The 55386-nt window shown below is 74.4% G+C and carries 60 protein-coding genes and 1 tRNA gene (1 of these 61 only partly in view); 28 read left to right on the forward strand and 33 right to left on the reverse strand.

Annotated elements, in window-relative coordinates; translation table 11 throughout:
- Window positions 1-425: 425 nt before the first annotated feature.
- Window positions 426-845, reverse strand: a complete 420-nt coding sequence (locus tag NFX44_RS29830) for a hypothetical protein (RefSeq protein ID WP_262286929.1) — start codon at window positions 843-845, stop codon at window positions 426-428.
- A gap of 174 nt (window positions 846-1019) precedes the next feature.
- Here NFX44_RS29830 and NFX44_RS29835 point away from each other — a divergent pair, with 174 nt between their 5' ends.
- Window positions 1020-1808, forward strand: a complete 789-nt coding sequence (locus NFX44_RS29835; protein WP_262286930.1) for a tyrosine-type recombinase/integrase — start codon at window positions 1020-1022, stop codon at window positions 1806-1808.
- Between the two features lie 62 nt (window positions 1809-1870).
- On the opposite strand, the gene NFX44_RS29840 is transcribed toward NFX44_RS29835, so the two are convergent.
- The 7 genes from NFX44_RS29840 to NFX44_RS29870 form a co-directional block, all read right to left on the reverse strand.
- A tRNA-Ala gene (locus NFX44_RS29840) sits at window positions 1871-1947 on the reverse strand.
- 166 nt (window positions 1948-2113) lie between these two features.
- Window positions 2114-2665, reverse strand: coding sequence for a dihydrofolate reductase family protein (locus tag NFX44_RS29845; RefSeq protein ID WP_262286931.1), 552 nt, complete (start codon window positions 2663-2665; stop codon window positions 2114-2116).
- Between the two features lie 95 nt (window positions 2666-2760).
- The gene (locus NFX44_RS29850; protein ID WP_262286932.1) at window positions 2761-3543 is read right to left on the reverse strand and encodes a hypothetical protein; all 783 of its coding nucleotides are present in this window, start codon (window positions 3541-3543) and stop codon (window positions 2761-2763) included.
- 178 nt (window positions 3544-3721) lie between these two features.
- A complete protein-coding gene (locus tag NFX44_RS29855; protein WP_262286933.1) occupies window positions 3722-4378 on the reverse strand; it encodes a GNAT family N-acetyltransferase in 657 nt (218 codons plus the stop codon).
- 37 nt (window positions 4379-4415) lie between these two features.
- The gene (gene glp / locus NFX44_RS29860) at window positions 4416-5729 is read right to left on the reverse strand and encodes a gephyrin-like molybdotransferase Glp (protein WP_262286934.1); all 1314 of its coding nucleotides are present in this window, start codon (window positions 5727-5729) and stop codon (window positions 4416-4418) included.
- Window positions 5726-6721: a UTP--glucose-1-phosphate uridylyltransferase gene (locus tag NFX44_RS29865; protein WP_262286935.1), complete on the reverse strand. Its 996-nt coding sequence runs from the start codon at window positions 6719-6721 to the stop codon at window positions 5726-5728. Before NFX44_RS29865 ends, glp begins: the two co-directional genes overlap by 4 nt.
- Before the next feature lie 9 nt (window positions 6722-6730).
- The gene (locus NFX44_RS29870) at window positions 6731-8908 is read right to left on the reverse strand and encodes a diguanylate cyclase (protein ID WP_262286936.1); all 2178 of its coding nucleotides are present in this window, start codon (window positions 8906-8908) and stop codon (window positions 6731-6733) included.
- Between the two features lie 83 nt (window positions 8909-8991).
- On the opposite strand from NFX44_RS29870, the gene NFX44_RS29875 reads away from it, so the two are divergent.
- The 3 genes from NFX44_RS29875 (at window position 8992) to NFX44_RS29885 (ending at window position 10799) form a co-directional block, all read left to right on the forward strand.
- Window positions 8992-9639 (forward strand): 5-formyltetrahydrofolate cyclo-ligase, encoded by a 648-nt coding sequence (locus NFX44_RS29875; protein WP_262286937.1) that lies wholly within the window; start codon window positions 8992-8994, stop codon window positions 9637-9639.
- A gap of 62 nt (window positions 9640-9701) precedes the next feature.
- A complete protein-coding gene (locus tag NFX44_RS29880) occupies window positions 9702-10055 on the forward strand; it encodes an FmdB family zinc ribbon protein (RefSeq protein ID WP_262286938.1) in 354 nt (117 codons plus the stop codon).
- Between the two features lie 201 nt (window positions 10056-10256).
- Window positions 10257-10799, forward strand: coding sequence for a flagellar biosynthesis protein FlgA (locus tag NFX44_RS29885; RefSeq protein ID WP_262286939.1), 543 nt, complete (start codon window positions 10257-10259; stop codon window positions 10797-10799).
- A gap of 9 nt (window positions 10800-10808) precedes the next feature.
- Here NFX44_RS29885 and NFX44_RS29890 read toward each other — a convergent pair whose 3' ends face one another.
- The gene (locus NFX44_RS29890) at window positions 10809-10994 is read right to left on the reverse strand and encodes a hypothetical protein (protein WP_262286940.1); all 186 of its coding nucleotides are present in this window, start codon (window positions 10992-10994) and stop codon (window positions 10809-10811) included.
- A gap of 110 nt (window positions 10995-11104) precedes the next feature.
- Here NFX44_RS29890 and NFX44_RS29895 point away from each other — a divergent pair, with 110 nt between their 5' ends.
- Window positions 11105-11788, forward strand: a complete 684-nt coding sequence (locus NFX44_RS29895; protein WP_262286941.1) for a hypothetical protein — start codon at window positions 11105-11107, stop codon at window positions 11786-11788.
- A 44-nt stretch (window positions 11789-11832) separates the two neighbouring features.
- Here NFX44_RS29895 and NFX44_RS29900 read toward each other — a convergent pair whose 3' ends face one another.
- On the reverse strand, window positions 11833-12315 hold the full coding sequence (locus NFX44_RS29900) for a DUF2231 domain-containing protein (protein WP_262286942.1): 483 nt from the start codon (window positions 12313-12315) through the stop codon (window positions 11833-11835).
- Window positions 12316-12489: 174 nt separating this feature from the next.
- Between NFX44_RS29900 and NFX44_RS29905 the strand changes: the two genes are divergently transcribed.
- On the forward strand, window positions 12490-12918 hold the full coding sequence (locus tag NFX44_RS29905; protein ID WP_262286943.1) for a Fur family transcriptional regulator: 429 nt from the start codon (window positions 12490-12492) through the stop codon (window positions 12916-12918).
- 67 nt (window positions 12919-12985) lie between these two features.
- Complete coding sequence (locus NFX44_RS29910; RefSeq protein WP_262286944.1) at window positions 12986-13837, forward strand: oxygenase MpaB family protein; 852 nt, start codon at window positions 12986-12988, stop codon at window positions 13835-13837.
- A gap of 10 nt (window positions 13838-13847) precedes the next feature.
- Here the strand turns inward: NFX44_RS29910 and NFX44_RS29915 are convergent, their stop codons facing one another.
- The 11 genes from NFX44_RS29915 to NFX44_RS29965 all read right to left on the reverse strand — a co-directional run bounded on the left by NFX44_RS29915 (window position 13848) and on the right by NFX44_RS29965 (window position 22088).
- Window positions 13848-14693, reverse strand: coding sequence for a PD-(D/E)XK nuclease family protein (locus NFX44_RS29915; protein WP_262287028.1), 846 nt, complete (start codon window positions 14691-14693; stop codon window positions 13848-13850).
- 132 nt (window positions 14694-14825) lie between these two features.
- A complete protein-coding gene (locus NFX44_RS29920) occupies window positions 14826-15440 on the reverse strand; it encodes a MarC family protein (protein WP_262286945.1) in 615 nt (204 codons plus the stop codon).
- Between the two features lie 31 nt (window positions 15441-15471).
- The gene (locus NFX44_RS29925) at window positions 15472-16338 is read right to left on the reverse strand and encodes a PHP domain-containing protein (RefSeq protein WP_262286946.1); all 867 of its coding nucleotides are present in this window, start codon (window positions 16336-16338) and stop codon (window positions 15472-15474) included.
- A gap of 30 nt (window positions 16339-16368) precedes the next feature.
- Window positions 16369-17577 carry a hypothetical protein gene (locus NFX44_RS29930; protein WP_262286947.1) on the reverse strand — a complete coding sequence of 403 codons (1209 nt, stop codon included), beginning with the start codon at window positions 17575-17577 and terminating at the stop codon, window positions 16369-16371.
- 56 nt (window positions 17578-17633) lie between these two features.
- Window positions 17634-18296: a SigE family RNA polymerase sigma factor gene (locus NFX44_RS29935; RefSeq protein WP_262286948.1), complete on the reverse strand. Its 663-nt coding sequence runs from the start codon at window positions 18294-18296 to the stop codon at window positions 17634-17636.
- Between the two features lie 102 nt (window positions 18297-18398).
- Window positions 18399-19274, reverse strand: coding sequence for a PH domain-containing protein (locus NFX44_RS29940; protein WP_262286949.1), 876 nt, complete (start codon window positions 19272-19274; stop codon window positions 18399-18401).
- Window positions 19275-19280: 6 nt separating this feature from the next.
- Window positions 19281-19439, reverse strand: a complete 159-nt coding sequence (locus NFX44_RS29945) for a hypothetical protein (RefSeq protein ID WP_167544553.1) — start codon at window positions 19437-19439, stop codon at window positions 19281-19283.
- Window positions 19440-19557: 118 nt separating this feature from the next.
- Window positions 19558-20244, reverse strand: a complete 687-nt coding sequence (locus NFX44_RS29950) for a TFIIB-type zinc ribbon-containing protein (RefSeq protein WP_315974654.1) — start codon at window positions 20242-20244, stop codon at window positions 19558-19560.
- 65 nt (window positions 20245-20309) lie between these two features.
- Window positions 20310-20933 (reverse strand): RNA methyltransferase, encoded by a 624-nt coding sequence (locus NFX44_RS29955; RefSeq protein WP_262286950.1) that lies wholly within the window; start codon window positions 20931-20933, stop codon window positions 20310-20312.
- A 53-nt stretch (window positions 20934-20986) separates the two neighbouring features.
- Window positions 20987-21478: a hypothetical protein gene (locus tag NFX44_RS29960; protein WP_262286951.1), complete on the reverse strand. Its 492-nt coding sequence runs from the start codon at window positions 21476-21478 to the stop codon at window positions 20987-20989.
- 94 nt (window positions 21479-21572) lie between these two features.
- Complete coding sequence (locus NFX44_RS29965) at window positions 21573-22088, reverse strand: MaoC family dehydratase (RefSeq protein ID WP_091314480.1); 516 nt, start codon at window positions 22086-22088, stop codon at window positions 21573-21575.
- Between the two features lie 547 nt (window positions 22089-22635).
- Here NFX44_RS29965 and trxA point away from each other — a divergent pair.
- The 3 genes from trxA (at window position 22636) to NFX44_RS29980 (ending at window position 24525) form a co-directional block, all read left to right on the forward strand.
- Window positions 22636-23004 (forward strand): thioredoxin, encoded by a 369-nt coding sequence (gene trxA, locus NFX44_RS29970; RefSeq protein ID WP_262286952.1) that lies wholly within the window; start codon window positions 22636-22638, stop codon window positions 23002-23004.
- Window positions 23005-23185: 181 nt separating this feature from the next.
- Complete coding sequence (locus NFX44_RS29975; RefSeq protein ID WP_262286953.1) at window positions 23186-23626, forward strand: hypothetical protein; 441 nt, start codon at window positions 23186-23188, stop codon at window positions 23624-23626.
- On the forward strand, window positions 23623-24525 hold the full coding sequence (locus NFX44_RS29980; RefSeq protein ID WP_262286954.1) for an MFS transporter permease: 903 nt from the start codon (window positions 23623-23625) through the stop codon (window positions 24523-24525). Before NFX44_RS29975 ends, NFX44_RS29980 begins: the two co-directional genes overlap by 4 nt.
- Here the strand turns inward: NFX44_RS29980 and NFX44_RS29985 are convergent.
- The 3 genes from NFX44_RS29985 to NFX44_RS29995 all read right to left on the reverse strand — a co-directional run bounded on the left by NFX44_RS29985 (window position 24439) and on the right by NFX44_RS29995 (window position 28776).
- On the reverse strand, window positions 24439-25905 hold the full coding sequence (locus tag NFX44_RS29985; protein ID WP_262286955.1) for a dynamin family protein: 1467 nt from the start codon (window positions 25903-25905) through the stop codon (window positions 24439-24441). The two genes, NFX44_RS29980 and NFX44_RS29985, sit on opposite strands and share 87 nt — an antisense overlap.
- On the reverse strand, window positions 25902-27761 hold the full coding sequence (locus NFX44_RS29990) for a dynamin family protein (RefSeq protein ID WP_262286956.1): 1860 nt from the start codon (window positions 27759-27761) through the stop codon (window positions 25902-25904). The genes NFX44_RS29985 and NFX44_RS29990 overlap by 4 nt, the downstream gene beginning before the upstream one ends.
- Before the next feature lie 100 nt (window positions 27762-27861).
- On the reverse strand, window positions 27862-28776 hold the full coding sequence (locus NFX44_RS29995; RefSeq protein WP_262286957.1) for an IniB N-terminal domain-containing protein: 915 nt from the start codon (window positions 28774-28776) through the stop codon (window positions 27862-27864).
- Window positions 28777-29063: 287 nt separating this feature from the next.
- Here NFX44_RS29995 and NFX44_RS30000 point away from each other — a divergent pair, with 287 nt between their 5' ends.
- The 6 genes from NFX44_RS30000 (at window position 29064) to NFX44_RS30025 (ending at window position 36448) form a co-directional block, all read left to right on the forward strand.
- The gene (locus NFX44_RS30000) at window positions 29064-30329 is read left to right on the forward strand and encodes an Hsp70 family protein (RefSeq protein ID WP_262286958.1); all 1266 of its coding nucleotides are present in this window, start codon (window positions 29064-29066) and stop codon (window positions 30327-30329) included.
- 5 nt (window positions 30330-30334) lie between these two features.
- A complete protein-coding gene (locus NFX44_RS30005; protein WP_262286959.1) occupies window positions 30335-32887 on the forward strand; it encodes a LuxR C-terminal-related transcriptional regulator in 2553 nt (850 codons plus the stop codon).
- The gene (locus tag NFX44_RS30010; protein WP_262286960.1) at window positions 32884-34827 is read left to right on the forward strand and encodes an ATP-binding protein; all 1944 of its coding nucleotides are present in this window, start codon (window positions 32884-32886) and stop codon (window positions 34825-34827) included. The genes NFX44_RS30005 and NFX44_RS30010 overlap by 4 nt, the downstream gene beginning before the upstream one ends.
- Window positions 34828-35274 carry a roadblock/LC7 domain-containing protein gene (locus NFX44_RS30015; RefSeq protein WP_262286961.1) on the forward strand — a complete coding sequence of 149 codons (447 nt, stop codon included), beginning with the start codon at window positions 34828-34830 and terminating at the stop codon, window positions 35272-35274.
- Window positions 35252-35632 (forward strand): DUF742 domain-containing protein, encoded by a 381-nt coding sequence (locus NFX44_RS30020; protein WP_262286962.1) that lies wholly within the window; start codon window positions 35252-35254, stop codon window positions 35630-35632. Before NFX44_RS30015 ends, NFX44_RS30020 begins: the two co-directional genes overlap by 23 nt.
- A 69-nt stretch (window positions 35633-35701) precedes the next feature.
- Complete coding sequence (locus NFX44_RS30025; protein WP_262286963.1) at window positions 35702-36448, forward strand: cellulose-binding domain-containing protein; 747 nt, start codon at window positions 35702-35704, stop codon at window positions 36446-36448.
- A gap of 16 nt (window positions 36449-36464) precedes the next feature.
- Here NFX44_RS30025 and NFX44_RS30030 read toward each other — a convergent pair whose 3' ends face one another.
- Window positions 36465-36845 carry a thiol-disulfide oxidoreductase DCC family protein gene (locus tag NFX44_RS30030; RefSeq protein ID WP_262286964.1) on the reverse strand — a complete coding sequence of 127 codons (381 nt, stop codon included), beginning with the start codon at window positions 36843-36845 and terminating at the stop codon, window positions 36465-36467.
- 92 nt (window positions 36846-36937) lie between these two features.
- On the opposite strand from NFX44_RS30030, the gene NFX44_RS30035 reads away from it, so the two are divergent.
- On the forward strand, window positions 36938-38974 hold the full coding sequence (locus NFX44_RS30035) for an intein-containing Rv2578c family radical SAM protein (RefSeq protein WP_262287030.1): 2037 nt from the start codon (window positions 36938-36940) through the stop codon (window positions 38972-38974).
- Window positions 38975-39018: 44 nt separating this feature from the next.
- A complete protein-coding gene (locus NFX44_RS30040) occupies window positions 39019-39426 on the forward strand; it encodes a CoA-binding protein (RefSeq protein WP_262286965.1) in 408 nt (135 codons plus the stop codon).
- Here NFX44_RS30040 and NFX44_RS30045 read toward each other — a convergent pair.
- The gene (locus NFX44_RS30045) at window positions 39386-40039 is read right to left on the reverse strand and encodes a TetR/AcrR family transcriptional regulator (RefSeq protein ID WP_262286966.1); all 654 of its coding nucleotides are present in this window, start codon (window positions 40037-40039) and stop codon (window positions 39386-39388) included. The genes NFX44_RS30040 and NFX44_RS30045 overlap by 41 nt on opposite strands.
- Window positions 40040-40128: 89 nt before the next feature.
- On the opposite strand from NFX44_RS30045, the gene NFX44_RS30050 reads away from it, so the two are divergent.
- Window positions 40129-40812: a hypothetical protein gene (locus NFX44_RS30050; RefSeq protein WP_262286967.1), complete on the forward strand. Its 684-nt coding sequence runs from the start codon at window positions 40129-40131 to the stop codon at window positions 40810-40812.
- 53 nt (window positions 40813-40865) lie between these two features.
- Here NFX44_RS30050 and NFX44_RS30055 read toward each other — a convergent pair whose 3' ends face one another.
- The gene (locus NFX44_RS30055) at window positions 40866-42062 is read right to left on the reverse strand and encodes an acyl-CoA dehydrogenase family protein (protein ID WP_262286968.1); all 1197 of its coding nucleotides are present in this window, start codon (window positions 42060-42062) and stop codon (window positions 40866-40868) included.
- A 181-nt stretch (window positions 42063-42243) separates the two neighbouring features.
- Here NFX44_RS30055 and NFX44_RS30060 point away from each other — a divergent pair, with 181 nt between their 5' ends.
- Window positions 42244-42678, forward strand: a complete 435-nt coding sequence (locus NFX44_RS30060) for a DUF4190 domain-containing protein (protein WP_262286969.1) — start codon at window positions 42244-42246, stop codon at window positions 42676-42678.
- Between the two features lie 20 nt (window positions 42679-42698).
- Here the strand turns inward: NFX44_RS30060 and NFX44_RS30065 are convergent, their stop codons facing one another.
- Window positions 42699-43589 (reverse strand): SDR family NAD(P)-dependent oxidoreductase, encoded by an 891-nt coding sequence (locus NFX44_RS30065; protein ID WP_151463936.1) that lies wholly within the window; start codon window positions 43587-43589, stop codon window positions 42699-42701.
- Window positions 43590-43703: 114 nt separating this feature from the next.
- Here NFX44_RS30065 and NFX44_RS30070 point away from each other — a divergent pair, with 114 nt between their 5' ends.
- On the forward strand, window positions 43704-44267 hold the full coding sequence (locus tag NFX44_RS30070; protein ID WP_262286970.1) for a DUF4190 domain-containing protein: 564 nt from the start codon (window positions 43704-43706) through the stop codon (window positions 44265-44267).
- A 56-nt stretch (window positions 44268-44323) separates the two neighbouring features.
- On the opposite strand, the gene NFX44_RS30075 is transcribed toward NFX44_RS30070, so the two are convergent.
- Window positions 44324-45280 (reverse strand): CoA ester lyase, encoded by a 957-nt coding sequence (locus NFX44_RS30075; protein WP_262286971.1) that lies wholly within the window; start codon window positions 45278-45280, stop codon window positions 44324-44326.
- A gap of 127 nt (window positions 45281-45407) precedes the next feature.
- On the opposite strand from NFX44_RS30075, the gene NFX44_RS30080 reads away from it, so the two are divergent.
- From NFX44_RS30080 to NFX44_RS30090, 3 genes are all read left to right on the forward strand, one after another.
- Window positions 45408-46232, forward strand: a complete 825-nt coding sequence (locus tag NFX44_RS30080) for an SDR family NAD(P)-dependent oxidoreductase (protein WP_262286972.1) — start codon at window positions 45408-45410, stop codon at window positions 46230-46232.
- A gap of 49 nt (window positions 46233-46281) precedes the next feature.
- On the forward strand, window positions 46282-46572 hold the full coding sequence (locus tag NFX44_RS30085) for a hypothetical protein (protein ID WP_262286973.1): 291 nt from the start codon (window positions 46282-46284) through the stop codon (window positions 46570-46572).
- 74 nt (window positions 46573-46646) lie between these two features.
- Window positions 46647-47291: a hypothetical protein gene (locus NFX44_RS30090; protein ID WP_262286974.1), complete on the forward strand. Its 645-nt coding sequence runs from the start codon at window positions 46647-46649 to the stop codon at window positions 47289-47291.
- A gap of 3 nt (window positions 47292-47294) precedes the next feature.
- Here the strand turns inward: NFX44_RS30090 and NFX44_RS30095 are convergent, their stop codons facing one another.
- The gene (locus tag NFX44_RS30095) at window positions 47295-49448 is read right to left on the reverse strand and encodes an APC family permease (protein ID WP_262286975.1); all 2154 of its coding nucleotides are present in this window, start codon (window positions 49446-49448) and stop codon (window positions 47295-47297) included.
- A gap of 69 nt (window positions 49449-49517) precedes the next feature.
- On the reverse strand, window positions 49518-50474 hold the full coding sequence (locus tag NFX44_RS30100; protein ID WP_262286976.1) for a DMT family transporter: 957 nt from the start codon (window positions 50472-50474) through the stop codon (window positions 49518-49520).
- 102 nt (window positions 50475-50576) lie between these two features.
- Here NFX44_RS30100 and NFX44_RS30105 point away from each other — a divergent pair, with 102 nt between their 5' ends.
- Window positions 50577-51272 (forward strand): HAD family hydrolase, encoded by a 696-nt coding sequence (locus NFX44_RS30105; RefSeq protein WP_262286977.1) that lies wholly within the window; start codon window positions 50577-50579, stop codon window positions 51270-51272.
- A 7-nt stretch (window positions 51273-51279) separates the two neighbouring features.
- Here the strand turns inward: NFX44_RS30105 and NFX44_RS30110 are convergent, their stop codons facing one another.
- Together NFX44_RS30110 and NFX44_RS30115 are read right to left on the reverse strand one after the other, a co-directional pair.
- Window positions 51280-51813: a hypothetical protein gene (locus NFX44_RS30110; protein ID WP_262286978.1), complete on the reverse strand. Its 534-nt coding sequence runs from the start codon at window positions 51811-51813 to the stop codon at window positions 51280-51282.
- Between the two features lie 10 nt (window positions 51814-51823).
- Window positions 51824-52693, reverse strand: a complete 870-nt coding sequence (locus NFX44_RS30115; protein ID WP_262286979.1) for a PhzF family phenazine biosynthesis protein — start codon at window positions 52691-52693, stop codon at window positions 51824-51826.
- Between the two features lie 33 nt (window positions 52694-52726).
- Between NFX44_RS30115 and NFX44_RS30120 the strand changes: the two genes are divergently transcribed.
- From NFX44_RS30120 to NFX44_RS30130, 3 genes are all read left to right on the forward strand, one after another.
- Entirely contained in the window at window positions 52727-54013 is a 1287-nt protein-coding gene (locus NFX44_RS30120; RefSeq protein ID WP_262286980.1) for a CBS domain-containing protein, read from the forward strand.
- Window positions 54006-54611 carry a DUF1003 domain-containing protein gene (locus NFX44_RS30125; protein WP_262286981.1) on the forward strand — a complete coding sequence of 202 codons (606 nt, stop codon included), beginning with the start codon at window positions 54006-54008 and terminating at the stop codon, window positions 54609-54611. The genes NFX44_RS30120 and NFX44_RS30125 overlap by 8 nt, the downstream gene beginning before the upstream one ends.
- A 170-nt stretch (window positions 54612-54781) precedes the next feature.
- Window positions 54782-55386: the 5' portion of an Mrp/NBP35 family ATP-binding protein gene (locus NFX44_RS30130; protein WP_262286982.1), read on the forward strand. 544 nt of this gene lie beyond the right edge of the window; 605 of the gene's 1149 nt are visible here — the first part of the coding sequence; it begins with the start codon at window positions 54782-54784; the stop codon falls past the right edge of the window.

The raw sequence follows: 55386 nt of genomic DNA on the forward strand, positions 1-55386 counted from the left end.
CCGCTTGCACGGCGAGCTCGGGCACATCCCGCCCGCCGAACACGAGGCGCTACACGCGATGACCCACCCGGTCACCGCACCCCTAAAAACCAGCTAACCAACTCTCCATCAAACCCGGGGCTTGACAGGCGTGGCATGGAGGGCGCTTCACGCGGTGACGTCACCGCACGTTGACACCATGGCTGGCAAGCCGGTACGGAGATATCGGATCGGGTCTGCCGCGAAGGTGTGGGCCTTGCAGAAGCCAGATCGGGTGATCCGCGACTTCGCACTGTTCCTGAAGATCAGGGCAAGTCCCCGAGCGCTCGCTCCTGGGCGTGCTCGGGCGCTCTGGTCGTGTTCTGTATCTCTAGGCCGTCAACCGTCAGCTGAGACGGACACGTAAAGCCTCAGGTGGGACCCGGCACTCAGCACGGAGGATGTCGTTATCGAAGACCGAAGTCGCTTGGAGCCTCGGCCGCTTTGGCTCTGAACGCCTTATCCAGATTCTCATCCGCTGGGCCGAGAAGGTAATAGAACTGACGTTCCCGCGATCCGGCGTATTCGACATCCGACTCATGGTTCAAGACGTCAGTCAGGAGGTCAGCAAGCTCGGACAGGCGGAAGTATCGCATTGCTTCGATCGCACGTCTCAGGCGGAAAGGTTCATTGACTTCCACTGCGAAGCCCAAGCCGCCACCCATGGCCGAGTTGTAGACACGTAGCAGGAAGGAAAGGTGCACAATCCCTAGCGGAGTTCCTTCAGGCGCTTCACCGTCAGCCCCGTAGTCGCAGGCACGGTTCCAGATGACGGCGAGATCGTCCAACACCGCCCGCCTCCACGTCTCATCCAACTCGTCCATCATGAGCCACCGAGTTCCTTTCTGCTCGCCGGTCCGTCAGGAACGGAACGGGGCTACGCCCGCGCGCCCCATAGGCGACTGTAGGGCGCGCGCCTACTCCGCCTGTTCGTCGTAGCGCGTGCGCAATCGTCGGTCAAAACCTACTTCGACCTGTTGAACAACATCATGAATTCGGCCGTGGCCGACAAGGTGATTCCCGATAACCCCTGCAAGTCCATTCGGCTGTTCGCGATCCTGCGTAGCTTCTCCCGCGCGCCGAAATGGGTACCGACCGATGACGACGTCCTGGCCCTGGTCGACGTGGTGCCCGGCGAGTATCAGGCGGCCATCTGGGCCGGTGCGGGCGAGGGTCTGCGGCTCGGGGAAGTCCTCGGCCTGGAAGACAGCACCAGGTGCATCGACGCGGACCGTCAGGAGCTGCACGTGGTTCAGCAACTGCGGTTTCACAAGCTCAGCTACGGCGGCTTCTACCTAGCGCCGCCGAAGGCCGGTTCGGTCGGTGACGTCGACCTGGACGACCACGTGGCGGCCGTCTTCGCGGAGCATGTCCGCAAGTACCCGCCCGCCTCGGTCGAGCTGCCCGACATCACCGCCGGTACGCCCGACTCCGGCAAGGATCCCCGCCGCCGCCTGGTGCCGCTGCTGTTCACCGACGACCAGGGCCGACCGATCCACGATCAGCGGTGGTCGGACCTGTGGCGGACATGGCGCCGGGCCGCCGGCTGGCCCGATGAGGGGACGTTCCACTCCCTGCGGCACTACTTCGCCACCCGCCTGATCACTTCGGGTGCCGACCCGACCGACGTGCAGAACGCCCTCCGGCACTCCAGCCTGCGAATCACGCTGGAGACCTACGTCCACTGGTGGCCGAAGAAAGATCGCCGCCGCAACATCATCAGCACTGCCCTGCGCGATGCGAGCGCACGACTTCGGACGACGGCCCCGACATCACAGAGTTCACGCTGATCTGGGCCGGATCTGGTCCTAGCGATCTTGCTGACAGCGTTTCCGCTGTTGAACGGTGTTACTGGTGGAGCTGAGGGGATTTGAACCCCTGACCCCCTCGATGCGAACGAGGTGCGCTACCGGTCTGCGCCACAGCCCCTCCGCTGGCGTACCAGCGTCGGTCCCACCCGGCTTGCACCGGGCGGGCCGGCGACAAGGCTAACAGGTCGGGCGCCGCCGAGGCCAACCGCCCCACCGCAGCAGGAGATCTTGGAGGGAAACGTCCCCCATAGGGGCCGAAACCCTCCAAGATCTCGAAGCGGACGTCAGGCGGGCGCGTACGTCAGGTTCAGCACCCCGCTCTTGAGGGTCGAGCTGTCCAGCAGCCGCAGCGGGTAGGTCGGCGTGCCCTCGAAGAGGCGCTGGCCGTGCCCCACGGCGATCGGGTGGACCAGCAGGCGCAGCTCGTCCAGCAGGCCGTTGGCGAGCAGCCACCGGACCGTGGTGGCGCCGCCCGACATGGCGATGTCCCCGTCCGCCTGCTCCTTGATCTCCCGCAGCCGCGCCGCGACCTGGTCCGGGTCGCCGGAGATCAGGTGCGAGTTCGGCCAGGTCGTCTCGGTGAGCGTGTTGGACAGCACGTACTTCGGCACCGAGTTGATGAACGACGCGAACTCCAGGTCGTCCCCGGACTGGTTGGGCCAGAACTCGGACCACTCCTGGTACTGGGTGCGCCCCATGAGGAACGCCGTGGTCCCCGCCACCCCGCGGCCCACGACGGCGCCCATCTCGTCGTCGAAGTAGGGGAAGTGCCACTGGTCGGGCCGCTCCACGACCCCGTCCAGCGAGATGAAGAAGTTCGACACGATCTTGGCCATCACAAGCTCCCCTGTCCGCGGCCGGCTTCCGCACCGGCCTTCATCAACCCGTCGGATGAGGGACGCCGGATTCGACATCAGCGGGGGAAGAACTTTCAGGCGCCCCGCCCGCTCTGGTACGGCCGCCCCCGCAGGCCACCCGACCGGCGGTAGGAGACCGAGCCGCCACTCGCTGCGGGCGGCAGGTCCGCGGGCCGGTCAAGCCCCATGGCGGTGCGCCGGACGGCCTCCCGCTGGGCGGCCAGCCGGCGCTGCGCCTCCCGCCGTGCCGCGGCGCGCCGCGCCTGCTCGCGGCGTACCTCGGCCTGGCGGGCGGCCAGCCACGCCGCCTCCCGGGCCTCCGCGCGCCGCCGCCGGCGCTCGGCGAGGGCCCGCTGCCGCAGGTGTACGACGTACGCCACGAGCAGGGCGCCGGTGACCGAGACGCTGATCCAGAATCCGGGGCTCACCAGCACCACGCCGATCAGTTCGACGAAGTTGAGCAGCAGCAGCGCGGCGAGCACCCGGCGCCGGCGGTAGACGGCCGGGGTGTGCCGGCGCTTCGCAGGGTGCCGTCGGCGGGACTTGGCGGGGGCGGGCGGCACCGAGCGGAGCCGGCCGGACCGGCGGCGTGCGGGTGGCGCCGACACCGGACGGGCGAGACCGCCCGTGTCGGAATCTTCACTCAGAGTGACGATGAGGGAGCGGGGCGGGTGCACCGGCCGCCGTCCGGGCACGGTGCGACGTCGACGGCGGCGCTGGAGCACCCGGGCCGTCGACTGCGCCCGCTCCGCCACCAGCCGCTCGGTGGCGTCGTACCGGCGGACCAGCGCCGGCGCGAGGGCGAGCAGACCGGCGGCGGCGAGGACGGCGAGGAGCACCGAGGTCGGCACCCTCACCCCTCCCGTCACCAAGTTCGGGGCGAGCGCCACACGACCGCAACTTCTTCCGTCGCCCGTCGTTGATGGCGCAGATCGTGCGGGCAGGCAGCGCTTGCCACAGCTTGCAGTTACTTGAGGTTACGGGCCGCCGACCCACTTCACCGTGCGCCGCGCCGGGCGTGGCGGGTGGGAGCCTTCAACCACGGTTGTCACGTACGCGGTGCCAGCGGGCCAGCAGCCCGCCCTCGGCGACCACTTCCTCACTGGTCATCGCGTATCCGATGTGGTCACGCCACGCGCCGTCGATGTGCATGTAGCGCACGTGGTAGGCCTCCTCGCGGAAGCCGAGCTTCTCCACCACCCGGCGGGACGGCTGGTTCTCCGGCCGGATGTTCACCTCGATGCGGTGCAGCCCGCCGGGGCCGAACGCGTGGTCCACGGCGAGGGCCACCGCGGTGGGCATGACGCCGCGACCGGCCACCCGGGAGTCCACCCAGTAGCCCACGTAGCCGGAGCAGAAGGCGCGCCGCACGATGCTGCCCACGTTGAGGTGGCCGACGAGCCGTTCCTCGCCGTTCTCGCGCAGGCAGACCGCGAACGGCATGCCGTCCCCGGTCCGCGCCGACCGGCGCTGGTCGGCGTGGACGTAGCGGAACGCGGCCGGCGAGTTCATCTCGTCCCAACTGCCCGGCAGGTGGGACTCCCAGGGGGACAGCCAGGCCCGGTTGGCCCGCCGGATCTCCGACCAGCCGGCCGCGTCGGAACGCCGGTACGGCCGCAGCACCACCGGACCGTCCACCAGCACCGCCGGCCATCCCGGCTGCCGCCGGAACCAACTCACCGAGTCAGCCATCCGTTCGCTCCCGCGCGGCTCGCGAGCCCACTCGTGCTCACCGGCGCCGGTCCAGCAGGAGGACGTCCACAGTCGACCCGGCCGCCGCGGTGGTGACCCGCTCGCCGAGGACGAGCAGGCCGTTCGCCTCGGCCAGGCCGGAGAGGGTGAACGGCCCACCGGCGAGCGGCTGCACGGTGTAGCCGCCGCCGCGCCGCTCGGCAACGTGCGCCGGGCGGAACTCGCGCAGCCCCACCGGGGACGAGACCGTCTCCAGCAGGTGCGCCCGGACGCTGGGCCGGAACACCGGCTCGGCGCCGGCCAGCAACTGGATGGCCGGGCGGGCCAGCACCTCGAAGCCGATCAGCGCCGCTCCGGGCTCACCGGGAAGACACACCACCGGCACCTCCTCGGCGCCGACCGTACCGAATCCGAGGGCCGTTCCGGGATAGAGGGCGACCTCGGTGAAGGTGACCGGCCCGGCCCGGCCGCCCTCCCGGCGGGACAGGATCCGGCGGACCATGTCGCCGGGGCCGGTGCCCGTGCCGCCGGTGGTGATGATCAGGTCGGCGCGCAGGGTCTGGTCCTCCAGCAGGCCGCGCAGCGCCTCCGGGTCGTCGTCGCAGATCCCGACCCGGTACGCCAGCGCGCCCGCCTCGGCCGCGGCGGCGGTGAGCGCGTGCGAATTGGTGTCCACCACCTGGCCGGGCTGGCTGCCCCGGCCCACGTCGACCAGCTCGTCACCGGTGGCCACGATGACCACCCGGGGGCTGGGCCGGACCACGACGTGACCGATGCCGGTGGCGGCGCAGACCGCGACCAGGGCGGGCGAGACGTACGTGCCGGCGCGGGCGAGCAGGGTGCCGGCGGGCAGTTCCTCACCGGCGCGCCGGACGCCGTAGCCCCGCTTGGGGGCGCGGAAGATCTCCACGGCGGCCATGCCCTGGTCGGTCCACTCCACGGGGACCACCACGTCGGCGCCGACGGGCAGCGGCGCGCCCGCCGCCACCGAGAAGCAGGAGCCGGGGGTGAGCCGGACCGGGCGCCAACTCGCCGCGCCCAGGTCACCGACCACGTTCAGCCGGATGCTGCGGCCACCGGGGATACCGGAGGGGGCCGGGACGTAGCCCGGCCCCCGGCTCCCTCCGGAGATGTCCTCCCAGCGCGCGGCGTACCCGTCCACCGCCGCCTGGTCGAAGGCGGGAAACGAGTGCGGCGCGACCACGTCCTCGGCGAGGACGTTGCCGTACGCCTGGGTGAGGTCGAGGTCGAGCGGAGGCAGCGCGCGTAACCTGCGCAGCACGCTGCCCAGGTAGTCGGCGAGCGGCGTCAACTCGTTCGCGGCCGCCTCGGCGTCGGCCGTCGCGGTCATGTACCGGCACCGCCGGACGCGTCGCGCATCCCGTTCAGAATCGCCGCGGTGACCGTCTCGTCGCCGGCGTTGACGAACTCGGTGAGCCACTTGCGGAACTCGGCGCCCAGGTCCTCGCGCTCGACGGCGATCTGCACGACCGTCTGGAGATAGCCGAGCGGCTGGCCGGTGTCGTAGCGGGTGCCCCGGTAGACGATGGCGTGCACCGGCACGCCCTCGTTGCGCAGGATCTCCATGGCGTCGGTCAGCTGGATCTCGCCGCCGCTGCCCGGCTCGGTGCGCCGGATCGCGTCGAAGATGCGGCCGGGGAGCACGTAGCGGCCGAGGACGGCGAGGTTGCTCGGCGCGTCCTCGGGCTTCGGCTTCTCCACCATGCCGGTGACCCTCACGACCTCGGCGAGGTCGCCGAACTCGGGCCCGGCGGGCTCGACGGAGGCGATCCCGTAGCGGGAGGTCTCGGCCGGGTCGACCTCGAAGAAGGCGAGCACGATGCCGCCGGTCCGGGCCTGCAGGTCCAGCATGGCCGGCAGCAGCGGCTCGTCCATCTTGACGAACTCGTCGCCGAGCAGCACCGCGAAGGGCGCGTCGCCGACGTGCGACTCGGCGTAGCCGACGGCGTGGCCGAGGCCGAGCTGCTCGGGCTGGCGGCACGTGTAGATCTCGGCCAGGTCCTCGGTGCGCTTGACGGCGGCCAGCAGCTCGGGCTTCTTCTCCAGCCGTTCCTCCAGGTCGGGCCGGCGGTCGAAGTGGTCCACCATGGCCGTCTTGCCGCGCCCGGTGATCAGCAGCACGTCGTTGAGCCCGGCCTGGGCGGCCTCCTCGACGATGTACTGGAGCACCGGCCGGTCGACGACCGGCAGCAGCTCCTTGGGGACCGCCTTGGTGGCCGGCAGGAACCGGGTAGCCAGGCCGGCGGCCGGGATGACGGCCTTGACGGCGCGGGAGCGACCGGTCGCGGCGGTCGCTGAGGGGTTCGCTGAGTGCTCCGACATGTCGCGAGACTATCGGCCACGGCTCTGCCGCGGCGGGTGAGGACCGGAAGACGCGCCGCCCTGTGCCGCCGTCGCGCCGTCCGCGGCGCCGGCCCGGGGCAGTCCGTCGGGCGGGCTGGCCGCGGCGACCACCACGGGGATCTCCTGGGTGGGGACCGGGTCGGGGGGCCGGGCCAGCTGGTAGCCGTCGCGGCCGGCGGCCTTGGCCGCGTAGAGCGCGTCGTCGGCGGCGTCGAGGACCTGCTGGCCGCCGGCCGCGTGGTCGGGGTAGACGGCGATGCCGATGGAGACGGTCACCGGCACCCGGACGGCCTCCCCCGTGTGCACCTCCACCGGCACCGGCTGGTCCCGGATCACCGCGCCGAGCCGCTCGGCGACGATCGTGGCACCCCGGGCGTCGGTCTCCGGCAGCAGCACCACGAACTCCTCGCCGCCCTGCCGGAACGCGAGGTCGACCTCGCGGATCTCGCCGCGTACCCGGCGGGCGAACTCGACAAGCACCGCGTCCCCGGCGGCGTGGCCCCAGGTGTCGTTGACGTCCTTGAACCGGTCCAGGTCGAGGGCCAGCACGCTGAGCATCCGGCCGAAGCGGTTGGCCCGCTCCACCTCGCGCCGGATCGACTCGCGCAGGTAGCGGTAGTTCCACAGCCCGGTCAGCGCGTCGGTGAGGGAGAGCCGCTGCGCCTCCTCGTGCACCCGGACGTTCTCCACCGCCACCGCCGCGTGCCCGGCGAAGGTCCGCAGGGTGACCAGGTCGTCGTCGTCGAACTCGTCCGCGCCGAGCCGGTCGTAGAGGGCGAGCACACCGAGCGCCCACGACTCGGTGTCCGCCGGGGGATGGCCGGGCCGGTCCGGGCCGCGCGGTTCCGTGCCGCGGGGCGCGGCGAACGGCACCGCCACGTACGTCTCGCAGGACGGCTCCCCGGTCGGCGCGTCCGTCGCCTCCCACCGGCCGCGCAGCGGCTCCCCGGTGGCGGCCACCCTGCCGAGCACCCCGGCGCCGACCAGCACCCGCAGCGTCGCCGGATCGGCCGGGTCCTCGGTCGACCACCGCCCGTCCAGCCCTTCGACGCACTGGCCGACCAGCGTGCCGTCGCCGTCGACCAGCAGCACGGCGCCGGCCCGGGCGCCGGTGGCGGCGATCGCGCTGTGCAGGATCACCCGCAGGATGCGTTGCAGGTCGTGGGTGCTGGCCAGGGTGTCGCCGAGCACGGTCAGGTGGCCGCGGAGCTGGTCCCGGCTGCTGGTCAGGGCGGCCACGTAGCTGCCGGTCTCCCGGGTCATCCGGTTGAACGCGCCGGCCAGCCGCCCGATCTCGTCGCGGCTGCGGACCGGCACCCGGGTGGTGAGGTCGCCGTGCGCCACCCGGTCCACGGCGCCCGCCAGCTCGACCAGGGGCCGCGTGGTCACCCGGGCCAGCCGCCAGGCGGCCACCACGGCCAGCAGGGCGGCCAGCACCACCGCGCCGACCAGGGCGGCGTAGAGCCCCGGCGGGCGCTCCCCCGGCACCGAGAGCACCAGCGGCAGCGGCTGGCCGGGGGTCGGGCCGACCCGGCGCACGTACCGGCCGTCGATGGTGCCGGTCACCCGGTCCCCGTCCGCCTGGCGGGCGGCGGCCAGCACCGCTGCGCGTACCTCCCGGTCCTCGGTCGTGTGGGTGATCCGGCCCGGGTCGTCGAGGAGGGTGACCCCGGCCCCGGTCACCGCGGCGAGCCGCGCCACGAACGCCGGGTCGACGGGCTGCGCGGCGGCGACCGTGCCCAGGTCGGCGCCCGCCGGGTCGCGGAGCCGGACCTGGGCGGCGAGGGCGCGCACCGGGCCGGTCGTCGCGTCGGCGGCGCAGTCCTGCCAGGGCCCGGCCGGGCCGCCGGCGGTGGCGTAGGTGGTGCGGCCGGCCGGGTCGGCGATCAGCACGGCGGCGGCCAGGCCCCGGCCCACCACCTGGTCGGCCGCGCGGGACCGGGCGGCCGGGTCGGCGACCAGCGCGACCGCGTCGGCCGCCGCGCGGAGCTGCTGGCAGAGAGCGTCGACGGAGGTACGCACCCCGGCCGCGGCCACACCCAGCCGCTCGGTGGCCCGGCCGCGGTCGACGGCGCTCAGGGTGGACCCGACGAAGAAGGCGCCGAGCAGGACGGGGCCGAGCACCACCGTGAGGAAGGCCGCCGTCAACCGCCCGCGTAGCGTCAAGCTGCCCCCCGGAAGTCCTGCGCCCCTTCCTGCGATGCTGACACAGAGCGACCGGGAGGCAAGCGTTGCGTCAGGAGTGTTGCGTGCCGGAATTTTCTGATGGAGCGGATGTGACCAAGCGGGACCTGCGGGTCGCGCTGCTCGCCCACCGCCGGACGCTGCCGCCGCCGCGCCGGGCCGAGGCGGCGGCGTCCGTCCGGGCCGAGCTGGTCGATCTGGTACGCCGGCTGCGACCGACCCGGATGACCGCGTACGTGCCGGTCGGCTCCGAGCCGGGCGGCAACGACCTGCCCGCCGTCCTGCGAGCGGCGCTGGCGCCGGAGGCCGAGCTGCTGCTGCCCGTGCTCCTCGACGACCTCGACCTGGACTGGGCCGCCTACACCGGCCCGGAGTCGCTGCGGGCCGCCGGCCGGGGCCTGCGCGAGCCGACCGGGCCGCCCCTGGGGAGCGCGGCGGTCGCCGGGGCCGACCTCGTGGTGGTGCCGGCGCTGGCGGTGGACCGCCGGGGCTTCCGGCTGGGCCGGGGCGGTGGCTCGTACGACCGGGCGCTGGCCCGGGTGCCCGCCACGGTCCCCACGGTGGCGCTGCTGCACGACGGGGAGCTGGTCGAGGCGGTCCCGGCGCAGCCGCACGACCGGCCGGTGCGCTTCGTGATCACACCGGCGGAGGGTCTGGTGGCGGTGCCCGGTGTGGCCCAAGGCGCTTCCGCTGGACGAACCCGGGTTCCATGACGCACCATTGGCACTCGAATCCGTCGAGTGCCAAGCGGCTGAGCCAAGATCCGGAGGAGAACGTGCCCACGTACCAGTACGCCTGCACCGCGTGCGGCCACCAGCTCGAGGCGGTGCAGTCCTTCTCCGACGCGCCGCTGACCGAGTGCCCGGCGTGTGAGGGGCGGCTGCGCAAGGTCTTCAACTCGGTCGGCATCGTGTTCAAGGGCTCGGGCTTCTACCGCACGGACTCCCGTTCGTCCGGTTCCGACAGCACCACGAGCACCACGAGCAAGCCGGCCAAGTCCGAGTCGTCGACCGGCGGCTCGTCCGACAGCTCGTCGTCGGGGTCGGGCAGCGGCTCGTCCGCCGCGTCGTCCAGCTCGTCCTCCGGTTCGTCGACCAGCAAGGCGCCGGCGGCCAGCAGCTCCTCCTGACGCTTGTTCGTCCCCGGAAAGTGGTCATCCCGCGCGGATGGCCACTTTTCGCGTTTCCCGGGGGGTTTCCCCCGGTTGGCCGTCACCGGGCGCCTGTCCACAGGCCGGCGGGTTTTCCACAGGCGAGCCAGCGGGGGCGGCGGGGCCAGCCGCCCGCCGCCTAGCCTGCCCGCGTACCGGTCGGGTCGGGTGGGCGGGAGGATGCTGGTGGCGGGTGAGGAGGCATCGCTGCGGCCGGTGCGCTGGCGCGGGCTGCCGCGCGGGCGCACGCTGCTCCGGGTGGCGCTGGTCGCGGTGCTGCTCGGGCTGGCCGCTGCCGTCCTGCAGACCCCGGGCGGCTGCCCGCCCGGCGCGGTCCCGGCCGTGGCCCCCACCCCGACCGGCGATGTCCCGGCGGGCGGCGGCCTCCCGGCCGGTGCGGGCGCCCCGGCCGGTGGTGATCGTCGCGCCGCCGCCCTGCCGCTGCCAGCCGGGGCGGTCGGGGTGCCGGTCCGGCTCGCCGAGCCGGCCGCGCTCGCGGTGCTCCGCCCCGGCGCCCGGGTGGACCTGCTGGTCGTGCCGGCCGGCGGCGCGGCGGGTGCGGCCACCCTGCTGGCCCCGCGGGCGCTGGTCCTCGACGTGGTCGGTGCGGCCGGGGCGGTCGACGGCTCCTCGGCGCTCTACCTGGCGCTCCGCCCGGAGCAGGCCCAGCGCGCGGTCGGCCTGCCCGAGGGCAGCCGCTTCGCCGTGGTGGTGCGCGGATGACCGGTGGGGTCAGTCCCAGTGCGGCGGGCGCTCGGCGAGCAGCCAGTCGTCGTTGCCGGCGGAGCGCTCGCCCCAGCCGCGGTCGGTGTCGTCGGTGGTCTGCTCGGGCAGCACCACGAAGTCTTCGCTGAGGTCGACCACGCGGTCGTCGTCGCCGCGCGGGACACGGATGCCGGGATCGCTCACGAGCGGCAAGGATACCGGGGCGAGGGCAACGGATCGACCGGTCGGGCGGGAACACCGGGGCACCGTGGCCCGTCGCGTCGGGCGGCCGACCGGCCGGCGCGTTGGTAGCGTCGGACGGCGTGACGACGCCGAGCGGTGGCAGCCCCGAGAACGAGATCTGGCAACGCCCGGACGAGGCGGCCGGCGCGGCCCCGGCGCCTGGTGCGGACGAGCCCGGATCGGCGGCGCGCGCGCTCCTGGCCTCCGGCGAGGACGAGCCCGGATCGGCGGCCCGCGCGGTCCCGACGCCCGGCGAGGACGAGCCCGGATCGGCGGCCGGCGGGAACCCGGCTCCCGGTCCGGTGGCCGGGAGCGACCGGTCCGACAGCTCGACCGGCGACGCTCCGACGACGCAGGCCAGCCCCTGGTCGCGCGCCGGCCACACCGACAGTCCGTGGGCGAGGCCCGGCCAGGGCGCCGCCCCGACCGGCGGCTGGGCCGGACCGGCCGGACCCGCCGGCGGCCGGCCCGGACCGGCCGCCGCGGGTGGTTGGCCGCAGCAACCCGTCCCGGCCGGTGGTTGGGGGCCGGGGGGCACGCCGGCCGGTTATGCGGGCCCGCCCCCGACCGTCCCGCCGCCGCCCGGCTGGCGACCACCGGTGCACGTGCAGCCGACGCCGCCGCGCCGGCTCCCGCCGCAAGACATGGCCGCCATGGACCAGGCCGAGGGGCAGTCCCAGCGGCTCACCTACGGCATCGGCGCGGTCGTCGGCGTCGTGCTGGTGCTGCTCACCTGCCTGCTCTGCTCGCGCCTGCTCTTCTGAGCCGGCCGGGACGCCCCGGCTGGGGGCGGCCCTGCCGGCCCGGGTCAGACGATGCCGCTCCACACCATCTTCGCGCCGCTGTCACCGGTCAGGTAGACGTAGACCAGCGCGAACACGGCGAGCACGAGCACGATGGCGGTGAGCACCAGGGGCAGCCAGCGGGGCAGGTTGCGGGTGCGGGCGAGACCGCTGGTCACCAGCAGCAGCAGGAGCGCCGCCACGGCCAGCCCGACGGTGAACCAGAACAGGTTCTCGCCGTACTCGGAGTGCTCGTGGATCTTCTGAAGGCCCTCGGGCGGGTAACCCCGCTGCCGCAGCACCTCCTCCAACTCCTCGCCGGACTCCGTCGCCACCCAGGTGACGATGGGGGTGAGCACGGCGAGGACCGCCACCGCCCAGCCCATCCGGGGCCGCCAGCGGGGCAGCACCCCGTACGCGACGGAGAGCAACGCCAGCAGCGGCACCAGCACCACCGCGGCGTGTACGACCAGGACGTGGCCCGGTAGGCCGTTGACTTCCCTGAACACCGACACCTCCGGCGAGTGGACGGGATCGCGCGGTCAGCGTACGGCGTGATGATCCGCCGTCCCGCTTCCGTACACCGACACACGCACGGGGCGTTGGTCCGGTTCACCTGTGGCCCGAACCACCCGGGGTGACGCTCGCTTGTCGGTCCCGGGGCGCCGTGCTGTCATGGACGCATGTCCACGGGTGAGGAGCTGCTCCGGTCGAGGGGCCTACGGGTCACCCGGCCGCGCCTCGCCGTGCTGGACGTGCTCGCCGCCGGCGGTCACCTGGAGGTCGACGAGATCACCCGCCGGGTGCGTGAGCGCCTCGACTCGGTCTCCACCCAGGCCGTCTACGACGTGCTCGGGGCGCTCTCCCGGGCCGGGCTCTCCCGCCGGATCGAGCCGGCCGGCAGCCCCGCCCGCTACGAGGCCCGCGTCGGGGACAACCACCACCATGTGGTGTGCCGGGGCTGCGGCGAGATCGCCGACGTGGACTGCGCCACCGGCAACGCCCCCTGCCTGGACCCGAACGTCGCGCACGGCTTCGAGGTCGACGAGGCGGAAGTGACCTTCTGGGGTCTCTGCCCGGCCTGCCAGGCCCGCCGCTCCGCCGACGACTGACCGGCCGCCCGCCGGCCTCGACGAGCTGGCGGCACGAACGCGGGCGCGGCCGTGGCACTCTTGGTCGGTGGACACCGATGACCTCGGGCTGTTCGGTCCGGGATCGGTCACGTGGAAGGTGCACGAGGAGCCGATCCTGATCGTCGCCGGCCTGCGTTCGCTCTACCTCCAGGCGCTGCACCCCCGCGCCATGGCGGGCGTCGCCCAGAACAGCAACTACCGCACGGACGCCTGGGGCCGCCTGGTCCGCACAGCCAATTACGTGGCCACGACGATCTACGGCACGACCGCCGAGGCGGAGGCGGCCGGCCGGCGGCTGCGTACGCTGCACGCCCGGATGCGGGCCACCGACCCGTTCACCGGTGAGCGGTTCCGGATCGACGACCCCGACCTGCTGCGCTGGGTGCACGTCACCGAGGTCGAGTCGTTCGTGAGCACCGCGCGTCGGGCCGGGCTCGCGCTGACCGACGACGAGGTGGACGGCTACTACACCGAGCAGCGCCGGGCGGCGGCGCTTGTCGGGTTGGACCCGGCCGACGTGCCGGGCACCGCCGCCGAGGTCGCCGACTACTACCGCCGGATCCGGCCCGAGCTGCGGATGACGAGTGAGGCGGCGGAGACCGCGCTCTTCCTGACCGCCCCACCGATCCCGTGGAAGCTCAGCCTGCCGCTGAAGCTCGGCCTGCACCTCGGGCCGCCGCGCTGGGCGTATCTGGGGATCGCCGGCACGGCGCTGGCGCTGCTGCCGCCCTGGGCCCAGCGGCTGTACGGCGGCCTCGGCCTGCCGACCACCGCGCTCTCGGCGGACCTGAGTGTGCGCGCGCTGCGCCTCGCCCTGGCGGCGGTGCCGCGGCGCTACCGGGAAGGCCCGTTGCTGCAGGCCGCCAAGGAGCGCGCCGCCCGCGCCGCGGCGGCCTGAGAAGCCGCGGTCAGCCCTGGTCGGCGACCGGCTCGGCCGGGCGTTCCACGGCCGCCCACGGATCCTTGCCCGGCGCCCGCGCGCCGGCCGGGCAGGTGCGCCGGTAGTCGCACCAGGCGCAGCGGGGCCCCGGCTCGGTGGGGAACGCCTCGTCGGGGTCGGCGCCGTCGGCGACGGCCCGCTCGGCGGCCATGATGTCCCGCGCGGTGTCCTCGGCGCGGGTGAGCTGCCGCTGCAACGACTCGGGGCTGTGCTCGTGCGCGGCGACCGTGCCGGTGGGCAGGTGGTGCAGCTCGACCCGGCGGCACGGGCGGCGGAACACCCGCTCGGCGGCGTACGCGTAGAGCGCGAGGGCCTGTGAGCCGCGCGCGTCGTCGCCGTCGAGCCCGGTGCGGCCGGTCTTGTAGTCGACGATGACCAGCTCGGGCCGGCCGTCCGGGCCGGGGCGGGAGTCGATCCGGTCGGTGCGGCCGTTGAAGGCGAGCACGGCGGTCTTCACGGCGACCACGCGCTCCACCCCGACCGGCTCGTCGGCCGGGTCGAGCCCCGCCACGTAGGACTCCAGCCAGGACAGCGCCCGGCGGAACGCGTCCCGCTCCTGCTCGTCGTCGCGGTAGCCCTCGCGGACCCAGGTGCCCTTCAGCAGGGTGGCCAGCACCTCGAGGCGGCGGCGGTCGGGGGCCAGCGCGTACCAGTTCTTCAGGGCCGTGTGGACGCTGGCGCCGAGCGAGTTGTGCGCCCACGGCGGGCCCTTGGGCGGCGCGGGGCGGTCCACGTACGAGTAGCGGTAGCGCCGGGGGCAGTCGGTGTAGGCGCCGAGCTTGCTAGGGGTGCAGACGAAGAGCCGTTCCGGCATGCCCTCGAAGCCGAGCTGCTCGGTCTGCTCGGCCCGGGGCCGGGGCGGCCGGCCGCCGGTGGGTCGCCCGGTCGGGGAGGGTCGTCGCACGCCTCAGATCCTGCCATCCGGGTGCGACAGCGCCGCGACGGCTCAGCTCATGGTGAGGTACTGGGTGACGAACGCGGCGATGGCGTCGGCGATGAGCTGCACGGCGATGGCCGCCAGCAGCAGGCCGGCGATCCGGGTCAGCACCTCGATGCCGCCCGGCCGGAGGACCTTGACGATGCCGCCGGAGAAGCGCAGCACCACCCAGACGGCGACCATGACCGCGACGATCGCGGCGGCGATGGCGAGGTAGTCGGTGAAGCCGCCGGCCCGCTGCACGAAGAGCATGGTGGCGACGATGGCGCCGGGGCCGGCCAGCAGCGGCGTGCCCAGCGGCACCAGCGCGATGTTGCTGGTGGCCTGCTGGTTCGGGTCGTCGGACTTGCCGGTGAGCAGTTCCAGCGCGACGAGGATCAGCAGCAGCCCGCCGGCGGCCTGAAGCGCGGGCAGGTCGACGTGCAGGTAGGCCAGGAGGGTCTGGCCGGCGACGGCGAACACCACGATCACCCCGAGCGCCAGCGCGACGGCCTGCCAGGCGGCCCGGTTCCGGTCGCGGGCGGCCAGCGGGCCGGTCAGTGCCAGGAAGATCGGCATCATGCCGGGCGGGTCGACGATCACCAGCAGGGTCACGAAGACCTCGCCGAAGAGCTTGAGATCCACTCGGACACGGTAGCCGCGTGGCCGGATCGCTTCAGCTCGAAGCGACCGGGGTCACCCCCCGGGCCAGCTCGACGATCCGCTCGTACGCCCCGGCGCCGGTGGTGAACGCGCCGAGCCGGACGGTCTTGTGGGTGCCGTGGAAGTCCGACGACCCGGTGACGAGCAGGCCCAGGTCGGCGGCGAGCGCGCGGACGTGCTCCCGCTCGGCGGGGCTGTGGTCCTCGTGGTCGGCCTCCAGGCCGGCCAGCCCGGCCGCCGCCAGGTCCACGATCAGCTCGTCCGGCACGATCCGGCCGCGCCGGCTGGCGCGGGGGTGGGCGAAGACGGGCACCCCGCCGGCCGCCCGGACCAGCGCCACCGCCCGGAACACGTCGATGTCCTCCTTGGGCAGCCGGTACCGCTCGCCCAGCCACCGCGGCCCGAACGCCTCGGTGGTGGTGGCCACCAGCCCGGCCCGGATCAGCGCCTGCGCGATGTGCGGCCGGCCGACCGTCCCGCCGGCGGCCCCGGCCAGGATCTCCGACCAGCTGACGGGGATCCCGTCCGCTTGGAGCAGCCGCACGATGCGCTCGCCCCGCTCCTCCCGGGCGCGCCGGACCCGGGCCAGCTCGGCGGCCAGCTCCGGTTCGCCCGGGTCGAAGAGGTACGCGAGCAGGTGCAGCGGGATCGCCGGCTCGACACCGAACCAGCGGCAGGACAGCTCGGCGCCCCGGACCAGGGTGAGCCCGGGCGGCAGGGCCGCGACGGCCGGTTCCCAGCCGGCCGTGGTGTCGTGGTCGGTGAGCGCCACCACGTCGAGGCCGGCCGCGGCGGCGGCCCGGACCAGCTCGGCGGGGCCGAGGGTGCCGTCGCTGGCGGTGGAGTGGGTGTGCAGGTCGATCCGGGCGGCGGCGCTCACCCCGCCGACGCTACGCCCACCCCGCACCGGTCAGGAGCGGGTGTCGGCCACCACCACGGGGCGCTCGCCGGGGGGCACCGCGTCGAGCGCCGAGGCGGTGGGACGCTCGCCGGCCAGCACCCGGTCGGGGCGGACCCGGACCAGGCCGCCGGTGGCGTCGACGTGCAGCGCCGCTCCGCTGCGCGTCCAGGCCACCGCCCCGGTGACCGCCGGCCCGGCCGGGTGGGTCGCGGCGGTGGCGCCGCCGAGGCTGGCCAGGTCGACCAGCAGGGCGTCCCGGCGCGCGGCATTGAGCAGCAGCCAGCGCCCGTCGGCGGAGACCGCGCCGAGGCCGTCGGTGGCCACCGCGGTGCCGCAGGCGGTGCGGACGGGGACGAGTTCGCGGGCCGGGTCGAGCAGCGCCACGCAGGGCTGCCGGGGCGTGCCGGCGGAGACCAGACCGACCACCCGGCCGTCGGGCAGCGTGCCGTAGACGGTGAGCACGTCCGGGTTCGCCGGACCCGGCACCCCACCCACCGGCCGCCGCCAGACGCTGATCCCACCCCGGTCGGGCTGCCGGACCAGCACGGCGTCGCCGGCGAAGCCGATCGGGACCGCCCCGACGGGGGCCGGCGTCCGGCTGCTGGCCAGGAGTTGACCGCCGACCACACCGGCGGCGGCCAGGTAGGCGCCGTCGCGCCAGGCCACCTGCCGCCCGTCGGTGGCCACCACGACGGCGTCCGCACCGGCGAGCAGCACCTGCGGGTCGCTGCCGTTGGGCGGCACCCACCAGAGGGTACGGCCGGCCGCGGTGGCCGCCGAGGTGACGAGCCAGCCGCCGTAGTCCGGCACCCGCTGGGCCTGCTCGGCGCCGCTCAACCCGATCAGTTCCCGGCGCTCGCCCCCGCTGGTCTCCAGCCGCGAGCCGACGATCAGGTCCAGCTCGGCGCGGATCGGCCCCTTCCCGGGGGCCGGGCTGCTGGCGGTGGGCAGTGGCACGGGCGAGAACCCGCCCGGGTCACCGAGCACGACGGTGGGCGTGCCGCTGTGCCCGGTCGGCCCGCCGAGCTGGGCCATGCCGGTGGTGACCAGCACGGTCGCCACCCCGGCCAGGGCGAGCCCGGTCAGCGTGCGGCGCCGCGCGGCGCCCCGGGCCCGCCGGAGCACGGCGCCGGCCGGGTCGGCGACGAGGGGCCGGGGCGTGGCGACGCGGCCGGCCAGCGTCTGCCGCAGCGCCCGTTCCAGCTCGTCCTCGGTCACGGGGAATGGACGCTCCGGGCGGCCCGTCCGGTTGTCGCAGGAGTCCGGCGTGCGGCTCATCGGGATTCCACCGGGACGGACGCGGCGGGTCGCACGGTCGGCCGGACCGCCGGGGCGGGCGGCGGGGCGGGCTGCGGCGGGGCGGGCTGCCGGACCACCCGTGGCGGGGTACGCGGCGCGGGCGGCGCCGGCGTCTCCTCCGGCGCGGAAGGCAGGCCGAGGGCGGCCTCGGAGCCGAGCCGGCGACGCAGGGTGTTCAGCGCCCGGGAGGTCTGGCTCTTCACGGTGCCCGGGGAGATCTCCAGCAGGGCGGCGGTCTGCGCCTCGGACATGTCCTCATAGAAGCGGAGCACCAGCACGGCCCGCTGCCGGGCGGGGAGCGCCTGGAGGTGCCGCCACAGCGCGTCCCGGTCGAGCTGCTGCTCGATCTCGTCGACCCCGGCCCGTTCGGGCAGCACCTCGGTCGGGCGTTCCCCGTGCCAGCGCCGGCGCCACCAGCTCGTCGAGGTGTTGACCAGGACCCGGCGGGCGTACGGCTCGAGGGCGTCGATCCCGCCGAGCCGCTTCCACGCCAGGTAGGTCTTGGTCAACGCGGTCTGGAGCAGGTCCTCGGCCGTCGCCCAGTCGCCGGCCAGCAGGTAGGCGGTGCGCAGCAGGGCACCGGAGCGGGCCGCGACGAAGTCGCGGAACTCCTCCTCCAGCGGATCCCTGCTCGCCACGCCCACCTCCACAGCCCGTCCTGCCTGGCAGGCTTTCACGGTAGGGCGGAATGGGTCGACGGCAAAAGGTGCGCAGTTCCTCCGATGTTCGGACAGAAACCTTCAGGCGCCGTCGTCGGCCTTCGCCTCGTCCTGCTCCTTGCCGATCCGCGCCTCGACGGCCTGCGGCTCGTACATCTCCTCCACGACGCGCAGGTAGAGCTCGTTCGGGTTGGGCAGGTTCTTGATCTCCCGGAGCGCCTGCTCCTGGCCGGCCGACTCCAGCACGAAGGTGCCGTAGTTGAGCGCGCGCCCGCTCGGGGTCTGCTCGTACTTCATGTCGGTGACCCGGACCAGCGGCATCATCGCCACCCGGCGGGTGATGATCCCGTTGACCACCATGACCCGCTTGTTGGTGAGGATGAAGCGGTCGTACCACCAGTCGGCGACCCGCCAGGCGACCCAGCCCATCACACCGAACCAGAGCAGCACCGCGACGGTGGTCAGCGCACCGACGTCGCGCCCGGCGAGGAAACCGGAGAGGTAGCCGAGCACGAAGGTCGCCGCGATGCCCACGATGATCGGCGTGGAGAGGTGGACCCAGTGCCGCTTCCACTCGCCCCGGAAACGCTCGGTCGGGAAGAGGTAGCGGGCCGCCAGCGCGCTCGGCTCGTCCTCCATGGGCAGGACCCGGCGCGGGGCCATGCCGGCGGCGTCGGCGCGCAGCCCGGCCAGCTCCTCCTCGGAGATCTGCGGGTCCTGGTAGCCGGCCTCGGGGTCGCGGATCCAGGCGCGCCCGGACCGCCCCTCCCCGGCGTAGCCCGGGCCGTCACCGAAGGCGGCGTCGTCCGAAAGGGACGGGCCGCCGCCGTAGCCGGAACCGGAGCCGAAGCCCGGGCCGTCGTCGGGGTCGATCCGCGGGATCGGCTCGGTGTCGCGCTCCCGGCGCTCCCGATCGGGGTCGTCCGGGTCGAAGGGTGGACCGGAGGGGCTTCCCATGGGCGGCTAGGCGACCAGGTTGGTGAAGAAGTCGCCGAAGCCCTGCGCGATGTCCATGATGCCGCCGCCCAGGGACTTGAACACGTCGGCAGCGGAGTTCGGCCGGTAGGCGATGAAGAAGATCAAGAATGCGAGGCCGGCCCAGGTGAGGACCTTCTTGACCATAGCGGGCCATCCTCTCGCGCGGAGCCGGGTCCGTTTACCGCAGCGGCACCCAGAGTATCAGTATGGTGTCGTAGAGTGAATATCTGCGTCTGTTCTCCGACTCGCCGGTGCCGGCCGGTCAGGCCCGCCCGTGCAGGTACGGAGATGGTGCGCCGTACACGAGTTCGGGCGGTGTCCACTCGGTGAGGTCGTGCAGCACGACTTCTTCCGCGAGGAGGTGACCCGCACTCGCCGGCCAGGCTATCGCATGGAGCCACATTCCCCGAGCCTCGCCGGCGTACGCGCTTCGATCGGTCGGGGAATTCACGAGCCACAGTGGAGTGGGATGGCCGCCCACCCGGATCTTGGCGTGCGGCACCCGCTCGGGGTGACCAGGGCCGGGATCGGTGAGCGCCTCCGCCATCTCGGGCCCCGGGTCGGGGCCGGGCAGGCCGGCGAGGCGGGAGCCCAGGCCGACACCCGGCTCCTCGGCGACGAAGAGCAGGTCCGCCGGTCCACCGTCGAGCGGAGCCGGCCCGGCGCAGGCCACCGCCGTGGCGCGGATCCCGGACCGCTCGTCCCCCGCCCAGGCCACCCCGGTCAGCGTCCACCCGGTGGGCAACGGCCACGGGCACCACAGCGGCATCCCCGGCCGCTCGGCCGGACCGGTGTCCGCGGCCACCCGCTCCACCACGCTCGCCATGATCTCGGCGCCGATGTGTTCCGGGACGTGCAGCGGCGGCACGGGACCGCAGCGCAGGCATCGGTATTCGCCGTGCATCAGGTCCGGCTCCCGGACCGGGCCCGCGCACCTGGGGCAACTCACCGCGACACTCACACCTTCACCGTCGCCCCCGACCGGCGGGGCGTCAAGCGGAGCGGCCGGATCGGTCACTCCGGTGGCGGCCCGGCGTACGCGCGGACCCAGGCGTGCATGGCGATCCCGCTGGCCACCCCGGCGTTGACGGAGCGGGTCGAGCCGTACTGGGCGATCGAGAAGAGCTGGTCGCAGGCGGCCCGGGCCACCTCGGAGAGCCCCGGCCCCTCCTGGCCGAAGAGCAGCACGCAGCGGCGCGGAAGCGTGCTGGTCTCCAGGGGCTTCGAGCCGGGCAGGTTGTCGATGCCGACCACCGGCAGCCGCTCCCCCGCCGCCCAGGCCACGAACTCCTCGATCGTCGGATGGTGCCGGACGTGCTGGTAGCGGTCGGTCACCATGGCGCCCCGCCGGTTCCAGCGCCGCCGCCCGACGATGTGCACCTCGGCGGCGAGGAAGGCGTTGGCGTTGCGGACCACCGTGCCGATGTTGAAGTCGTGCTGCCAGTTCTCGACGGCCACATGGAAGTCGTGCCGGCGGCGGTCCAGATCGGCCACCACGGCCTCGCGCCGCCAGTAGCGGTACCGGTCCACGACGTTGCGCCGGTCGCCCTGGGCGAGCAGTTCCGGGTCGTAGCGCGGGTCGTCCGGCGGGTCGCCGGGCCACGGCCCCACGCCCACGTCGAGCTGGTCGTCGGTCACGGTCTGCAGAGGGTACGGCCCGACCGGCGGGACGGCCCCCACGGGCCGGCGGGTCAGCGCAGGTCCAGCGCCCCGGCGAGCCGGTCGAGGAAGCGCCGGTCGGCGGGGCTCGGGACGGCCTCGCCGGCCCGGCAGACGCGGGCCGCCACCGACTCCACCCACTGCCGGTACGCGGCCGAGTCGGCGGGGTCCGCGCGCCGGCGCAGCACCCGCACCGCGGCCCGGGCGGCGGCGAGCAGGTCGACCAGGTCGGTGAGACGCTCGTCCCGGTCGGCGGCGCCGTCGTGGCGGGCGTAGATCGCGGCGACCACGGCCCGGATCAGGTCGCTGTCGAAGGCCCGGCCGGCGGCCACCGCGTCCAGCCCGGCGAGCCCGGCGGCGACACCGCGCGGCGGACGGCCCGGACCGGGCGCGGCGGCGGCGACGAGGACCCGGCCCGGCAGGTCGGTCAGCAGGTCCCACTCGGCCGCGGAGTAGACGGCGGTGGTCAGCGGTGCGGCACGGCGGCCGGCAGAGGGCGGCTCTCCGGCGACGGAGTGGCTCATGGTGACCTCCGGCGTCAGCATATGCCCCGGAACGGGAAAAGGGCCCCTTCCCCACGGATCGGCGAAGGGGCCCTTCCGGGCGTACGGGGAGGGGTCAGCGCGGCTCGGGGAAGCTGGGCCGCTCGGGGTCGACGCCCTCGGGCAGGGCGGCGGCCGCGTACTCCTTCTTGGGGACCATGACCTTGCGGCGGAACACGCAGACCAGCGTGCCGTCCTGGTTGTAGCCCCGGGTCTCCACCGCGACCACGCCGCGGTCCGGCTTGGAGGAGGACTCCCGCTTGTCCAGCACCGTGGTCTCGCCGTAGATGGTGTCGCCGTGGAAGGTCGGTGCGACGTGCCGCAGCGACTCGATCTCCAGGTTGGCGATCGCCTTGCCGCTGACGTCGGGCACCGACATGCCGAGCAGCAGCGAGTAGATGTAGTTGCCGACCACCACGTTGCGCTTGAACTGGCTCGCCGACTCGGCGTAGTGGGCGTCCATGTGGAGCGGGTGGTGGTTCATGGTGAGCAGGCAGAAGAGGTGGTCGTCGTACTCGGTGACGGTCTTGCCCGGCCAGTGCCGGTAGACGGCGCCGACCTCGAACTCCTCGTAGTAGCGGCCGAACTGCATCCTTGTCCCCTTCGACGGGCGGCGATGGAGTTCGGCACAGCATGCCTTACCGCTTGTTAAGGCGGTGGGCGGGGCGCGGGCGGTGCGGAAAAGTCACACCCGGACCGACCCGGGGGGAGACGCAATGAGCGGCGGGGCCCTCCCCGGCACCCGCCGCCCACGCTCTGATGCGACAGATTCTGCCGTACGCCGGTACGGTGACGATAGAGACGGACCTCACATTTATCTTTTCGTAACACTACGTTCAGTGACACGTGATCACTCCACAAGCGATCTCCGCGGCCGGGATCCCCGCTTGTCAAGCGTCAAGTTACCGATTCGTAGCGCGAAGCGCCCGCAATCGCCGTGGAAACGCTCCCATCACGTCCCGTCACGCAAATGCGTCGTGCACTTGCGTTCCGCAGGGCGGGGGAAGACAGACCTCGCTCGATGCACCCCTCCGTCACCGGAGCGCTGCGCAGCGTTTCGTCGCGCACGTCACGGGAATGCGGAGGCATTCACCCTGGTTTCACGGGACGTAGGAAATACGCGCTGATCGGAGAGTGCAATGGCAACGGTTGAGCTGACCACGGCCAACTTCGACGAGGTGACCGAACGCGACGGCATCGTCCTGCTCGACTTCTGGGCGGACTGGTGCGGCCCGTGCAAGCGCTTCGCGCCCGTCTACGAGCGCTCGTCCGAGAAGCACTCGGACATCGTCTTCGGCAAGGTCGACACCGAGGCGCAGCAGGAGCTGGGTGCGAAGTTCAACATCAGCTCCATCCCGACGGTGATGGCGATCCGCGACGGCGTGATCGTCTACGCCCAGCCGGGCGCGCTGCCGGAGTCGGCGCTGGAGAACCTGATCGAGCAGGTCCAGCAGCTCGACATGGACGACGTGCGCAAGAAGCTCGCCGAGCACGGCCACAAGCACTGACCGGCGGCGAGCACTGAGTCGGCGACCGGCTCCGACACACCGGCCGGGCCCCCACACGGGGGCCCGGCCGGTGTCGTCCGGGGCGGCCGTCGGACCGCCTGGAAAGAGCGACACGGGCAGCCAGGAATGGCCGACAGACCGACGCCTTCCGGACATGTTTCTCCCGTATCGTCACCAGCCGATGGAGACCTTGACCACCCGCGGGCGTGCCGTCCGGCTGGGCGCCACTCTGCTCGGGCTGGCGCTGCTCCTCCTCGGCACCGTGCGCGGCACCGACGACGACTTCCCGTTCGGGCCGTTCCGGATGTACTCGACATCCGACCCGCCCGACGCGCCCGCCCCCGACACCCGCGTCGAGGGCGTCGACGGCAGTGGGGCCGTGGTGCCGCTCGGCCAGGACGACACCGGCATCCGGCGGGCCGAGATCGAGGGCCAGCAGGACCGGTACGCCGCCGACCCGAGCCTGCTGCGCCAGGTCGCCGAGGCGTACGCCGAGCGCCACCCAGGCGCCCCCGCGCTGGTCGAGGTCCGCATCGTGGTCCGCTGGTACGACATCCAGGGCGGCCGGCCGACCGGCCGCTGGACCGACCGCACCGCCGTCCGCTGGGAGACCGCCCCGTGACCGGCTGGCTGACCGAGGCGGTCCCGCGTGGCCGGGTGGCCGCCTTCCGCACCCTCATCTACCTCTTCGTCGCCGCCGATCTGGTGGTCTTCACCCCCTGGGTACGCACCCGGGTCGACGTGCCCGGCGACCTCTACCAGCCGCTGCTCATCGGCCGGCTGCTCCCGCTGCCCACCCCCACCCCGGCTCTGGTCGGCGTGGTCTTCTGGGTGCTGCTGGCGGTCTCCCTGCTCGCCGCCACCGGCCGGGCGCCCCGGCTGCTCGGCTGGACGGTCTTCGCCCTCTACTTCGAGTGGATGATCGTCGCGATGAGCTACGGCAAGGTCGACCACGACCGGGTCGGGCTGCTCGTCGCGCTGGCCGTGCTGCCCACCGCCGGGCGGGCCCGGCACGGCGACCCCACCCGCACCGAGGCGGGCGGCTGGGCGCTGCGGGTCACGCAGATCGCGGTCATCTGCACCTACTTCCTGGCCGCCTGGGCCAAGTTCCGCTTCGGCGGCCTGGACTGGGCCACCGGCTCGGTGCTGGCCCGCGCGATCATCCGGCGGGGCACCGACCTGGCCGACGTGATCGCCCAGGTGCCGCACCTGCTGATCGTCGCCCAGTTCGGCATCCTGGCCTTCGAGCTGTTCAGCCCGCTGGTCTTCCTGCTGCCCGAGCGGTGGCGGCTGGCCATGGTCGGCTTCTTCTACTCGTTCCACGTGGTGACCATCGCGACGATCACCATCTCGTTCGCGCCGCACCTGGTGGCCATGACCAGCTTCCTGCCCCTGGAGAAGGTCCGCCCGATCGCCTGGCTGCGCCGGCGCCGGTCACCGGCCCCCCTCGGCCAGCTCGGCGAGCATCCCCTCACAACTGCGCACGACGACCTGGGCGCCGCGCCGCTGGGCCAGGCGTAGCAGCGGATCCTCCGCGCGGTTACGCCACCGCCACTGGGCCTCCGAGGCGACGTCCCAGAGCCGGTGCACCGTCGCGTCGTGCTCCACGCCGAGCCGGGCCGCCAGGCCGACCCCGTCGCCGCCGACCAGGCGCGCCGCCTCCGCGGCCAACTCGGGGTCGAAGCCGAGCCGGCTGGTCCGCAGCGCGGCGAGCAGGCGCAGCTCGCGGAACTCGTGCGCCCCGACAAGGATCTGTTCGACCCGGCCCAGCAGCTCGTCCGTCCCCGGGCCGGGCTCGGCCCGCAGCAGCGCCTCGACGGCCGCCAGGGCCGAGCGCGCCTTGAGCGTGTCCCGCCGGTCGACGAGGAAACGGGCCATCGACTCGCGCAGCTCGGTCAGGCCGCTGCGCCGGATCAGCTCGGCGGACAGCTTCGCCCGGGTGTCGCAGCCGGTGCGGACCAGCGTGGTCGCCAGCCGGATCCCGAAGAGCCCGAGCCGGTCCAGCAGTCCGGCCCGTACGCCGGTGTCGAGCCGGACGGGCAGGTCGCCGCGGAGGAACCGGTCGGCCGACAGCAGGTGCGTCTCCAGCTCCGGCCGGGGCACCCGGGCCAGCGCCGCGAGGTCGGCGTAGTCCGACTCGCTGAGGATCCGGCCGGCCAGGCCGAGCAGGCCGCTGCACGGGACGACGTGCACGCTGAGCTCGTTCACCCGGGGGTCCCGGTGCTGGCGCCGGGCGAGCCGGCGGGCGGTGAGCAGGCCGTCGATCCGTCCACCGCCGGTCTCGTCCACCCGCGACAGCACCATGATCACGTGCACCGCGGCGGCCTGCCCGACCGCGCTCTCCCGGCTGGTCTCCAGCACCCGCAGGTCGCTGTCGCGGCCGTCCCGGGTCAGGAACAGCACCGCGTCCGCGTCCCGCAGCACCCGCTCCATCACCGGCGCCCGGCCCTGCTCGTCGCGGCCGGTGGCCGGCGTGTCGATGAGGGTGACCTGGCGCAGCGTCCGGGTCGGCCACTGCACCACGATGTCGCGCAGCTCGCCCGCCCGCCAGCCGACGAGGTCCACCCGCATCCCGGTCGCCGACTTCGCGATCGCCAGCTCCTGCGGCGGCTGCCCGTTCGCGTACGCGGTGGCGCTCGGCTGGGGGCCGTCCTCGTACCAGGTGAAGACGGTGCTGCCGTCCACCCCGTCGACCGGCGCGACCTCCTCGCCCATGATCGCGTTCAGCAGTGTCGACTTGCCGGACCGCCACGGGCCGGCGATCGCGATCCGCAGCGGCTGTTCCAGCCGGGCCAGCTGGTGCCGCAGGTGGTCCGTCGCCCGGGGGTTGTCCCGGTAGTGCTGGAGCGCCTGGTGCAGCAGCCCCCAGACCGCCTCGTCCAGCCGCAGCCCGACCGTCACGGCCGGGGCTCCAGCGGCGCCGGGGCGGTGCGGGCGCCGGTCAACTGCTGGGCCTGCTCGAAGAGCCCGGCCAGCCGGGTCATCTTGACCCGGATCTCCCGCTGCCGCTGGTCACGGACGGCCGCGTCGGTGTCGGCGGCCTGCTTGGCGCTGCGGAACGACCGGACGATGGCCTCCTGGAGTTCCTCGGTCAGCCCCGTGAAGTGGTCCCGCAGCATCCGCTGCACCTGCCGGACGCCGTCCCGGCGCTCCTTGGTGACCCGGACGAAGAAGTCGTCGACGTGCCGCTGGATCGCCGTCTTGACCACCGCCTGGCGGCGGCGGAGCAGCTGCTTGCTCTCGTCGCGGATGCTCTTCCCGCCGAACAGCGCGCCGACCCCCACCGACAGCGGGTTGATCATGGGCATGCCGGCCAGCGTCGTCGCCAGCCCGACCATCAACAGACCCCCGTACGAGCCTCGCATGCCGCTGATCAGCTTCTGGCTCGTGGTGAACCGGTCGACGGCGGGCCGTTCCAGCTCGGGCAGGCCGTTGCCGGGGTCCGGGGGCGTCGTCATCGACCAGGGCGGCAGCAGGTCGCCGCCGTACCGGGCGAAGTTGTCGGCCACCCGCCGCGCGGCCCAGTCGCAGCGCCGGACCAGCCACTCGTGGTTGGCCTCCGCCGCCTCGGACAGGCTGCGCTCCAGCCATTCCTGGAACGCGTCCCAGCTGACCAGCGGGTCGGCGCTGTCGAACGCGTCGTCGACCTCGCGCAGGATCTGCCGCGTCCGGTCGCGCAGGTCGTACTCGATGTCGGACAGCAGGTCGGCCATCTCGTCGGCGAGCGAGTTCTGCCACCTCGTGGAGCAGCGCCGCAGCTCGTCGACCTCGCGCTGCGCCGCGTGCAGCCGGGAGATGGGACCGGACTGCTCCTCGACCTCCTGACTCTCCAGCTCGGCGCGCAACGGCGCGGCCAGCTGTTCCACCACGGTCCGGGCGATCACACCGACCGCGGCCCGGGCCAGGCGGTCGGACTTGCCGGCGAGGTCCCGCTGCAACCTGCCGATCAACACGGGGAAACCGGACTCGGCGTTCAGCTCCCGGTCGTCGCCGGCGGCGGCGCGCAGCCGCAGGGCCGCCGAGACCGGGATGACCGGTGCGGGCACGCCGGCCTCGGCGAGGTGCTGCCGGTTCCGCTCGGCGACCGCGCGCCAGTCCGGCACGAGATCCGTCTTGGTCTGCACCAGCACGACGTTCGGGTGCGACCGCGCGACGTGCAGCAGCATGGTCAGCTCGCCGGCCGAGAGTTCCCGGGTGGAGTCGGAGACGAGCAGCACGGTGTCCGCCCACGCCGGTGCGGCGGCCGGACCGGCGGCGCCCAGGGCGGCCGCCTCCTCCGTGCCCGGGGTGTCCACCAGCACCAGCCCGGAGCCGAGCAGCGCGCGCGGCAGTCCGATCTCGACGTACGCGGGGCCGCCGCCCGGCCGGCGGCCGAACGTGCCGGCGACCCCGGCGGCGACCTGGTCCAGCGGCACCGGGGTCCGCTCGCCGGTCACCGGGAGCACCGCGCCGGCGGGCCGGCCCGGGGAGGGAGGCGGCGCCTGGACCACGGCGGCCGACGGGACCTCCGCGTGCTGCACCACGGTCGGCAGCACGGTGGTCCGGCCGTCGCCGACCGGGCAGGCCGGCGCGTTGACGATGGCGTTGATCAGCTGGCTCTTGCCCTGCTGCGACTCACCGATGACCAGCACGCGCAGCCGGGGGTCCAGCAGTTGCACCCGCTTCTGCCGCACCGTCTGGAGCAGGTCGCCTCGCCCGTGTGCGCCGCACGTACGGGCGATCTCATCGAGCACATCCAGCCAGATCCCCGCGATCACGCACCAAGTGTGCGCATTTCGGCTCAATTATCAAGAGGGTCGTGAACGGGAGCGGAGCGGGAGACCGGATCCTGCCTCCCGCTCCTGCCGGAGCTTTCCGTCAGAGCAGCCCGCCCAGCAGGCCGCCGTCGGACGAGGCGTGCACGTCGCCGTGGACCGCCGCGTCGTGCGACCCGGTGTCGCCGGTGAGCCCGCCGGTCAGGCCGCCGACGGTGCCCGTCACGCCGCTGACCGTGCCGGTCACGCCGGAGAGCGTGCTGTCCACCTGGTGCGTCACACCGTCGACCGTGGACGGAATGTGCACCGGCGGGACCGCGCCGGTGCCGTCGCCCAGGCCGAGCCCGCCGAGGGTCTGGTCGACGCCGAGCGAACCGACGATGCCGTGGACCTGGGCCTGCGTGCCGGAGAGGGCGCCCAGGTCGCCGCCGAGCACCCCGCCGTCGTGCAGCAGGTCGGTGCCGGCCGCGGTGCCGAGCGGGTCGCCGACCGCCCCGGTGACGTCGCCGACGACCGGGTCGACGGCGGTGTCCACCGTGCCCACCACGTCCGAGTCGAGGGTGTCCGCCACGTCGTGCACCGCGGTCAGGTCGGTGCCGAGCCCGCCCGGCCCGACGCCCAGGCCGATGCCCGGGACCAGGGACGCGCCGGCGTACAGGCCGGCCGGGTCGACCGCGATGGCGCCCAGCGCGCCGGCCGACACGTCCACACCGCTGTGGGAGCTGCTCACGCCGATCTGGTGCGGCACCGCCTGGACCTGGCCGACCACGTCGGTGACGTCGCTCGTGAGCGGGTCGAGCCCGAGCTGCCCGACCACCGGGGCCACCGGGGCGAGCCCCGCCGCGCCGGGGGCGTAGTCGACCACCAGCGGGACGACGTCCTGCACGTCGGCGGCGGTGACGTCGGTGAGCCCCGCCGCCTGCAGCGCGCCCTCCGGGTCGAGGTCGAAGGCCGACCGCGCGTCGGGGTCGGTGAGCAGGTTGAGCACGAAGTCGTGCAGGGTCTGGTGCGAATCCATGGGGGCTTCTCCTCGAACGTAGCGTCAGCACCGTCGTGCCGCGACAGTGACGCTAGGGCCGGGGGTCGCCGGTCGTCATCGGGGCGCGACCCGCAACCCGCCCCCGCCGATTAGGGCCCTCGCCCCCTCATGCGTTAGGGGGACAGGGGGAGCCGGGCCGGCCGGAGTTAGGGTACCGGGTCGGAGGCGATCTCTGGTACGAACGTAGGAGCCCACGGGGTTCGCCGGGGGTGGGTCGCCACGGTGCCGACACCGTCCCCAGGCCACTCGCCGTGGAGGAAGAACGAATGCCGTACGTCCTGGGGTTGGACATCGGGAACACCGGCACGGCCGCCACCGTCGCGAGGCGGCGGGGCGACGCCTGGGCCCGACCCGAGGTCGTCACGCTGGGTGGCCGGTCGGCCGTCGTACCGTCGGTGCTGCACCTGGCGCCCGACGGGGCGCTCCGGGTGGGCGACCCGGCGACCGACGACCGCGGCGGCACCACCCGGGACTTCGTCCGCCGGGTCGGTGACGACGTGCCCCTCCTGCTCGGCGGCGAGCCGTGTCCACCGGAGACACTGGTCGCCGAGCTGGCGGCGTGGGTGGTGCACCGGGTCTCCACCCACGAGGGCGGGTTCGCCGAGGCCGTCGTGCTGAGCCATCCGGCCGGGTGGGGCCCGCACCGGCGCGACCTGCTGCACCGCGCGCTGTGGGCCGTGGACCTGCGGAACGTCACCCTGCTTCCGCGCACGGTCACGGTGGCCGAAAGCCATGCGGCGCGGGGCTTCCCGGGCACCACGGCCGCGGTCTACGCCCTGGGCGGCAACACGTTCGAGGCGGCACTGGTCCGCCGCAACGCGCGGGGCAGGTACGAGACGTTCGGCCTGCCGCAGGGTCTCGAGTGGCTCGGCGGCAGCGACTTCGACGAGGCGCTCGCCGAGCACGTACGCGCCGCGCTCGGCCGTGAGCTCGCCGGCGGGGAGGCGCACCCGGCCCTGCACGGGTTGCTGGCGGAGTGCGACCGCGTCAAGCGGGAGCTGACCATCGCCACGGAGACCGACGTCCTGCTCACCCTGCCGAGCGGCCCGGTTCGGGTGCCCGTGACCCGGGCGCAGTTCGAGGATCTGATCCGCCCCGCGGTGCGCGCCACGGTCGACCTGCTGGCGCAGACCGTGCACTCCGCCGGCCTGACACCGGCGCAGCTCGACGGCGTCCTCCTGACCGGCGGCTCGGCCCGGATCCCGCTGGTCACCGAGCTGCTCGCCGCGGCGTTTCCCGTCCCCGTCGAGGTGGAGCCGGACCCGCAGCTGACCGCCGCCACCGGGGCGGCGCTGGCCGCCTGTCAGGTGGTGTCACCGCGCCCGCGCCGCCCGGCGCCGGCCCCCGCCCCCGCCGCCGCCTCGGTCGGTGCCGCCGCGCCGGCCGTTCCGGCGTGGCAGCACGCCGAACCCGACCACCCCCGCCACGGCGAGCCCCCGGCCCGCCCCCCGGTCCGGATCACGCCGCTGAACCTGCCGAAGGCGTCCCGCCTGGCGCTGGCCCGCGGCCGCGTCCGGGACCGCGAAGGATGACCGACATGATCATGAGTACCGTCTCCGACGCCCGGCTCGTGCTGGGCACCGCGCCGACCGCGCTACTCGGAGCGGTCGCGGCGGATCCCGGGCGCCCCCTCGCCGTCGGCGTGACGGGCCCCGGCGGTCACGGCAAGACCGCCCTGCTCCGGGCGCTGGCGCGGGCGCACCTCGACGCGGGCGGCACGGTGCGGGAAGGCGCTCCGGGCCCGGACCACCCGGTCGACCCCGAGGCCGTGCTGCTCGTCGACGACGCGCACCTGCTGGACGCCGCGCGCCTCGAGACGCTGCGCCGGCTGGTGGTCGGCGGCCGGCACCGGCTGCTGGTCGGTTACCGCCCGTGGCCCCGGCCGGCGGGCCTGGCCGGGCTGGCCGAGGCGCTGAAACGGGACGGGCAGCAGGTCGCGCTCGACCCGTTCACCGTCGAGCAGACCCGCGACTACCTCACCGGCGTACCCGACCTCGGCCGGGAAGGCGAGCTGGCCGCGTTCGTGCACGCGCAGACCGGTGGCGTGCCGCGGGACGTCGAGCGGCTGGCCCGTGGGCTGGGCGGGTCGGAGAGCCCGCCCGGCCTTCCGGTCGAGCCGCCGCGGGCGGCCCTCCTCGCGTTCGGGCCGGACCTGGAGGAGCTGCCGCAGGACGTCCGGCGGCTGCTGCTGGCCGTCGCCGCGGGCGTCCCGCTGCCTGTGGACCTGCTCGGCCCGCTGCTCGACCGGGAGCCGGCCTCGGTGGACGAGCTGGTGGCGTACACCAGGGCGGCGGGCCTGCTCGGCGCGGACGGCCGGCTCGCGCCGATCGTGCGGCGGGCGGTGGTCGCGCTCAGCCCGGCCACCGAACGCACCGCGATCTGGCGCCGCCTCACCGAGGTGCAGCTCGGTCGTGGTGCGGCGGTGCTCCCGCTGGTCCGGTCGTTGCGGGCGGCCGGCGCCCTCGACGACTGCCCGGCCGCGGCGCTGGAGGCAGCGGCCGAAGAGGCGCTGGGCGGTGAGCCGGCGCTCTCCGCCGAGCTGTTCGCGGCGGCCACCGCCGGAGGGCTGCCGGCCGGCGCCCGCCAGGCCGTCGCCGCGGCGCTCGCCGGCGACCTGGAGGCCGCGCTGCGGCTGGCGAACCGGCTGCTCGCGACGGCCCCGCCGGCCGTGCGGGCGGAGGCGGCCACGGTGGCCGCGACGGCGCTGGCGCACCGGGGCCAGGTGGAGCGCAGCGTCGAGCTGTACCGGTGGTCCGGCCTCGCACCGTCCGCGGCGTTCGCCACCGTCGGGGCGCTCGCTCTCGGCCGCCCGGCCGCGGGCGTCGACCTGCCCGACGACCCGGCCGGCGGGCCGCCGACCCTGCACGCCAGCGCCGCGCGGCTGATGGCCGAGGGGGTACGCGAGAGCCTCACCGCCCCGCCGACCAGCGCCCTGTCCCGGCTGGTGCAGGCCACCGCGCTGCTGGAGCCGGACGGGCGCCGGGTGCTCCTGCCGGACAGCCCGGCCGCGCTCGCCGCGTTGACCGCGATCCACTGTGCCGAGCTGGACATCGCCGAGGGGGTGCTGGAGCGGGCCGTGACGACCGGAATCGGTGGGCCGCTGATGGCCCACCGGCACCGGTTGCTGCAGGCCTGGATCCTGATGGTGCGCGGCCAGACGGCCGCCGCGGCCGACCGCCTCGCCGCGGTGACCGCCGGTGACCGGGTGCTGGAGTCGCGCGACCTGCTCCTGACCAGTGCGCTCCGACTCGGCATCGCCCGGCGCAACAGCGACGTCGCGGGGCTGCAGCGCGGGTGGGGCCCGGCGCTGGAGGCCGTGGTCCGGCACCCGGTGGACCTGTTCACGCTGCTGCCGCTGGGCGAGCTGGCGGTGGCCGGCGCCCGGCTGGGCGACCTGGCCCGGTTGGAGCCCCACCTGCGCGAGGGGTGGCTGCTGCTGGACCGGCTCGGCGGCCCGGCGCTGTGGAGCGCGCCGCTGCACTGGACCGGACTGCACGCCGCCATCCTCACCGAGGAGCCGGCGGTCGCCGACGCGCACGTCGCCGCCCTGCTCGCCGCCGCCGACCACAGCCGGTACGCCGCCGTGGCCGCCGGTGCCGCCACGGTCTGGGTCGAGGTGCTGCGCGGCGTCGTGGACCCGGTCCGGGTGGAGGCCGCCGCCCGTGGGCTGCACGACGCCGGGCTGTGCTGGGACGCGGCCCGCCTCGCCGGGCAGGCCGCGATCCGCACCTCGGACCGGCGTGCCATGACCACCCTGCTGGAGTGCGCCCGGGTGCTCCAGGCCCGGTCGCCCGCCCGCGCGGACGGCGCGGGTGACGGCGCGACGCCGGTGGCCGACGCCGGCCCCACCCGGTACCGGCTCAGCGACCGGGAGCACGAGGTGGCCGAGCTGGTGCTGGCCGGCCTGACCTACCGGGAGATCGGCGACCGGCTCTTCATCTCGGCGAAGACGGTGGAGCACCACGTGGCACGGATGCGGTCCCGGCTCAACTGCGCCAACCGGGCCGAGCTGCTGGCCCTGCTGCGCACCGTGGTGACGGACCGGTCGAGCGCCGGCCGGCAGCCGTGGCCGGAACGGGACCCGCGGTGAGCCGGCCGGCCGGGCCGCCCCGGGCCGGTGACCGGCGGACCCGCCTGAAGCTCGGCGCGCTGGCCGCCGTGCTGCTGACCCTCTGGGCGTACGCGGCCGTGCTGACCGGCCGCGACGCCGCCGGCCTCGTGCGGGTCCGGGCCCTGGCGGACACCCTCGGCCAGCCCACCGACCTGCTGATCCTCGACCTCCAGCTCGAACGCCGGCTGACCGCCGAGACGATCGCGGGCGCCGGGCGGACGCGGGCCGCCCTGGCCGAGGCGCGGGACCGGACGGACGGCGCCGTCGCCCCGGTGCGCGCGTTCACCGGGGGCCACGACCCGCGCCTGCTCACGGCGGGCGCGGTGCGGGACCGGGCCGCCGAACTGGTCCGGCAGTTGACCGGGCTGGCCACCCTGCGGTCCGAGGTGGACGGCGGGCGGCTCGACCGGCCCAGCGCGGTCGCCGCGTACGACCGGCTGGTCGACGCCGCCTTCGCGGTGTACGGCCCGGAGTGGGGCGGCCACGAGGACGGACTGGCCGCCGAGACCCGGGCCGTCGTCGCGCTGGCCCGGGCCCGCGAGCTGCTCGCCCGCGAGGACACACTGGTGACCGCCGCCCTGGCCGGCGGCGCGATCGGCGACGACGACCGGCGCCGCCTGGCCGAGCTGGTGACCGTTCAGCGGTACGCCCGGACGACGGCCGCCGCCGCGCTGCCGGCCGGCGGACGGGACCAGCACCGGCGGCTGGTGGAGGGCCCCCGGTTCGCCGGCCTGCTGCGGCTGGAGGAACGGCTGCTCCGGGCCGCGGACGCCGGTGGCACGACCGGGGTCAGCACGCGGAGCTGGCGGGAGGCCGCCGACCCGGCCCTGAGCGGGCTGCGGGACCTGGTGACCGCCGCGGCCCGGAGCAGCGTCGAACGGGCCGCGCCGGGCGCCGCGCTGGTGGTCACCCGGACCGGCCTGGTGGTGGGGCTCGGGCTCATCGCCGTGCTCGTCGTGCTGGTCGGCTCGGCCCGTACCGTCCGCCGCCCGACCGACGGGCCGGACCGCCCGGCAACCGGCCCCCGGGCGGGCACCCCGGGCGACGCCGGTTCTGCGCCGGCGGTGACCGCCACGGGCGAGCTGTTCCTGCGGCTGACCCGGCGCAACCAGGCCCTCCTGCGCGAGCAGCTCGACCTGCTGGGCGCGATGGAACGGCGGGACCGGACGGCGGAGGAGACGGCCGACCTGTTCCGGCTCGACCACCTCGCCACCCGGATCCGGCGCAACGTGGAGAAGCTGGTGATCCTCGCCGGCGCGGAGCCGGCCCGCCGCTGGCGTCGGCCGGTGCCGCTGCTCGACGTGGTGCGCGGGGCGGTCGCCGAGGTGCCGGACTACCACCGCGTCCTGGTCGCGCCGCACTGGCCGTGGACGCTCGCCGGTTCCGGCGTCACCGACGTCGTCCACCTGCTGGCCGAGCTCCTCGAGAACGGGTTGGCCTGCTCCCCGGAGCACACCACCGTCCGGGTCGCCGTCGAGCCGGTGCCGCAGGGCTGCGCCGTGGTGATCCTCGACGACGGACCCGGCCTGGACGCCGCCGCGCTGGCCGAGGCGAACCGGATCCTGGGCGCTCCACCACCGGACGGCCCGCCCTGCGAACGCGCCGGGCTGCACGTCGCCGCCCTCCTCGCCGCCCGGTGCGGCGCCCGGCTGTCGCTGCGGCCCGGCCCGCGCGGCGGAACCGCCGCCGTGGTCCTGCTGCCGCCCGGTCTGGTCGCCGCAACCCCGCCCTCTGGCGGCCCGGCGGCCGGCGGCGGTGCGGCCGGGCCGGCGCCGGCTCCGACCCCGCATCCGCCGGCCGCGACGGTCCCCGGCGGTGCGCTGCCCACCCGGATCCGCCGGTCCGGGGCGGTCCGGCCCGCACCCACCGACCCCGACACCCTCCGAGACAACGCTCCGCAACAGCGGGAGAGGACCTAGATGACGCATTCAGCGGTCGCCACCGACAGCCTGGCCGCCGCCCTGGACGGGCTGGTCGACCGGGTTCCGGGGGCCGAGGTCGCCGTGGTGCTCTCCCCCGACGGGCTGCTGCTCGGCCGGTCCCGGCACGTCGAGGACCAGCTCGCCGAGCAGGTCGCCAGCCTGGTCAGCGGGCTGTACGCGTTGGGACAGGCCGCCGGCCGGGTGTGCGTGGCCGGCGGGCTGCGGCAGGTCGTCGTGCAGATGGCGCGCTCGTTCGTGTTCGTCGCCACCACCCGGGGCGGAGCGATCCTCACCGTCCGGATGGGTGGTGACGCCGACGTCGGCGACATGGCGTACGAGGTGGCGCTGTTCGCGGCGCAGGCCGAGCGGGCCCTGCCCGTCTACCTCGAACCGGCGCCGACGGTGACAGGCGGGATCAGCGGTGCGCACCACTGGAGACCATGACGAGGCCTGGTACGACGAGGACGCCGGGCCGGTGGCCCGGCCGTACACGGTGACGCGCGGCCGTCTCACGTCCGACCACGGTCAGCTCGATCTGATCTCCCTCGTGGTGGCCCGGCGGATGGCCCCTGCCTCCGCACAGCTGTTTCCCGAACAGGCCCGCATAATCGAGCGGTGCCACCGTCCACTGTCGGTGGCGGAGGTCGCTGCCGACCTGGAGCTGCCGTTGGGTACCGTCCGGGTACTGCTCGGCGATCTGCTGGAGGCGGGCCTGGTCGAGACGCACGAGCCACCGTCACTGTCCGGGGCGCCGTCCAGGGAGCTGCTCGAGGCGCTGCTCGACGGCCTCCGCACGCTGTGACGGCGGAGACCGCCGGGCCCGGAGACCGCGGCCTCCGGCCCGATGGACGACCTGAAGGGGGAAGGCCCAGTGCCGGCACCACCGTCCCCGCCACGGCGGACCCTGCCGCTCATCCTGTTGGACGGGCTCGTCGCCGCGGTCGGTGCCGTGCGTCGCGCTCTCGTCGGCCGGCGTGACGGCTCGCGACTCGCGTTCGTGGCGATCGCCGCCTCGCTGGGGGTGCTGCTGGCGACGGCGTACTCGATCGTCACGGTGCTGCGCACGCCGGAGCGGCTGAGCCCGGTGGCCGTCGGGCCGGCCGGCAGCGTGCCGGCGACCGGCCCGGTGGCGACCGGGACGCCGGAGGAGCGGCCGGAGCCAAACGACGCCACCCCGCGGACGTCCACACCGCCGGTGACCACGGCGGCACCCGGGGCCCCCGTCCCGCCGGCCGCACGGCCCTCGGCCGGGGCGCCGTCGCCGACCACCCCGGCGCCACCGCCACCCGTCCCGCTGGGAGCCGCCTTCGCCGTCGAGGACAACGCCCTGCTCAGCTACGGCGCCGCGGTGACGATCGACAATCCGGGTACGGAGCCGGCACCGGCCTGGACCCTCGTGGTCGTGCTGCCCCGCGACTCGCTCCGGGTCACCTCCGTCACCGGGGCCCGGGCCAGCCGGGACGGCGCGACGTGGACGTTCGTGCCGGACGGGGACACCGGCCGGGTGCCGGGCGGCGGCACGGTGCGCGTCACGTTCCGGGTGACCGGCGCGGCGATCAGCGCCACGCCCACGGCGTGCACCATCGACGGTGCCGCCTGCGCGGGCCTGCGGGACTGACCGGCGGGTCGGCGCCTCAGTCGCGGGCGGCGGACGGGACCGCGCAGGCCGCGGTGCCGCCGGGCAGGCGGTGGCGGTTGCGGGCCACCCAGCGGTACGCGGGCCAGGCGGCGGCGCGTACCGGGGGGAACCGGAGACCGGCCCCGGCGGTCCGCCAGAGCGGGTTGCTGTCGCCGAGCAGCCGGGCGATGGCGTCCGGGCCCGCGGCGCGTACGCCGTCCGCGCCGACCCACTGCACCGCCTCGTCGCACTCGGCGACGGTCAGGCCGAGCGCGTCGAGGTCGGCGAACTGCCAGGGCAGCACCCGGGCGCGGGTCGGGATCCACCGCTCGATGATCCGCGCGCACTTGGTGCAGAACGCGCAGTCGCCGTCGTAGACGAAGGTCGACGTCTCCATGCCCCCATCCTGCACCCCGCCGTGCCCACTCCGGTGGCCGGTGTCCGGCGGGTCACTTGCGCTTCGTTCGTACGCGTGTTCGAATGAAGCACATGCGCTGGGACAACCTCTCCGCTCCCCCGGACGAGGGGACTCCCGACGGGGCAGCGCCGGCGGCTCCACCCCTGCCGCTGGCGCTCCCCGGCGCGATCGCCCGCACGTTCGACACCCCCGGCTTCGCCGGCATGACCTTCTACGAGGTGCGGGCCAAGTCGATCATCAATCGGGTGCCGGGCCAGTCCCGCGTCCCGTTCGAGTGGACGATCAACCCCTACCGCGGCTGCTCCCACGCGTGTGTGTACTGCGTCGCTGGTGAAACACCGATCCTCATGGCCGACGGGCGCACGAAGCCGATTAGCGAGCTGGCGGTCGGCGACCGGATCTACGGCACCGAGCGGCGGGGCGCCTACCGGCACTACGTGGTCACCACCGTGCGGGCCAAGTGGTCGACGGTGAAGCGGGCCCACCGGGTGACGCTGGAGGACGGCACCACGCTGGTCGCCAGCGGCGACCACCGGTTCCTCACCGAGCGCGGCTGGAAGCACGTGACCGGCAGCATGCGGGGTGGCGGCCGGCGGCCCTACCTGACCACCCGCAACCGCCTGCTCGGCACGGGCGGGTTCGCCTCCGCCCCGAAGCGCTCGGCCGACTACCGGCGGGGCTACCTCTGCGCGCTGGTGCGCGACGCCGACCATCCGGGCAGCCGCTTCCGGCTGGCCACGGCCGACGAGGAGGCGCTGGAGCGCGCGGAGCGGTTCCTCGCCGACGCCGGGATCGGCGCGGAGCGGGTGGCCGGCCCGCCGGTCCGCGCCGCCCGCCGGTCGACGACCCCGATCCGCACCGCCCGTCCCGGCGACGCCGAGGCGGTCGCCGGGCTGATCCGTCCCGACGACGAGCCGACCGACGACTGGTGGCTGGGCTTCCTGGCCGGCACCTTCGACGCCGCCGGCAGTTGCCGGCGGGGCGTGTTCCGGATCACGGTGGGCGACGACGGGGGCCTGCGCCGGGCGGCCACCGCCCTGGACCGGTTCGGCTTCCGGTGGGCGCTCGACGACCCGGGCAACCTCAACCGGGCCCGCCAGCTCCGGCTGACCGGTGGCCTGCCGGAGCGGCTGCGCTTCTTCCACCTGACCGACCCGGCGGTCACCCGCAAGCGTTCGATCGAGGGCATGGCGCTCAAGTGCCGGGCCCGGCTGCGGGTGGCGAGCATCGAGGATCTCGGGCTGGAGCTTCCGCTCTGGGACATCACCACCGGCACCGGTGACTTCATCGCCAACGGGGTGGTCAGCCACAACTGCTTCGCCCGCAACACGCACACCTACCTCGACCTCGACGCCGGCGCGGACTTCGACCGGAAGGTGATCGTCAAGGTCAACGCCGGCGAGTTGGTCCGCCGTGAGCTGGCCGCGCCGAAGTGGCGCGGTGCGCACATCGCCATGGGCACCAACGTGGACTGCTACCAGCGGGCCGAGGGGCGCTACGAGCTCATGCCGCAGATCCTCGCGGCGCTGCGCGACTTCGCCAACCCGTTCTCCATCCTGACCAAGGGCACCCTGCTGCTGCGGGACCTGCCGCTGCTGCGCCAGGCCGCCGAGGTGACCCGGGTCGGGTTGTCCTACTCGGTGGGGTTCGTGGACGAGGCGCTGTGGCGGGCCGTCGAGCCGGGCACGCCGAGCCCGCGTCGCCGCCTCGACGCCGTCCGCCGGCTCACCGACGCCGGCTTCTCCGTCGGGGTGCTCATGGCGCCGATCCTGCCGGGGCTCAGCGACGACGACGAGTCGATCGACGCGACGGTCGCCGCGGTCGCCGCGTCCGGGGCCACCAGCGTCACCCCGCTGCCGCTGCACCTGCGCCCCGGCGCCCGCGAGTGGTACGCGCGCTGGCTGGCCCGCGAGTTCCCGCACCTGGTCCCCCGCTACCGGCAGCTCTACCAGGCCGGGGCGTACGCGCCGCAGGCCTACCAGCGGGAGGTGACCGCGCGGGTGCGGATGGCGGCCCGCCGGCACGGGCTGCACCGGGGCGAGGTCGGCGACAACCGGCAGCTGCCCGAGCCGCCCGCCCCGGCGGCCGAGCAGCTGTCCCTGCTGTGACCGGGAGCGCGGCCGTCCGCCGCCGGCGGGGCTAGGCTCGGCTGATGCGTTCCGCCCAGCAGATCCTCGCCGACTCCGCCGTGATCGCCGTCGTGGGCGCGTCCCGCGACCCGAGCAAGGCCGCGCACCGCGTGCCGCTGGAGATGCAGCGGCACGGTTGGCGGATCATCCCGGTGAACCCGACCGTGGACGAGCTGTTCGGCGAGAAGGCGTACCCGTCGCTGGCCGACATCCCGCACCCGGTCGACCTGGTCGACGTGTTCCGCCCGGCCCGTGACGCCGTCGAGGTGGTCCGGCAGGCCGTGGCGATCGGCGCGCCGGCGGTCTGGTTGCAGCTCGGGATCTTCTCGGCCGAGGCGCGGCGGATCGCCGAGGAGGCGGGGATCGACTACGTCGAGGACCGCTGCCTCATCATCGAGCGGGCCGCCGGGGGCCTGTCGCGGCGCGGCTAGCGTCGGCCCCGGTCGGGGGACGATCAGCCTCGGGGCCGAAGAGCAGGTCGAGCTGGGTGTCGAGGGCGGCCAGCGCGGTCTCCGGCGGGTAGTGCCCGCCGAGCAGGTAGATGCCGAGGCCCTCCAGCACGGCGAGCAACCCGACCGCGGCCCGCTCCGGGTCCACCCCGGGGTGGGCTCCGGCCCGGATCTGGCCGGCGACGAACCCGAGCAGCGCGGCCGTCTCGTCGTGCAGCGCGGCGGCGACGGCGGGGCGTACGGCGGTGTAGGCCAGGAACGCGAGCGCGACCCGGCCGTCGGCGCGGCGCTCCTCGTCGAGGGGCAGCAGCTCGGCCAGCATGGTCCGCAGCAGGGTCCGGGGTGCCGGCGTCGCGCCGAGCGCCCCGATCGCCCGGGTCACCCGGCTCTCGTTGCGTTCCCGGACCACGGCGAGCGCGAAGGTCATCATCTCGTCCCGGGTGCGGAAGTAGTGCTGCACCATCCCGGCGCTGACCCCGGCCGCGGCGGCCACGTGCCGGAGGCTGACCGCCTCCAGACCCTGCTCGGCCGCGACCCGCATCAGCGCGTCCGCGATCAGCGCCCGGCGCTCCCGGTGGTCGACCCGCTTCGGCATTCCCCCATGCTTTCACAATACGATCGCATTGACACGTCGCCCGCGAGCGTTTACGTTGCAACTGCAATGCAAAAGGAAGGTGGCGGGGGATGGCACAGATCGACGTGGTCCGGCTGGCCCGCCGGGCGGTCGCGTACGAGTGGGGCATGTGGCGCAGCCTGGCCCGGTGGGTCCTGCGGCGGCCCCACCCGGTGGCGCCGGGCGGGGAGACGTTCGCCTACGCCGGCGTGGTGCAGCCGATCCTCGGCGTGTTCATCGCGCTGTCGGCCCTCGAGATCCCGGTCCTCGACCTGATCCTCCGCCACACCGTCGGCTGGCCGACGGTCCGGCACGCGTTCATCGTGCTCGGCGTCTGGGGCGTGCTGTGGATGGTCGGCCTGCTCGCCAGCCTCCGGATCCACCCGCACGTCGTCGACGACACCGGCCTGCGGATCCGCAACGGCATCTCCCTCGACGTGCTGATCCCGTGGGCCGCCGTCGCCCGGATGGAGGCGCGCTACCGGTCGCTGCCGTCCAGCCGCGCGGTGCAGTACGACCCGGACGACCCGGCGGTGCTGAACCTCGGCGTCGGCAGCCAGACCGCGATCGACGTGGTGCTGCGGGAGCCGCTGTCGGTGCGCCTGCCGAAGGGACCGAGCGAGCCGGTCCGGGAGATCCGGCTGTACGCCGACGACCCGAAGGCCCTGGTGGCCCGTGCCCGCCGGCACCTCCTCCCGACGGGCGCGGCGGCGGGCGACTCCCCCGGGAGCCCGGGCTCGCAACTCCGGCGTTGAGCGCGGCCCCTTCCGCTACGCCAGGCGTCCGGAAGGGGCCCCTCAGCACCGGCTCAGAGCTTGTACTCCTTGAGCAGGCCGCGGGAGATGATCGTCTTCTGGATCTCCGAGGTGCCCTCGCCGATCAGCAGGAAGGGCGCTTCCCGCATGAGCCGCTCGATCTCGTACTCCTTGGAGTAGCCGTAGCCGCCGTGGATGCGGAACGCCTCCTGGACGACCTCGGCGCAGTACTCCGAGGCGAGCAGCTTGGCCATCCCGGCCTCGACGTCGTTGCGCTGGCCGGCGTCCTTGAGCCGGGCCGCGTTGACCATGAGGGCGTGGGCGGCCTCGATCTTCGTGCCCATCTCGGCGAGCTTGAACGCGACGGCCTGGTGCCTGGCCAGGGGCTGGCCGAAGGTGCGGCGCTGTTGGGCGTACGCGACGGCCAGCTCGAACGCGCGGATCGAGATGCCGCAGGCGCGGGCCGCCACGTTGACCCGGCCGACCTCGATGCCGTCCATCATCTGGTAGAAGCCGCGGCCGACCTTCTCCTCGCCGCCGAGCACCGCCGAGGCGGGAACGGTGACGCCGTCGAGCACCATCTCGGTGGTCTCGACGCCCTTGTAGCCCATCTTGTCGATCTTGCCGGGGATGGTCAGGCCGGGGGCGGTCTCGCCGAAGCCGGGCTCCTTCTCCAGCAGGAAGGTGCTCATGTTGCCGTAGACCGAGTCGGCCCCGGTGTCGGTCTTGACCAGGGTGGCGACCACCGAGGAGTAGGCGCCGTTGGTCAGCCACATCTTCTGGCCGTTGAGCACGTAGTTGTCGCCGTCGCGGACCGCCTTCGACTTGATCGCCGAGACGTCGGAGCCGCACTCGGGCTCCGACATCGAGAAGGCGCCGCGCACCTCGCCGGTGGCCATCCGGGGCAGCAGCCGGGCCTTCTGGTCGGCCGAGCCGTGCTGCGAGATCAGGTACGCCACGATGAAGTGGGTGTTGACGATGCCGGAGATCGACATCCAGCCCCGGGACAGCTCCTCGACCACGAGGGCGTAGGTCAGCAGGGACTCGCCGAGACCCCCGTACTCCTCGTCGATGGTCAGGCCGAACAGCCCCATCTCGCGCATCCCGTCGAGGATGTCGGTGGGGTACTCGTCGGCGTGCTCCAGCCGCTGGGCGTGCGGGATGATCTCCTTGTCGGCGAACTCCCGGACGGTTTCCAGGATCGACCGCTGCACGTCGGTCAGGCCGGGCGTCTGGGCGAGTCGGGCCATCTCAGCCTCCGGGGGATCGGCGCATTACTCGTGGGTAACTGAACGCTGGGTCAGTATCGGCCCCGGGACCGGCGGAGCCAAGGTGACCAGTCCACACAACCGCTGTGAAAAGGTTCACCGCTGCGGGTAGCGTCCGCAAGAGAGAAGGCCGTCGACCTGCGACGAAGGGGCGAGGAGGGACGTGAGCCAACCACCCGGTGAGCCCGACCAGCCACCGTCGCCGTACGAGCCGCCGGCCTACGGCCAGCCGTACGGGGACCCGCAGCAGCAGCCGCACTGGGGGCACCAGCCGCCCGGTGGCGGCCAGCCGCCCTACGCCCCGCAACCCCCGTACGGCCAGTACGGGCCGCCCGGCCCCGGCCCACAGCCGCGCGGCGGCGGACCGAACGTGCTCGCCATCCTGTCGCTGGTCTTCGCCTTCGTCTTCGCCCCGGCCGGCATCGTCTGCGGCCACCTGGCCAAGCGGCAGATCCGGCGGACCGGCGAGGAGGGCGACCAGCTCGCCACCTGGGGGCTGATCCTCAGCTACATCTTCACCGCGATCGGCCTGCTGGTCTGCTGCGGCTGGATCGGCCTGGCCATCTGGGCCAACTCGGACAACGGCAACTCCTACTGACCCTCGGCACCCGCTGACGGTCAGCGGAACTCGGCCTCCCGGACGCTGTTGCCGCCGTCGACCACCAGCATCTGCCCGGTGATGTAGGAGGCCGCCGGCGAGCAGAGGAAGGCGATGGCCGCGGCCACCTCGTCCGGCGTGCCGGGGCGGCCGACCGGGGTGCCGAGGCCCTGCTTGATCTCGACCATGGTGGACGCCGCGGTGTGGATGATGCCCGGCGCCACCGCGTTCACGGTCACCCCGTCGGCGATCATCTCCATGGCCAGCGCCCGGGTCAGCCCGACCACACCGGCCTTCGCCGCGGCGTAGGCGGCCTCGGTGGGCAGCGCGTTGACCGGCCCGGCGGTGGCCGCCAGGTTGACGATCCGCCCCCAGCCCCGCTCGGCCATCCCGCTGATGAACGCGCGGCTGCACAGGAACGCCGTGGTCAGGTTGCGGTCGATCTCGCCGCGCCACTCGTCGTAGGTCAGCTGGGCCACCGGCCGCAGCACCTCCGGGCTGGCCCGGCTCGCCAGGCCGGCATTGTTGACCAGCACCTCGACGTCGCCGAGCTGCTCGGCCACCGCGTCGGCGAGCGCGCCCACCTCGGACTCGTCGGTGAGGTCCGCGACGAAGCCGGTGACGCCCAGCTCGCCGGCCCGGTCGTGGATCCGCCGGGTGGTGGAGACGATCGCCACCCGGGCGCCCAGGTCGGCGAGGCGGCGCGCCGTCGCGTACCCGATGCCGTCCGGACTGCCCGCGCCGGTGACCAGCGCGACACGGCCGTCCAGGCGCATGGTGGCCGGCTCCTCCAGCGGTGCCGGCTGGTCCTGGTCGGCGGAGCCCGCCGGTGCGCCGCCGCGGGGCCGGCGCACCAGGCCCGGCCGGCTGACGTCCCGTCGAGACCGACCACCGCGCGCGTCAAGTGCCATGCCGCGATCCTGCCCGCTGTGGACGTTCCGGGCAACGCGGCACCCGGAAAGGGGTCCCTGCGACTTGCCCGCCGGTGGCTACCCTGACCGCACCACGTCCATGGAGATGATCTGATGACCTATTCCCCACCGCCCGGTGGTTGGCACGACCCGTCGGCGGCCGGGCCACAGTCGAGTCCTCCGGTCGACCCGACGCTGCCGATGGCCGGCAACCCCATCCCGACCCAGCCGACCTCGGCGGACCCGTACGCGCCCGCCGACCCCTACGCCGTCGCGAAGTCCCCCGATCCGTACGCCGCGCCCGGCTACCCGCCGCCCGGCAACCCGTACGCCGCGCCCGGCTACCCGCCGGCCGGCGACCCCTACGCCGTGGCCGGCTACCCGCCGGCGGCGTACCCCGGCTACGCGCCCCCGTCCAGCAAGACGAACACCCTGGCCATCGTGGCGCTGGTGCTCTCGCTGGTCGGCTTCACCTCCTGCATCACCGCCCCGGTCGGCGCGATCATGGGCCACGTCGCCCGGAAGCAGATCCGGCAGACCGGCGAGCAGGGCGAGGGCATGGCGAAGGCCGCCATCATCGTGGGCTGGATCCTCACCGCCCTGCTGGTACTGCTGATCATCTTCTACGTCGTGATGATCGTCATTGCCATCAACTCGGACAGCTCCAGCAGCTACTGACGCGGACGGGCCGCCCCGGTCGGCCGGGGCGGCCCGTCGCGGTCAACGGCTCGCGGTCACTCCACGGGCGGGGTGAACGACGAGGTGCGGCTCACGCCGGCGGCCCGGCCCTTGGCGGCGACGACCAGCGCCATCTTGCGGGACGCCTCGTCGATCATCTCGTCGCCGAGCATCACGGCGCCGAGCTTCCCGCCCGCCTCCGAGGTGTACCAGTCGTACGCGTCGAGGATCAGCTCGGCGTGGTCGTAGTCGGCCTGGGCCGGGGAGTAGACCTCGTTGGCCGCGTCGATCTGGCCGGGGTGCAGCACCCACTTGCCGTCGAAGCCCAGCGCGGCCGAGCGCTTCGCCACCTCGCGGAACGCGTCGGTGTCCCGGATCTGCAGGAACGGGCCGTCGATGGCCTGCTTGTCGTGCATCCGGGCGGCCATCAGGATCCGCATGAGGATGTAGTGGTAGGGGTCGCCCGGGTAGTCCGGGATCAGCGCACCGACCACCAGCGACTTCATGTTGATCGAGGCCATGAAGTCGGCCGGGCCGAAGATGATCGTCTCGACCCGGGGCGAGGCGGCCGCGATCGCGTCGACGTTGACCAGGCCGGCCGCGTTCTCGATCTGCGCCTCGATGCCGATCCGGCCGACCTCCAGGCCGAGCGTCTTCTCGATCTGGGTGAGCAGCAGGTCCAGCCAGTGCACCTGCTCGGCGTTCTGCACCTTCGGCAGCATGATGCAGTCCAGGTTGGCCCCGGCGCCCTCGACCACCTCGATGACGTCCCGGTAGGTCCACGCCGTGGTCAGGTCGTTCACCCGGACCACCCGGGTCTTGCCGGCCCAGTCGCCCTCGTTCAGCGCGGCGACGATGTTCTTCCGGGCGTCCGGCTTGGCCAGCGGCGCGACCGCGTCCTCCAGGTCGAGGAAGACCTGGTCGGCGGGGAGGCCCTGGGCCTTGCCGAGCATCTTGACGCTGGAGCCGGGTACCGCCAGGCAGGACCGGCGGGGGCGACCGACTGCGGCCATGGGTGCGCTCCTTCCAGCGTCCGCGGGCACGCCGACGCCACCAGGTGGAAGACGAGAAACTTAACGATCCCAAAGGGGCGTTGTGACGCCACGGTAACCTCGTGCCGTGACCGGGGTGAATGGACCTGTGGAAGATCTCACTGAGCGTCGGACCGTGGTGGTGACCGGCGCCAGCTCGGGCATCGGCCTCGCCGCCGCGGTCGACCTGGCGCGACGCGGCGACCGCGTGGTACTTGTCGGCCGGGATCCGGCCCGGCTGCGCGCCGCCGGTGAACGGCTCCGGGAGTGCTGCGGCGAGCAACCCGAGCTGTTCCGCGCCGACTTCGCCGTGCTGGACGACGTACGCGGGCTCGCCGAGCGGCTGCGCGCCGCGTACGACCGGATCGACGTGCTGGCCAACAACGCCGGGGCGATCGTGCTCCAGCCGGTCACCACGGTCGACGGCTTCGAGCTGAGCATGCAGGCCAACCACCTGGCGCCCTTCCTGCTCAGCAACCTGTTGCGGGACCGGGTCGGCCGGATGGTGGTGACCGCCTCGGGCGCGCACCGCAGCGGTGTGCTCGACCCCGACGATCTCAACGCCGCGCTGCGCCGCTACCGGCCCATGCGCGCGTACGGGACCAGCAAGCAGGCGAACATCCTGTTCGCCGCCGAGGCGGCCCGGCGCTGGCCGGAGATGCCGGCGCACTCGTTCCACCCGGGCGTCGTGCGGACCCGGTTCGGCAACGAGAGCCGGCTGGTCGCCCTCGGCATGCGGCTGCTGCCGTTCCGCAGCCCGGAGCGGGGCGCGGAGACCCTGGTCTGGCTGGCCAACCAGGAGCCGGCCCGGCTGGTCGACGGCGGCTACTACGCCGACCGGCGGCTCCGCCGGCCACTGCCCAAGGCCAGCGATCCGGCCCTCGCCGCCCGGCTCTGGACGGCCAGCGCCAGGGCCGTCGGGATCGACGCCTGATCCGTTTCCGGGCCGCCCGGGCTGGCCGGACGCTGCGATACTCCGCCGCATGACCGAACCGACGGAAGTGCCCCTGCTGGTCGCCCTGGTCGACCTGAGCGCCGACCCCGAGGCCGGCCGCCGGTACGAGGACGCCGTGCTCGCCCTGCTCGGACGGCACGGCGGGCGGTTGGAGCGGCGGCTGCGCACGGGGGACGGGACGACCGAGGTGCACGTGATCCGGTTCGCCGCGCGGGCCGGCTATGAGGCCTTCATGGCGGACCCGGAGCGGCTGGCGCTGCGGGCCGCGCTGGGCGACAGCGCCCCCACCACCCGGGTCCTCGACGTCCACGACGTCTGACCTTCCCACTTCATCACGGCGGCCGGCCGAGGACAAGACTTGATCTTGGTCTCGGCCGCCAGCAGGGTCGAGGCATGGACTTCGATCCGCTCGCCACCGCGCGGCAGGCCCTCTGGATCGGTGGCGCCCAGTGGGCCGGCAAGACCACTCTCGCCGTCACCCTGGCGCTGCGCCACGGCCTGACCGCGTACCTCTACGACCGGCACGACGCCCGCGGGCACGAGGACCGGCGGGTGGCCGACCGGGTCCGCCGCGGCGACCCGCCCGCCGGGCCCGAGCCGGACGCGGTCTGGGTGGACCCCGGCCCGGAGCGGATGGCGGCCGAGACGCTGGCCGGGTTCCCGCGCCGGTTCGCCTGGGTGCTGGACGACCTCAGCGCGCTGGTCAGCGGCCGCCGGGTCGTCGCCGAGGGTTGGGGGCTGCGGCCGGAACTGGTCGCCCCGGTCGTCGAGTCGACCGGGCAGATGGTCGTGCTGGTGCCGACACCGGAGTTCCGCGCGTACCAGGTGACGAGGCTGCCCCGGGCGGCCGCGCGCCACCCCGGGGTGCGCGACCCGGAACGGGCCTGGCGCAACCGGATCGCCCGCGACGAACTGGTCGCGGCCGACGCCGTGGCCCGGGCCCGGGACCTGGGGATCCGGGTGGTCGAGGTGGACGGGAGCCGGGACGCCGAGGCGGTCGCCGCGCTGGTGGCCGACCACTTCGCGGCGTACCTGTGACGCTCACTCGGCGAGGTGCACCGGGACGCTGGTGACCACCACGCCGGGCAGCGCCCGCAGGGCGGCGCGGAGCCGCTGCTCGGCGCGGCTGTGCAGCGGGCGGTGCCAGCGGCGGCGGAGCACCACCTCCGGCACGATCACGGTCAGCGTCAATTCGGGCCGGGTGGTGTGCAGCGCCTCCAGATAGTGCGCGAGCGGCCCGATCACCGCCCGGTACGGCGACACGATCGCCTCGAGCCGCAGGTGGTCGCCCCAGGCCCGCCACTCCTCCCGGAACCGGTCCGCCTCGCTCTCCTCGGGAGCGATGTGCACGGCCAGCGTCGGCTGGCCCAGCGACGCCGCGTACGCCAAGGCCCGCAGCGACGCCCGGTTGAGCCGGGCCACCGGCACGACAACCAGGTGGCGCACCTCCTGCGGCAGTTCCTCGCCCTCGGCGGACCCGGCAGGTCCGGGCGGCGCGGTCGCGGGCGGGTGCAGCGCCAGCGCCCGGTGCAGCGTGGCGTAGTGGCGGTGGATCCGCAGGAACAGCAGGACCAGCAGCGGCACCGCGACCGCGACCACCCAGGCGCCCTCGGTGAACTTCGACACGGCGGCGGTGAGCAGCACCAGCCCCGAGAGGGTGGCGCCGACCGCGTTGACCGCGAGGCGCCGGCGCCAGCCCCGCCCCCGGCGGCGCCGCCAGTGCACGACCATGCCGGCCTGGGACAGGGTGAAGGCGAGGAAGACGCCGACGGCGTAGAGCGGGATGAGCGACTGGGTGTGCCCGCCGAACGCGGCGAAGACCACCCCCGCCGCGACCGCCAGGGCGGCCATCCCGTTGCTGAACGCCAGCCGGTCGCCCATGTGCAGGAACCGGCGCGGCGCGTGGCCGGCCCGGGCCATGAAGAACAGCAACCGGGGGAAGCCGTTGAACGCGGTGTTCGCGGCCAGCAGCAGGATCAGCGTGGTCGCCACCTGGAGCAGCGCGTACCAGGGTCCGGTCGGGAAGGTGACCCGGCCCAGCTGGGAGAGCATCGTCTCGCCGGGCACCGGGACCAGGCCCTCCAGCCGGATCAGCCCGGTCAGCCCGGCGAAGAGCAGCACCAGCAGGAACACCATCCAGCCGAGCGTCGCCCGGGCGTTGCGCCACTCCGACGGCCGGAACGCCGGCACGGCGTTCGACACCGCCTCGATGCCGGTCATCGACACCGCCCCGGAGGAGAACGCGCGGAGCACCAGGAGCAGGCCCAGCCCCTCGGCGGCCGGCACCGCCGGCGGCGGCACCGGCGCGAAGCCCCGGCCCGCCGCCCGCGCGTAGCCGACCACCAGCACCGCCAGCACGGCCACCACGAAGGCGTACGTGGGCAGCACGAAGATGTTCCCGGCGGTGCGTACGCCGCGCAGGTTGGCCGCCAGCAGCACGGCGATCACCAGCACCCCGAGCGGCACCGTGGCCGGGGCGAACCCGGGCAGCGCCGAGGTCACCGCGTTCACGCCGGCCGCCACCGAAACCGACACGGTGAGCACGTAGTCGACCATCAGCCCGGCCGCCGCCGCGAGTCCCGCGAGCCTGCCGAGGTTGTCGCCCGCCACCACGTACGAGCCGGCGCCGTGCGGGTACGCCTGGATCGTCTGCCGGTACGACGCGCCGACCGCGACCATCAGCACCACCAGGACGGCGGCCAGGGGCAGCGAGACCACCAGCGCCCCGGTGCCGGCCAGCACCAGCACGGTGAGCATCGCCTCCGGCCCGTACGCCACCGAGCTGAGCAGGTCGGAGGAGAGCACGGGCAGGGCGACCAGCTTGCGCATCCGCTCGTAGAGCACGGCGGCGCTGGACAACGGCGGCCCGAACAGGGCCCGGCGCAGCCGGGTCGACGCCCGGCCGAGCCGCGAGCCCGGCAGGTTGGCCCGCTCGGTGGCGACCAGCTCGTCGGGCTTCTCCACGGTGAACATCTCGAACGGCGCCAGCCGGCCGAACCGGGTCGGGACCGGCCGGCGGTCGCTGCGGATTAGGGTCGGGTCGACGGGCAGGTCACCGTCGCGTGGTGCGCGCCACCGCTCCCCGATCCGGCCGAGCGCCGCCCGCTCGGGCGGGCCGAGCGGCGGGAACTCGGCGGAGGGCGTGACGAGGCTCCCGTGCTCGACGTCGTCGTGCCGTTCGCGTCCCGCCTCCACGTTCGCACTCTGCTTGACGAGCCGGCCGCGCGAGGCGGAATGGCCACGATCGGCGGCCGGACGACCGCCTCAGTCGGCCAGCGGGACGGGGTCGGCGGGCACGGCGACCGGCACGGCGCGGCGGCCGGCCCGGGCCCCGCCGAGGACGACGACGGCCACGCCGGCCAGCAGCAGGGCCAGCCCCGGCAGGGCGAGCGGCCGGGGCAGCTGACCCAGCCAGACCCCGGCGATCAGCGCCGCGCCCGGCGCCTCCAGCAGGATCAGCACGCTGATCGTGGTGGCGGAGACCCGGTGCAGGGCGTAGCTGAACATCGAGTGGCCGAGGAGCTGGGCGCCGGCCACCAGGCCGAGGATCGCCAGCCAGGTGCCGCCGTCGTAACCGTGCAGGCGCACCCCGCCGACCAGGCAGACCACGAGCAGGATCGCCGCGCAGACCCCGTAGCAGATGGTCGTGTAGGTGGTGGTGCTGATGCTGGCCCGGGCCCGCTCGCCGAAGGCGGTGTAGACCGCGGCGAACATGCCGCCCGCGACGGCCAGCAGGTCGCCGGCGAAGGCCCGGCCGGAGACACCGAAGTCGGCCCCGGTGGCCAGCACCGCCCCGAGCACGGCGACCGCGATGCCGGCCCAGACCGCCGCGGGCAGCCGCCGCCCCTGCCAGCGGGCGATCAGCCCCTGCCAGACCGGCTGGGTGGCGCCCAGCGCGGTGGCCGCGGCCACGGAGGTGAGCTGCGCGCTCGGCATCCAGGTGGCGAAGTGGGCGGCCAGGGCCACCCCGGCGAGTACGCAGTAGAGGCCCTCCCGCCGGCCCGGGCCGACGGTCAGCGCCCGGAACTCGGCCCGCCGCCGGGTCACCGAGACCGGGCCGAGCACGGCCAGCGACAGCACGTTGCGCCAGAAGGCGATGGCGAGGGCCGGCGCGGCGGCGAACGCGACAAGCGGCGCGGAGGACGAGACGGCGGTGACGGCCAGCGCGAGCGCGCCGACGGTCAGCGCGTCGAGCGGCGGGCGGTGCGGAGCGTGGGGCACGGAGAGCAATACTCACACGCCGCCCGACACCACGGACGGTCAGCACTCCGTTACGATCATGCGCGTCCCGGCGATCCCCCTCGACGTCCGGAGCCGTTCCCCATGCCCAGATACCAGGCGGTGCTGTTCGACTTCTTCGGCACGCTGACCCGCTGCGTCCAGCGCGGGTCCGCCCACCGGACCATCGCCGAGCTGCTCGGCTGCTCGGCCGACACCCTCGTCGAGGTGCTCGACCGCAGCTACTACCAGCGCGCCAGCGGCCGGTTCGGCAACGCCGAGGCGACCCTGCGCTGGGTCTGCGAGCAGGCCGGCGTGGATCCCTCCGACGAGGCGGTACGCGCCGCCGTCGCCTCCCGGCACCGGGCCGTGCGCGCCGACACCCGGCTGCGCGCCGAGGCGGTGCCGGTGCTGGCCGCGCTGCGCGGGCGGGGCGTCCGCACCGGCCTGATCAGCGACTGCACGCACGAGCTGCCGGCGTTCCTGCCCCAGCTGGCGGTCGCCCCGCTGCTCGACGTGCGGATCTTCTCGGTGCAGGTCGGTCGCTGCAAGCCCGACGCGGCGCTCTACCTGGACGCCTGCCACCGGCTCGACCTCGCGCCGGCCGACTGCCTCTACGTGGGCGACGGCGGCAGCCAGGAACTCACCGGCGCCGAGCGCGCCGGCCTGACCGCCGTCCGGCTGGCCGCCCCGGACCTGACCGGCCACATGGTGTTCAACGCCGACCACGGCTGGGACGGCCGGGTGCTGACCTCGCTCACCGAGGTGCTCGACGTGCTCGACCCGGTCACCGTCGGCTGACGGCGGCTCAGCGCCGGCGGACCTTGTGCAGCCGGAAGGGTTTGCGGGTGGCGCGCACCGCCGTGGTCTCCCGGGGCTGCTCGGCGAGCGAGTCGGCCGGCAGGTCCCCGCCGGCCACGGCGGTGCCCGCCGGGCTCAGCCGGTTCACCGCACAGCCCTCGGCCGCCCAGCGGGCCACCAGGTCGGCGGAGGGGCCCGGGGCGTTCAGCCGCTTGGCGGCGACCAGGGGCGCGGCGGTCTCCCACTCCGCACTGCCCGGCCGCAGCCGGGTGACCCGGGCCGGCCAGGTCACGATCCGGCCGCCGTGGTCACCGCGCAGGGTCACCTCGGCCGCGTCCGCGTCGGCCAGCCCGGGTGCGGACTGCTCGCCCGGGCCGCTCACCACCAGCAGCGCGCCGTCGAGCGGAAGACACCAGAGGCCGTACGCCGGGCCGCCGCCGACGCTGACCCAGCAGACGGCCGCCTTCTTCATGGCCTCGTCCACCAGCGGTGTGGTGGTCCGCTCGCCGACCTCGTCGCTCACTCCGGCATCCTCCCGCATCCGGCCCGGCTCAGCCCACGAAGGGCGGGACGGCGATCTCGCCCCGGGCCACCGGCATGACGTGGCCGGCGACCGTCGCGCCCACCGCCACCCCGCCGGCCGCGGTCACCGTGCAGGCCAGCGCGGACGGCCGGTTGATCTCGATGCCCTGGCGGACCGCGTACTCGGAGCGGCCCTCGCCGGGCAGCAGCCCGCTGGCCACCAGCCAGACGCCCAGGCCCAGGGCGGCCGAGCCGGTCGCCGGGTCCTCAGGTACGCCGAGGCCCGGCACGAAGACGCGGGCGTGCGCGGTTTGCGAGTCGGCGTCCCAGGAGAAGACGCTGACGTGCTCCACGCCGTACCGCTCCGCCGCCGCCGCGTTCACCCTGGCGCGGGCCACCGCGTCCGGGCGTACCGGAAGGTAGGGGAATTCGAGCCCGCAGCCGGCGACCCGGGGCGCCGGGCCGGCGTGGTCGGCGGCGGTGAGGCCGGCCATCTCCAGCAGCGGCTCCGGGTCCAGTTCCGGCCCGAGGGTCGGGGTGCCCCCGGTGAGGGTCGCGCCGGTGGGGGTGACCTCGATGGGCAGCACCCCGGCGCCACACTCCTGGGTGATCCTGCCCACATCGAACATGCCGCGCCGGCTCGCGGTCACCGCGGCGCCCACGCTGGGGTGACCGGCGAACGGCAGTTCCTCGGCCGGGGTGAAGATCCGCGCCCGGTACGTCGCACCGACCTGCGTGGGCGGCAGCACGAACACCGTCTCCGACAGGTTGAACTCCAGCGCGAGCGCCTGCATCTGCTCGGTGGCGAGCCCTTCCGCGCCGAACACCACGGCCAGCGGGTTGCCGGCGAACGGGCGATCGGTGAAGACGTCCACGATCTCGTAGGCCAAGGTCGACATGTTGATAAACACTAGGCCCTTAGGCTGGTGCCCGTGAGCACGCCGAACCGGGTCTACATCGCTCGACTCGCCGGAGTCGCCGTCTTCGACCCGAACGGCGACCAGGTGGGTCGGATCCGGGACGCCGTCGCCCGGATGCGGCCGACCCAGCGCCCGCCCGAGGTGGTGGGGCTGGTCGCCGAGATGCCGATGCGGCGGCGCATCTTCCTCTCCATCAACCGGATCACCTCCATCGACGCGGACGCCGTCGTGCTCGGCAGCGGCACCCTCAACCTGCGCCGGTTCGAGAAGCGCCCGAACGAGCTGCTCGTGCTCCAGGAGCTGCTGGACCGGCGGGTCCAGCTGGACACCGGGCAGGCCGGCTCGGTGGTCGACGTGGCCATGGAGCGCAGCCGCGGCGGCGAGTGGGCGCTCACCCGCGTCGCCGTTCGCGAGCAGACCAGCCGGCTCGCCCGCCGCGGCCACCTGCACCAGGTGGAGTGGGACCGGGTGCGCGGCCTCGGCACCCTCGGCGAGAACCGCGGTACGGCCAACCTGCTCGCCGTGCTGGAGGACATGCGCCCCGCCGACCTGGCCAACGCCCTCCAGGACCTGCCCGACGCCCGGCGCAACGAGGTCGCCGCCGCGCTGGACGACGAGCGCCTCGCCGACGTGCTCGGGGAACTGCCCGAGCACGACCAGGTGGAGATCCTGGCCGCGCTGGACCGGGAACGCGCCGCGGACGTGCTGGAGGAGATGGACCCCGACGACGCCGCCGACCTGCTCAACGAGCTGCCCCCGCCGGAGCAGGACGTGCTGCTCGACCTCATGGAGCCGGACGAGGCCACGCCGGTCCGCCAGCTGCTGCGCTACGCCTCCGGCACCGCCGGCAGCGTGATGACCTCCGAGCCGGTGATCCTGCCGCCGGACGCCACGGTGGCCGAGGCGCTGGCCCGGATCCGCGAGCCGCAGCTCTCCCCCGCCGTGGCCGCGCAGGTCTTCGTGACCCGCGCCCCGCTCACCACGCCCACCGGGCGCTACCTGGGCATGGTCCACTTCCAGGCGCTGCTCCGGGAGCCACCGGCCGACCTGCTCGGCGGGGTCGTCGTCAACGACATCGACCCGCTGCGGCCGACCACCCCGCTGCCCGAGATCACGCGCCGGATGGCCACGTACGACCTGGTCGCCATGCCGGTGGTGGACCGGACCATGCGGCTGGTCGGCGCGGTGACCGTGGACGACGTGCTGGACCACTCGCTGCCGCGGGACTGGCGGGACCGGGACGTCATGTCGGCCGCGTCCGCCGCCGACGAGGCGCCCCGGGACGGCGACAATGGCTGACCAGCGACGAGAGCGGCTGGACCAGCCCCGGTCGCCGCGGGGCCTGCAGCTGCCGCGGATCGACGCGGAGACCTTCGGCCGCTGGTCGGAGGGGATCGCGCGGGGCATGGGCACCGCGAACTTCATCGTCTACATGACGCTGGTGATCGCCGCCTGGTTCGCCTGGAACACCCTGGCCCCGGAGAACCTGCGCTTCGACCCGTACACCTTCACCTTCCTGACCCTGGTGCTCTCCCTCCAGGCCTCGTACGCGGCCCCGCTGATCCTGCTCGCGCAGAACCGGCAGGCCGACCGGGACCGGATCGCGCTGGAGGAGGACCGACGGCGGGCCACCATGCAGAAGGCCGACACGGAATACCTGGCCCGGGAGATCGCCGCGCTGCGCATCGCCCTGGGCGAGGTGGCGACCCGGGACTTCCTCCGCTCGGAGCTGACCCGGCTGGCCGAGGAGCTGGACGAGGCGGCCGAGCGGCGGCGGAAGCTGGAGCGCCGGCAGCAGGAGCGGGAGGCCCGGCGGCAGGCCGGCGGGGAGCCGCTCGACGAGCCCCGCGACGACCTCGACGGCGACTTCGCCCGCGACGGGCGTTTCGAGGGCTGAGCCCGGAACGTATTGAACGCCGCGCGCCTCAAGGGGCCAGGCGAGCGGCGTTCGGTCCGATCGTCCCACTTCGCGACACGGCCCGTCCACCCCTCGGGCGGCCATCGATTCGCTCACACCGCCCCCCGCCAACGGCGGACGCCGATGACCACCGACGTAGCATTGCGGACATGTCAGCACCCGTCAGCACCGTCTCCGACGCGATCCAGGCCGCCCTGGCCACCGTCAACGACCCGGAGATCCGTCGGCCGATCACCGAGCTGGGCATGGTCCGTTCCGCCGAGATCGGCGACGACGGCGTGGTCCGGGTCGAGCTGCTGCTCACCGTGGCCGGCTGCCCGCTGAAGGACAAGCTGCGTAACGACATCACGGCCGCCGTCGGGGCGGTGCCCGGCGTGGCTGGCGTCCAGATCGAGTTCGGCGTGATGAGCCCGGAGCAGCGCCAGGAGCTCCAGTCGAAGCTGCGTGGCGGCGGGGCCACCGCCGAGCCGGTCATCCCGTTCGCCCAGCCCGGCTCCCGCACCCGTGTCTACGCGGTCGCCAGCGGCAAGGGCGGCGTCGGCAAGTCCAGCGTCACGGTCAACCTGGCCGCCGCGCTGGCCGCCCGCGGCCTCTCGGTCGGCGTGGTGGACGCCGACATCTACGGCCACTCGGTGCCCCGGATGCTCGGCGCCGACGGCGCGCCCACCCGGGTCGAGGACATGATCATGCCGCCGCAGTCACACGGCGTGAAGGTCATCTCGATCGGCATGTTCACCCCGGGCAACGCGGCCGT

It is taken from the genome of Micromonospora sp. MA102, assembly GCF_025460765.1.
In the GTDB taxonomy this organism is placed as follows: domain Bacteria; phylum Actinomycetota; class Actinomycetes; order Mycobacteriales; family Micromonosporaceae; genus Micromonospora; species Micromonospora halotolerans.

Bases quoted from the DNA above. Each gene is read 5' to 3' on its own strand.
- NFX44_RS29960 (WP_262286951.1), bottom strand. From the start codon at position 21,478: ATGAGCCACTCCGTCGCCGGAGAGCCGCCCTCTGCCGGCCGCCGTGCC.
- NFX44_RS30110 (WP_262286978.1), bottom strand. From the start codon at position 51,813: ATGCGGGAGGATGCCGGAGTGAGCGACGAGGTCGGCGAGCGGACCACC.
- trxA (WP_262286952.1), top strand. From the start codon at position 22,636: ATGGCAACGGTTGAGCTGACCACGGCCAACTTCGACGAGGTGACCGAA.
- NFX44_RS30055 (WP_262286968.1), bottom strand. From the start codon at position 42,062: ATGGCCCGACTCGCCCAGACGCCCGGCCTGACCGACGTGCAGCGGTCG.
- NFX44_RS29945 (WP_167544553.1), bottom strand. From the start codon at position 19,439: ATGGTCAAGAAGGTCCTCACCTGGGCCGGCCTCGCATTCTTGATCTTC.
- NFX44_RS29855 (WP_262286933.1), bottom strand. From the start codon at position 4,378: ATGGCTGACTCGGTGAGTTGGTTCCGGCGGCAGCCGGGATGGCCGGCG.
- NFX44_RS29885 (WP_262286939.1), top strand. From the start codon at position 10,257: ATGCTGGTGGCGGGTGAGGAGGCATCGCTGCGGCCGGTGCGCTGGCGC.
- NFX44_RS30125 (WP_262286981.1), top strand. From the start codon at position 54,006: ATGGCTGACCAGCGACGAGAGCGGCTGGACCAGCCCCGGTCGCCGCGG.
- NFX44_RS30065 (WP_151463936.1), bottom strand. From the start codon at position 43,589: ATGGCACTTGACGCGCGCGGTGGTCGGTCTCGACGGGACGTCAGCCGG.
- NFX44_RS29905 (WP_262286943.1), top strand. From the start codon at position 12,490: ATGTCCACGGGTGAGGAGCTGCTCCGGTCGAGGGGCCTACGGGTCACC.
- glp (WP_262286934.1), bottom strand. From the start codon at position 5,729: ATGACCGCGACGGCCGACGCCGAGGCGGCCGCGAACGAGTTGACGCCG.
- NFX44_RS30035 (WP_262287030.1), top strand. From the start codon at position 36,938: ATGCGCTGGGACAACCTCTCCGCTCCCCCGGACGAGGGGACTCCCGAC.
- NFX44_RS30105 (WP_262286977.1), top strand. From the start codon at position 50,577: ATGCCCAGATACCAGGCGGTGCTGTTCGACTTCTTCGGCACGCTGACC.
- NFX44_RS30015 (WP_262286961.1), top strand. From the start codon at position 34,828: ATGACGCATTCAGCGGTCGCCACCGACAGCCTGGCCGCCGCCCTGGAC.
- NFX44_RS30005 (WP_262286959.1), top strand. From the start codon at position 30,335: ATGATCATGAGTACCGTCTCCGACGCCCGGCTCGTGCTGGGCACCGCG.
- NFX44_RS29830 (WP_262286929.1), bottom strand. From the start codon at position 845: ATGATGGACGAGTTGGATGAGACGTGGAGGCGGGCGGTGTTGGACGAT.
- NFX44_RS29845 (WP_262286931.1), bottom strand. From the start codon at position 2,665: ATGGCCAAGATCGTGTCGAACTTCTTCATCTCGCTGGACGGGGTCGTG.
- NFX44_RS29865 (WP_262286935.1), bottom strand. From the start codon at position 6,721: ATGTCGGAGCACTCAGCGAACCCCTCAGCGACCGCCGCGACCGGTCGC.
- NFX44_RS30090 (WP_262286974.1), top strand. From the start codon at position 46,647: ATGGACTTCGATCCGCTCGCCACCGCGCGGCAGGCCCTCTGGATCGGT.
- NFX44_RS29915 (WP_262287028.1), bottom strand. From the start codon at position 14,693: ATGCCGGAACGGCTCTTCGTCTGCACCCCTAGCAAGCTCGGCGCCTAC.
- NFX44_RS30070 (WP_262286970.1), top strand. From the start codon at position 43,704: ATGACCTATTCCCCACCGCCCGGTGGTTGGCACGACCCGTCGGCGGCC.
- NFX44_RS29995 (WP_262286957.1), bottom strand. From the start codon at position 28,776: ATGGATTCGCACCAGACCCTGCACGACTTCGTGCTCAACCTGCTCACC.
- NFX44_RS30030 (WP_262286964.1), bottom strand. From the start codon at position 36,845: ATGGAGACGTCGACCTTCGTCTACGACGGCGACTGCGCGTTCTGCACC.
- NFX44_RS30050 (WP_262286967.1), top strand. From the start codon at position 40,129: ATGGCACAGATCGACGTGGTCCGGCTGGCCCGCCGGGCGGTCGCGTAC.
- NFX44_RS29975 (WP_262286953.1), top strand. From the start codon at position 23,186: ATGGAGACCTTGACCACCCGCGGGCGTGCCGTCCGGCTGGGCGCCACT.
- NFX44_RS29940 (WP_262286949.1), bottom strand. From the start codon at position 19,274: ATGGGAAGCCCCTCCGGTCCACCCTTCGACCCGGACGACCCCGATCGG.
- NFX44_RS30045 (WP_262286966.1), bottom strand. From the start codon at position 40,039: ATGCCGAAGCGGGTCGACCACCGGGAGCGCCGGGCGCTGATCGCGGAC.
- NFX44_RS30115 (WP_262286979.1), bottom strand. From the start codon at position 52,693: ATGTCGACCTTGGCCTACGAGATCGTGGACGTCTTCACCGATCGCCCG.
- NFX44_RS29965 (WP_091314480.1), bottom strand. From the start codon at position 22,088: ATGCAGTTCGGCCGCTACTACGAGGAGTTCGAGGTCGGCGCCGTCTAC.
- NFX44_RS30040 (WP_262286965.1), top strand. From the start codon at position 39,019: ATGCGTTCCGCCCAGCAGATCCTCGCCGACTCCGCCGTGATCGCCGTC.
- NFX44_RS30085 (WP_262286973.1), top strand. From the start codon at position 46,282: ATGACCGAACCGACGGAAGTGCCCCTGCTGGTCGCCCTGGTCGACCTG.
- NFX44_RS30075 (WP_262286971.1), bottom strand. From the start codon at position 45,280: ATGGCCGCAGTCGGTCGCCCCCGCCGGTCCTGCCTGGCGGTACCCGGC.
- NFX44_RS30000 (WP_262286958.1), top strand. From the start codon at position 29,064: ATGCCGTACGTCCTGGGGTTGGACATCGGGAACACCGGCACGGCCGCC.